The 57,180-nt window shown below is 71.4% G+C and carries 50 protein-coding genes (1 of these 50 only partly in view); 28 read left to right on the top strand and 22 right to left on the bottom strand.

The annotated features are described in order from the left end of the window. Both IZR01_RS00250 and IZR01_RS00245 read right to left on the bottom strand, forming a co-directional pair. Positions 1-920 carry the 5' end (the start) of an ABC transporter permease gene (locus IZR01_RS00250; protein WP_194922459.1) on the bottom strand. The gene continues 1,402 nt to the left of window position 1, outside the view, so only the first 920 of its 2,322 coding nucleotides appear in the window; the start codon lies at positions 918-920; its stop codon lies beyond the left edge, outside the window. Continuing rightward, positions 917-1,681: an ABC transporter ATP-binding protein gene (locus tag IZR01_RS00245; RefSeq protein ID WP_194891091.1), complete on the bottom strand. Its 765-nt coding sequence runs from the start codon at positions 1,679-1,681 to the stop codon at positions 917-919. The genes IZR01_RS00250 and IZR01_RS00245 overlap by 4 nt, the downstream gene beginning before the upstream one ends. A gap of 84 nt (positions 1,682-1,765) precedes the next feature. Here IZR01_RS00245 and IZR01_RS00240 point away from each other — a divergent pair, with 84 nt between their 5' ends. Continuing rightward, positions 1,766-2,743, top strand: a complete 978-nt coding sequence (locus IZR01_RS00240) for a sensor histidine kinase (protein WP_194922458.1) — start codon at positions 1,766-1,768, stop codon at positions 2,741-2,743. Continuing rightward, positions 2,740-3,429 carry a response regulator gene (locus IZR01_RS00235; RefSeq protein ID WP_194891093.1) on the top strand — a complete coding sequence of 230 codons (690 nt, stop codon included), beginning with the start codon at positions 2,740-2,742 and terminating at the stop codon, positions 3,427-3,429. Before IZR01_RS00240 ends, IZR01_RS00235 begins: the two co-directional genes overlap by 4 nt. Before the next feature lie 66 nt (positions 3,430-3,495). Here the strand turns inward: IZR01_RS00235 and IZR01_RS00230 are convergent, their stop codons facing one another. After that, on the bottom strand, positions 3,496-3,897 hold the full coding sequence (locus IZR01_RS00230) for an MGMT family protein (RefSeq protein ID WP_194922457.1): 402 nt from the start codon (positions 3,895-3,897) through the stop codon (positions 3,496-3,498). Positions 3,898-4,147: 250 nt separating this feature from the next. Between IZR01_RS00230 and IZR01_RS00225 the strand changes: the two genes are divergently transcribed. Continuing rightward, the gene (locus IZR01_RS00225; protein WP_194891095.1) at positions 4,148-6,610 is read left to right on the top strand and encodes a lysylphosphatidylglycerol synthase transmembrane domain-containing protein; all 2,463 of its coding nucleotides are present in this window, start codon (positions 4,148-4,150) and stop codon (positions 6,608-6,610) included. A 143-nt stretch (positions 6,611-6,753) separates the two neighbouring features. Here IZR01_RS00225 and IZR01_RS00220 read toward each other — a convergent pair whose 3' ends face one another. Both IZR01_RS00220 and moeZ read right to left on the bottom strand, forming a co-directional pair. Next, positions 6,754-7,326: a hypothetical protein gene (locus IZR01_RS00220; protein WP_194922456.1), complete on the bottom strand. Its 573-nt coding sequence runs from the start codon at positions 7,324-7,326 to the stop codon at positions 6,754-6,756. A gap of 94 nt (positions 7,327-7,420) precedes the next feature. After that, positions 7,421-8,602 (bottom strand): adenylyltransferase/sulfurtransferase MoeZ, encoded by a 1,182-nt coding sequence (gene moeZ / locus IZR01_RS00215; RefSeq protein WP_194891097.1) that lies wholly within the window; start codon positions 8,600-8,602, stop codon positions 7,421-7,423. A 227-nt stretch (positions 8,603-8,829) separates the two neighbouring features. Between moeZ and IZR01_RS00210 the strand changes: the two genes are divergently transcribed. The 3 genes from IZR01_RS00210 to IZR01_RS00200 all read left to right on the top strand — a co-directional run bounded on the left by IZR01_RS00210 (position 8,830) and on the right by IZR01_RS00200 (position 10,095). Next, entirely contained in the window at positions 8,830-9,480 is a 651-nt protein-coding gene (locus tag IZR01_RS00210) for a TetR/AcrR family transcriptional regulator (RefSeq protein WP_194891098.1), read from the top strand. Between the two features lie 86 nt (positions 9,481-9,566). Beyond that, positions 9,567-9,791 carry a DUF3107 domain-containing protein gene (locus IZR01_RS00205; protein ID WP_194891099.1) on the top strand — a complete coding sequence of 75 codons (225 nt, stop codon included), beginning with the start codon at positions 9,567-9,569 and terminating at the stop codon, positions 9,789-9,791. A gap of 37 nt (positions 9,792-9,828) precedes the next feature. Beyond that, positions 9,829-10,095 carry a hypothetical protein gene (locus tag IZR01_RS00200; protein WP_194891100.1) on the top strand — a complete coding sequence of 89 codons (267 nt, stop codon included), beginning with the start codon at positions 9,829-9,831 and terminating at the stop codon, positions 10,093-10,095. 245 nt (positions 10,096-10,340) lie between these two features. On the opposite strand, the gene IZR01_RS00195 is transcribed toward IZR01_RS00200, so the two are convergent. Beyond that, complete coding sequence (locus IZR01_RS00195) at positions 10,341-11,030, bottom strand: ferritin-like fold-containing protein (RefSeq protein ID WP_228553669.1); 690 nt, start codon at positions 11,028-11,030, stop codon at positions 10,341-10,343. 340 nt (positions 11,031-11,370) lie between these two features. On the opposite strand from IZR01_RS00195, the gene IZR01_RS52880 reads away from it, so the two are divergent. Both IZR01_RS52880 and IZR01_RS00185 read left to right on the top strand, forming a co-directional pair. Beyond that, on the top strand, positions 11,371-13,650 hold the full coding sequence (locus IZR01_RS52880) for a DEAD/DEAH box helicase (protein WP_323746863.1): 2,280 nt from the start codon (positions 11,371-11,373) through the stop codon (positions 13,648-13,650). Between the two features lie 129 nt (positions 13,651-13,779). Next, positions 13,780-14,715 (top strand): alpha/beta fold hydrolase, encoded by a 936-nt coding sequence (locus IZR01_RS00185; RefSeq protein WP_194922455.1) that lies wholly within the window; start codon positions 13,780-13,782, stop codon positions 14,713-14,715. 40 nt (positions 14,716-14,755) lie between these two features. Here the strand turns inward: IZR01_RS00185 and IZR01_RS00180 are convergent, their stop codons facing one another. Beyond that, positions 14,756-15,625, bottom strand: coding sequence for a PHP domain-containing protein (locus IZR01_RS00180; RefSeq protein ID WP_194922454.1), 870 nt, complete (start codon positions 15,623-15,625; stop codon positions 14,756-14,758). Positions 15,626-15,675: 50 nt separating this feature from the next. After that, complete coding sequence (locus IZR01_RS00175; RefSeq protein WP_194922453.1) at positions 15,676-16,440, bottom strand: SDR family oxidoreductase; 765 nt, start codon at positions 16,438-16,440, stop codon at positions 15,676-15,678. Between the two features lie 63 nt (positions 16,441-16,503). Between IZR01_RS00175 and sigJ the strand changes: the two genes are divergently transcribed. From sigJ to IZR01_RS00160, 3 genes are all read left to right on the top strand, one after another. Then, a complete protein-coding gene (sigJ, locus tag IZR01_RS00170; protein WP_194922452.1) occupies positions 16,504-17,454 on the top strand; it encodes an RNA polymerase sigma factor SigJ in 951 nt (316 codons plus the stop codon). Positions 17,455-17,574: 120 nt separating this feature from the next. Next, positions 17,575-18,501, top strand: a complete 927-nt coding sequence (locus IZR01_RS00165; protein WP_194922451.1) for an NAD-dependent epimerase/dehydratase family protein — start codon at positions 17,575-17,577, stop codon at positions 18,499-18,501. Positions 18,502-18,628: 127 nt separating this feature from the next. Further along, positions 18,629-21,007 carry an ATP-binding protein gene (locus IZR01_RS00160; RefSeq protein WP_194922450.1) on the top strand — a complete coding sequence of 793 codons (2,379 nt, stop codon included), beginning with the start codon at positions 18,629-18,631 and terminating at the stop codon, positions 21,005-21,007. A gap of 52 nt (positions 21,008-21,059) precedes the next feature. On the opposite strand, the gene IZR01_RS00155 is transcribed toward IZR01_RS00160, so the two are convergent. From IZR01_RS00155 to IZR01_RS00145, 3 genes are all read right to left on the bottom strand, one after another. Beyond that, positions 21,060-22,505 carry an aldehyde dehydrogenase family protein gene (locus IZR01_RS00155; RefSeq protein WP_194922449.1) on the bottom strand — a complete coding sequence of 482 codons (1,446 nt, stop codon included), beginning with the start codon at positions 22,503-22,505 and terminating at the stop codon, positions 21,060-21,062. A gap of 91 nt (positions 22,506-22,596) precedes the next feature. Further along, the gene (locus tag IZR01_RS00150; protein ID WP_194922448.1) at positions 22,597-23,307 is read right to left on the bottom strand and encodes a VOC family protein; all 711 of its coding nucleotides are present in this window, start codon (positions 23,305-23,307) and stop codon (positions 22,597-22,599) included. Between the two features lie 63 nt (positions 23,308-23,370). Next, on the bottom strand, positions 23,371-24,825 hold the full coding sequence (locus IZR01_RS00145) for a PucR family transcriptional regulator (RefSeq protein WP_194922447.1): 1,455 nt from the start codon (positions 24,823-24,825) through the stop codon (positions 23,371-23,373). Between the two features lie 90 nt (positions 24,826-24,915). Between IZR01_RS00145 and IZR01_RS00140 the strand changes: the two genes are divergently transcribed. Continuing rightward, positions 24,916-26,304, top strand: a complete 1,389-nt coding sequence (locus IZR01_RS00140; RefSeq protein ID WP_228553670.1) for a purine-cytosine permease family protein — start codon at positions 24,916-24,918, stop codon at positions 26,302-26,304. After that, a complete protein-coding gene (locus IZR01_RS00135; RefSeq protein WP_323746859.1) occupies positions 26,301-27,491 on the top strand; it encodes a phosphotransferase enzyme family protein in 1,191 nt (396 codons plus the stop codon). The genes IZR01_RS00140 and IZR01_RS00135 overlap by 4 nt, the downstream gene beginning before the upstream one ends. Positions 27,492-27,503: 12 nt before the next feature. On the opposite strand, the gene IZR01_RS00130 is transcribed toward IZR01_RS00135, so the two are convergent. Beyond that, on the bottom strand, positions 27,504-29,015 hold the full coding sequence (locus tag IZR01_RS00130) for a DHA2 family efflux MFS transporter permease subunit (RefSeq protein WP_194922446.1): 1,512 nt from the start codon (positions 29,013-29,015) through the stop codon (positions 27,504-27,506). Positions 29,016-29,339: 324 nt separating this feature from the next. On the opposite strand from IZR01_RS00130, the gene IZR01_RS00125 reads away from it, so the two are divergent. Further along, the gene (locus IZR01_RS00125; RefSeq protein WP_194891110.1) at positions 29,340-30,089 is read left to right on the top strand and encodes a TetR/AcrR family transcriptional regulator; all 750 of its coding nucleotides are present in this window, start codon (positions 29,340-29,342) and stop codon (positions 30,087-30,089) included. Between the two features lie 157 nt (positions 30,090-30,246). Continuing rightward, entirely contained in the window at positions 30,247-31,005 is a 759-nt protein-coding gene (locus IZR01_RS00120; RefSeq protein ID WP_194922445.1) for a G1 family glutamic endopeptidase, read from the top strand. 4 nt (positions 31,006-31,009) lie between these two features. Here the strand turns inward: IZR01_RS00120 and IZR01_RS00115 are convergent, their stop codons facing one another. After that, positions 31,010-33,019 carry a DUF2510 domain-containing protein gene (locus IZR01_RS00115; RefSeq protein ID WP_194891112.1) on the bottom strand — a complete coding sequence of 670 codons (2,010 nt, stop codon included), beginning with the start codon at positions 33,017-33,019 and terminating at the stop codon, positions 31,010-31,012. Between the two features lie 195 nt (positions 33,020-33,214). Here IZR01_RS00115 and gabT point away from each other — a divergent pair, with 195 nt between their 5' ends. The 6 genes from gabT to IZR01_RS52875 all read left to right on the top strand — a co-directional run bounded on the left by gabT (position 33,215) and on the right by IZR01_RS52875 (position 39,748). Next, on the top strand, positions 33,215-34,546 hold the full coding sequence (gene gabT, locus IZR01_RS00110; protein ID WP_194891113.1) for a 4-aminobutyrate--2-oxoglutarate transaminase: 1,332 nt from the start codon (positions 33,215-33,217) through the stop codon (positions 34,544-34,546). A 164-nt stretch (positions 34,547-34,710) separates the two neighbouring features. Continuing rightward, a complete protein-coding gene (locus IZR01_RS00105; RefSeq protein WP_194891114.1) occupies positions 34,711-35,604 on the top strand; it encodes an alpha/beta fold hydrolase in 894 nt (297 codons plus the stop codon). A gap of 25 nt (positions 35,605-35,629) precedes the next feature. Then, positions 35,630-36,199 (top strand): hypothetical protein, encoded by a 570-nt coding sequence (locus IZR01_RS52015; protein WP_194922444.1) that lies wholly within the window; start codon positions 35,630-35,632, stop codon positions 36,197-36,199. Continuing rightward, entirely contained in the window at positions 36,196-37,263 is a 1,068-nt protein-coding gene (locus tag IZR01_RS00095; protein WP_194922443.1) for a class F sortase, read from the top strand. The genes IZR01_RS52015 and IZR01_RS00095 overlap by 4 nt, the downstream gene beginning before the upstream one ends. An 84-nt stretch (positions 37,264-37,347) precedes the next feature. Further along, entirely contained in the window at positions 37,348-38,871 is a 1,524-nt protein-coding gene (locus tag IZR01_RS00090; protein WP_194891118.1) for an MFS transporter, read from the top strand. Between the two features lie 91 nt (positions 38,872-38,962). Then, complete coding sequence (locus tag IZR01_RS52875) at positions 38,963-39,748, top strand: GNAT family N-acetyltransferase (RefSeq protein ID WP_194922442.1); 786 nt, start codon at positions 38,963-38,965, stop codon at positions 39,746-39,748. 89 nt (positions 39,749-39,837) lie between these two features. On the opposite strand, the gene IZR01_RS00080 is transcribed toward IZR01_RS52875, so the two are convergent. Together IZR01_RS00080 and IZR01_RS00075 are read right to left on the bottom strand one after the other, a co-directional pair. Beyond that, on the bottom strand, positions 39,838-40,587 hold the full coding sequence (locus IZR01_RS00080) for a hypothetical protein (protein WP_194891120.1): 750 nt from the start codon (positions 40,585-40,587) through the stop codon (positions 39,838-39,840). Beyond that, positions 40,584-41,492, bottom strand: coding sequence for an ABC transporter ATP-binding protein (locus IZR01_RS00075; protein WP_194922441.1), 909 nt, complete (start codon positions 41,490-41,492; stop codon positions 40,584-40,586). The genes IZR01_RS00080 and IZR01_RS00075 overlap by 4 nt, the downstream gene beginning before the upstream one ends. A gap of 127 nt (positions 41,493-41,619) precedes the next feature. Here IZR01_RS00075 and IZR01_RS00070 point away from each other — a divergent pair, with 127 nt between their 5' ends. Next, positions 41,620-42,840, top strand: coding sequence for a sensor histidine kinase (locus IZR01_RS00070; RefSeq protein WP_194922440.1), 1,221 nt, complete (start codon positions 41,620-41,622; stop codon positions 42,838-42,840). Next, the gene (locus tag IZR01_RS00065) at positions 42,837-43,502 is read left to right on the top strand and encodes a response regulator (protein ID WP_194922439.1); all 666 of its coding nucleotides are present in this window, start codon (positions 42,837-42,839) and stop codon (positions 43,500-43,502) included. Before IZR01_RS00070 ends, IZR01_RS00065 begins: the two co-directional genes overlap by 4 nt. 37 nt (positions 43,503-43,539) lie before the next feature. Here the strand turns inward: IZR01_RS00065 and IZR01_RS00060 are convergent, their stop codons facing one another. Next, the gene (locus tag IZR01_RS00060) at positions 43,540-44,277 is read right to left on the bottom strand and encodes an SDR family oxidoreductase (RefSeq protein ID WP_194922438.1); all 738 of its coding nucleotides are present in this window, start codon (positions 44,275-44,277) and stop codon (positions 43,540-43,542) included. A 42-nt stretch (positions 44,278-44,319) separates the two neighbouring features. Here IZR01_RS00060 and IZR01_RS00055 point away from each other — a divergent pair, with 42 nt between their 5' ends. Continuing rightward, complete coding sequence (locus IZR01_RS00055; RefSeq protein WP_194922437.1) at positions 44,320-45,075, top strand: phosphatase PAP2 family protein; 756 nt, start codon at positions 44,320-44,322, stop codon at positions 45,073-45,075. A gap of 51 nt (positions 45,076-45,126) precedes the next feature. On the opposite strand, the gene IZR01_RS00050 is transcribed toward IZR01_RS00055, so the two are convergent. The 3 genes from IZR01_RS00050 to rimO are packed head-to-tail and all read right to left on the bottom strand — an operon-like array spanning position 45,127 to position 47,835. Continuing rightward, on the bottom strand, positions 45,127-45,585 hold the full coding sequence (locus IZR01_RS00050) for a CinA family protein (RefSeq protein ID WP_438939605.1): 459 nt from the start codon (positions 45,583-45,585) through the stop codon (positions 45,127-45,129). Between the two features lie 55 nt (positions 45,586-45,640). Beyond that, the gene (gene pgsA / locus IZR01_RS00045) at positions 45,641-46,249 is read right to left on the bottom strand and encodes a CDP-diacylglycerol--glycerol-3-phosphate 3-phosphatidyltransferase (RefSeq protein WP_194891127.1); all 609 of its coding nucleotides are present in this window, start codon (positions 46,247-46,249) and stop codon (positions 45,641-45,643) included. Continuing rightward, entirely contained in the window at positions 46,246-47,835 is a 1,590-nt protein-coding gene (gene rimO, locus IZR01_RS00040; protein ID WP_194922436.1) for a 30S ribosomal protein S12 methylthiotransferase RimO, read from the bottom strand. The genes pgsA and rimO overlap by 4 nt, the downstream gene beginning before the upstream one ends. A gap of 96 nt (positions 47,836-47,931) precedes the next feature. On the opposite strand from rimO, the gene IZR01_RS00035 reads away from it, so the two are divergent. Together IZR01_RS00035 and IZR01_RS00030 are read left to right on the top strand one after the other, a co-directional pair. Further along, entirely contained in the window at positions 47,932-49,389 is a 1,458-nt protein-coding gene (locus tag IZR01_RS00035) for an MFS transporter (protein WP_323746038.1), read from the top strand. Then, complete coding sequence (locus IZR01_RS00030) at positions 49,386-49,817, top strand: MarR family winged helix-turn-helix transcriptional regulator (protein WP_194891129.1); 432 nt, start codon at positions 49,386-49,388, stop codon at positions 49,815-49,817. Before IZR01_RS00035 ends, IZR01_RS00030 begins: the two co-directional genes overlap by 4 nt. A gap of 55 nt (positions 49,818-49,872) precedes the next feature. On the opposite strand, the gene IZR01_RS00025 is transcribed toward IZR01_RS00030, so the two are convergent. From IZR01_RS00025 to IZR01_RS00015, 3 genes are all read right to left on the bottom strand, one after another. After that, positions 49,873-50,646, bottom strand: coding sequence for a methyltransferase domain-containing protein (locus IZR01_RS00025; protein ID WP_194922435.1), 774 nt, complete (start codon positions 50,644-50,646; stop codon positions 49,873-49,875). 105 nt (positions 50,647-50,751) lie between these two features. After that, positions 50,752-52,224: a helix-turn-helix domain-containing protein gene (locus IZR01_RS00020; protein WP_194922434.1), complete on the bottom strand. Its 1,473-nt coding sequence runs from the start codon at positions 52,222-52,224 to the stop codon at positions 50,752-50,754. Between the two features lie 276 nt (positions 52,225-52,500). Continuing rightward, positions 52,501-55,167, bottom strand: a complete 2,667-nt coding sequence (locus IZR01_RS00015; RefSeq protein WP_194922433.1) for an FtsK/SpoIIIE family DNA translocase — start codon at positions 55,165-55,167, stop codon at positions 52,501-52,503. Between the two features lie 244 nt (positions 55,168-55,411). Between IZR01_RS00015 and IZR01_RS00010 the strand changes: the two genes are divergently transcribed. After that, positions 55,412-55,747 (top strand): hypothetical protein, encoded by a 336-nt coding sequence (locus IZR01_RS00010; protein ID WP_194899464.1) that lies wholly within the window; start codon positions 55,412-55,414, stop codon positions 55,745-55,747. Positions 55,748-55,929: 182 nt separating this feature from the next. Next, entirely contained in the window at positions 55,930-56,925 is a 996-nt protein-coding gene (locus IZR01_RS00005) for a DUF5937 family protein (RefSeq protein WP_194899463.1), read from the top strand. Positions 56,926-57,180: the final 255 nt, after the last annotated feature.

The raw sequence follows: 57,180 nt of genomic DNA, 5'->3' as shown, positions 1-57,180 counted from the left end.
ACGTAGACCCGGACCACCTGGCGCGGGGTGAAGCCGATGGTCTTGTAGACCCCGATGTCCTTGTATCCGGAGACCACGGCCCCGCTGACCACGTTCAGCACGATCAGCACCGCGACCGACACCGCGAGCACGCCGAACGCGATCAGCATCGGCAGCAGGCTCTCCAGCTTGGCCAGCATCTCGGCGCGGGTGGTGCGCCAGGACTGGAAGCCGACGAGGGTGCCGGCCGGCAGGCCCGCGGTCGCGCGGGTCAGCTCGGCCTTGACCTCGGCGTCGGTACCGGACTTCGCGAACCGGTAGAGCATCTGCACGTGGTCCGGGTGCAACGCCGCCATCTGGCTCGGCGCGACCCAGGCGTCGGCGGTGTCCGAGACCGAGAACGCGTAGCCGACGACGGTCAAGGCCGGCAGGCCCGGGCCGGAGACGGTCGCGACGGTCTGTCCCGGCGGCGCCGGCAGCGTCTGGCCGGCCGGCTGGTCCAGCACGATCTCCCCCGGCGCGCTGGGCCAGCGGCCCTGCCACAGCTGGACCCGGTCGACGTCGCCGGGCTGGGGCTGCGGACGTCCCACGACCGTCATCTGCATCGGGCCGCCTATCTCCGGACCCAGATCCAGGCTGACTTGCGCGGCCTGGAACGGACCGGTGGCGCCGGTGACCCCGGCGGCGTGCGCGGTGGCCGCGAGCTGTTGCCCGCTCGCCTTGGCGGCATCGAGGTCGGCCACGGCGTGGGCGCCGTTCTGCTGCCCGAAGGCCTGCTCGAACGGCCCGGTCGAGGCCTGCAACAGCCCCAGGCCGAGCACCGCGCTCATCGCGGACAGCGCGACCACGAGCCCGATGACGAAGGTCTGCACCTTGCGGCGCTTCACGGCGGCGCGCGAGGCCCGCCAGACCGGGCCCTTGGTGATTCGCACGGCGCTCACGCGATCCGCTCCAGCGCGCGCTCGGCCACGATCCGGCCGTCCGCGACCTCGACCAGGCGGCTGGCGCAGCGGGCGGCCAGGCGCGGGTCGTGGGTCACCATCAGCAGGGTCTGCCCGAGCTGGTTCAGGTCGATCAGCAGGTCCATCACCTGCTCGCCGGAGCGGCTGTCCAGCGCGCCGGTCGGCTCGTCGGCCAGCAGCAGGGCCGGCCGGTTCATCAGGGCCCGGGCCACCGCGACCCGCTGGCGCTCGCCGCCGGAGAGCTGCGCCGGGTAGGTGTTCTTCCGGTCGGCGATGCCCAGCTCGCCCAGCAGTTCCAGCGCGCGCCGCCGGGCCTGCCCGGCCGGGACCCCGCGGAGCTGCGCGGCCAGCGCGACGTTGTCCAGCGCCGGCAGGTCGTCGATCAGGTTGAAGAACTGGAAGATCATCCCGATCCGGCGGCGGCGGAACAGGGCCAGGCCGGTCTCGGTGAGCCGGCCCAGGTCCTCGCCGTGCACGACGACCCGCCCGGAGCTGGGCCGGTCCAGGCCGGCCACCAGGTTCAGCAGCGTGGACTTGCCGCAGCCGGAGGGGCCCATGACGGCGACCGCCTCGCCCTGGCGGATGTGCAGGGTCACGCCGTCGAGGGCGGCGGTGTCGCCGAAGTCCTTGCGGACGTCGTCGAGGCGGACGATCGGCCCGGCGGTGTCGGAGATCTCGGCGGGTCCCACGGCCCCGGCGGGCTCCGCGGGCTCGGTCGGCTCGTTGGCGGTAGCGGTCATGTGATCAACGTATGGTGGGGGCGCACCGCGGCGGATCGGTCCGTGGTGGTAATCGTCCGGGCCTGTCATCCTGGGGATGTAGTCATGCTGTGGGTGCTGATGGGGGCGCTGCTGGCGGCGTGCGCGACGGCGGCGTGGCTGGCCGTGCGACTGAGCCGGGAGCGCGCCCGGTACACCCGCGCCATCGGGGAGCGCGGCTGGCTGCTGGAGCGCGAGCGGGAGAGCGCCGCACAGCTGGCGGTGGACGCCGAGCGGGCCCGGATCGCCCGGGAGCTGCACGACATCGTCAGCCACAACGTGAGCATGATGCTGATCCAGGCCGGAGCGGCCCGGCAGGTGCTGGCGGCCGCCCCGGCACCGAACGCGGCAGCTGAGGAAGCCGGCGCATCGGACATCGCCGGGGACGCGTTGCTGGCCGTGGAGAGCGCGGGCCGCGAGACCATGACCGAGCTGCGGCATCTGCTCGGCGTCCTGGCCCCGGCCGCGGACGGCCGCGACGAGGACGGGCCCGCCCTGGCCCCGCAGCCGACCCTGGCGCGGCTCTCAGCGCTCGTCGACAAGATCGCCTTCGCCGGGCTGCCGGTGGACGTGCGGATCTCCGGCGAGCCGCGACCGCTGCCCGGCGGCATCGACTCGACCGCGTACCGGGTCGTGCAGGAGGCGCTGACCAACGCGCTCAAGCACGGCGGCTCGAACGCCGAGCTGACCGTCCGCTACGACGACCGCTATCTGCGGATCGAGGTACTGACCGCCGGCAGCGGCTCGCTGACCGGGCTCGGCGGTGCCGAGTCCGGTGCGGCAGGCACGGCAGGTACGGCTGGCACCTCCGCCGAGTCCGGCACGGTCGGCACGGCTGGCCCGGCTCGCGGCGAGAAGCTGGGCACCGGCCGCGGCCTGCTGGGACTGAAGGAGCGGGTCGCGGTCTACGGCGGCGATCTGGACGCCCGGCGGCGCCTCGGCGGCGGCTTCCGGGTCCGCGCGAAGATACCTTTGGACACGCCCACCCGTCTCCCACCGCCGCCCGTTATGGAGACGCTACGCGTCGCTAGGAACAATCAATGAGCCCCCGAGTCCTGATAGCCGACGACCAAGCCCTGGTCCGCACCGGCTTCCGCCTGATCCTGACCGCCAACGGCATCGAGGTCGCCGGCGAGGCCGCCGACGGGCTGGCGGCGGTCGAGGCGGCCGCCGCGCTGAAGCCCGACGTCGTGCTGATGGACATCCGGATGCCGAACCTGGACGGACTGGCGGCGGCCCGCCGGATCCTGGCCGCCGATCCGCGGATCCGGATCCTGATGCTGACCACCTTCGACCTCGACGAGTACGTCTACGAGGCGCTGGCCGCCGGCGCGTCCGGCTTCCTGTTGAAGGACGTCACGCCCGAACACCTGGTCGCCAGCGTGCGCCTGGTGGACACCGGGGACGCACTGCTGGCGCCGTCGATCACCCGGCGCCTGGTGGCGAAGTTCGCGACCCCGGCCGGCGGCCGGTCCGGAGCCGGGGCCGACACCCGGACCCCGGCGATCCACCGCGATCTGGCCGCGCTGACGCCGCGCGAGCGGGAGATCCTGGCGCTGCTGGGCCGCGGGCTGTCCAACACCGAGCTCGCCGCGCGGCTGGTGCTGTCCGAGGCCACGGTGAAGACGCACGTCGCACACATCTTCACCAAACTCACACTGCGGGACCGGGCGCAGGCTGTGGTGGTCGCCTACGAGACCGGGCTGGTCGCGCCGGGCGACGGGGACTGAGCGTCTCTGCTCCTCTTTCTCCTTGCCTTACTAGGCCTTACTAGAACTGCTCGCGCTACCAGCCCACTAGCCCGCGAAGTCGCTCGGCACCTCGTCCATCGCGCCACCGCCCGCGGACTCGTCCTCCCCGGGCCGCCAACGGGCCCGGTTCATATCGATCCGGCTGCTAGCAGAGTTCGCCTGCTCCCTCGCCCGCTCCGCCTTGAGCGGCGTCCCCTCCTCCCGGTAGTTGGCCAGCGCCTCGCGCTCGTGCCCGGGCAGGAAGCCGCCGTCGCTGCGCACCACCCGCCACCACGGGGACCCGCCGCCGTACTTGGCCATCGCGGTCCCGACCTGCCGCGGCCCGCCCTCGCCGAGCCATTCGGCGACGTCGCCGTAGGCCATCACCCGGCCCGGCGGGATCCGGTCCACCAGCTCGAACACCCGGTCCACGTAGGGAGGCAGTTCGGGTGGTTTGGTCACTTCCATCACTCCTGTCGAGGTAATCCGCCGCGCCGGGGGCAACCCCCTCGTGGGACGATCAACCACAGTCGCCGCACTCACGAGGCGCCAGGGACTATCGTCCTTGTGTCCGGAACGGCGCAAGACGACAACAAGAGCAGAAGACAGGTGGACAGTGGCAGGGGAGCCGGGCACCGCCTCGCCGGCCCGACCGGGTCCGGTCGAGGCCGCCACGCCTGCCGCCACGCTGCCCGCAGCCGGGTCCGGGGGGACGGGTATGTCCCGAGCGTCCGAGAACGAGGATAAGCCCGCCGACAACGACGCCCTCCCCGCGCGCCGTGCCGTGACCCTGCCCGCGCCGATCATCGACGAGCCGCCGGAGCCGCGCCGCATACGCCGCCCGGCCGACCTGCTGCGCGCGGTCGCGAGCTTCGTCTTCATGCTCCTGTTCCTCGGCATCGGGATGGTCGCCGGCGGCACCACCCGCGGCGCCGAGTCGGACATCTCCAAGCTGTCCGCCGAGCAGAAACTCCCGCTGGGCCTGATCCTCGCGGTGACCTCGGTACTGCTGGCGGTGGTGCCGATCGCGCTGGCGATCGACCGGCTCTACCAGCGCGACTCCCGGCGCGTAGTTGACTCCGTTCTGGCCGCGGCGATGGCCTACCTGTCCGCCGTCGGGCTGAACGCCACGGTCTCCTCCTCACACACGCCCAAGGCCATCCGGGACGCGCTGACGCTGCCGACCAACGCCGCGGACAACACCGCGGCGTTCCACATCTACCTGGCCACGGTCGTCGCGTATCTGACGATCATCGGGTTCTCCAACCGGCACAACTTCCAGACCGCGACCTGGATCGCGCTGATCGCCTACGGCGTGGTCACCCTGATCCAGGGCGACGCGACGATCATCAGCCTGGCCGAGACCGTGATGCTGGGCCGGCTGATCGCCTTCGGCTGGCGCTGGGCCCGGGGCGTCATCAACGACCGGCCCACCGGCGAGGCGGTGCACCAGGCGCTGTCGGACGCCGGGCTGGACCCGCTGTCGTGCCGCCGGGTGCCGGCCCACGAGGACGTGCGGCGCTATGTGGTCGCCACCGCCGGGCGCGGCGACGTGGACGCCCTGGTCCTGGACCGCGACCAGCAGGCCGCGGGCCTGGTCTACCGGCTCTACCGGCGGGCCCGGCTGCGCGGCCCGGCCCAGCGCCGCAACCTGCTCTCGCTGCGCCGGATGCTGGAGCAGGAGGCGCTGATGTCGTACGCGGTCACCGCCGCCGGCATCCGCACCCAGCAACTGCTGGCCGTCCGCGACCTCGGGCCGGACACCGGGATGCTCGCCTACCAGATGGTCCCCGGCCGCACGCTGGAGCAGCTGGCGCCCGAGGAGCTGACCGACGGACTGCTCGGCCGGCTCTGGGCCATGCTCGCCGACCTGCACGCGCACCAGCTGGCCCACCGCCGGCTGTCCGCGCACGCGTTCCTGATCGACGACGAGGGCCGGGCCTGGCTCACCGACCTGCGGCTCGGCGAGATCGCCGCCGGCACCCTGTCCCGGCGCCTGGACACCGCCGAGATGCTGACGGTGACCAGCCTGTACTTCGGCTACGAGCGCAGCGTCGCGGCGGCCGTGACCGAACTCGGCGAGGACGACGTGGCCGCGGCGCTGCCGATGCTGCAGCCGGTGATCCTGACCCGCACCACGCGCACGGCGCTGAAGAAGTCGAAGGGGCTGCTGAACAACATCCAGGAAGCGGTTCAGGCGCTGCACCCCTCGGTGGAGCCGGAGCCGGTGAAGCTGGAGAGGTTCAGCCCCCGCACGCTGTTCGCGGTCGGCGGCGCGGCGCTGGCGGCGTACCTGCTGCTGGCGTCGAACTACTCCTGGTCCAGCCTCACCGCGGTGAACTGGTGGTGGACCGGCGCCGCGGCCGTGGCCTCGGTCGCCACGTACTTCGCGGCGGCGATGGCCCTGGACGGCTTCGTCCCGGAGAAGCTGCGCTGGGGCCGCACGGTCCTGTCCCAGGTAGCGGCCTCCTTCGTGACCCTGGTGGCGCCGGCCGCGGTCGGCGGCGTCGCGGTCAACACCCGCTACCTGCAACGCACCGGCCTGCCCACCCGCGCGGCGGTCACGGCGGTCGGCGCCCAGCAGATCATGGGCCTGGTCCAGCACCTGCTCCTGATCCTGATCTTCGGCGTCATCGCCGGCAGCTCCGGCGACAACAGCGGCGGCGGCTCCCACGCCTCCAGCGCGACCCTGATCTCCATCATCTTGGCCCTGGCCCTGCTGGTCCTGCTGATCGCGACGATCCCCCAGCTCCGCCGCTTCGCCGTGAACCGACTCCGCCCCCTGGTGGCCGGCGTCCTCCCCCGGCTGATGGACGTGGCGCAGAACCCGATCAAACTGGCCACCGGCCTCGGCGGCACCGTGATCCTGTCCCTGCTCTACAGCTTCACCCTCTGGGCCTCGATCCAGGCCGCCGCCACCGACGACCGGGCAGCCAAAGTCAACTTCGCCGTCGTGGCCTTCATCTTCCTCACCGCCCAAGCCGCCGGCTCGATCGTCCCCACCCCCGGCGGCGTGGGCGGCGTCGAAGGCGCCCTGATCGGCGCCCTGACCACCTTCGGCCACCTGGACACCGGCCTGGCCACCACGGCCGTGCTGCTGTTCCGGCTGATGACGTTCTGGCTCCCGGTACTGCCCGGCTGGTTCGCGTACAACTACATGACCAGGCGCGGGGAGCTGTAGCCCTCACCCGATGGTGGGATTCGGGTTGAGGCGCGGGGACGGAAGCGGGCATACTGGCCTGGTTGAACCAGCCGCGCCCACGAAGGGCCGGAAGTGAGGCAGGGAACCCCCAGACGGAAGTCGGGAGCCCTGCCTCGCGTCGTTCACGGCTCTTCCACCTCGACGACGCGGCAGCTGTCGGCGATCGCCGACCAGCGATCACACGTACCGTTCAGCCACCACATGAACGCCCCGGCGACACAATCAGCGAGCCACAACGCGGGTTCCTCGCTCTTGCGCAAGAAGTCGACTCGAACCTGCGCCCCCTCCCTGCCATACCGGCGCCACGACCGGATCACCCGCAAGTCGTTCACATCCTGGGCCTGACGCGACTCGAACAGAACTCGGTCCACAGCCAGTCGGCGCAGTTCAGCCAGAAGTACCGACAGACAGAGCCGGCGCGCCCGTTCGGCGGAGATCTCCGGCCGATGCATGAGGACTGTGACCACCCCGTCTATCGGCAGCTCCGCGATCGCGCCGGCGATGACCGGCAAGCGCCGATCCGATTCCGCGTGCCAATGGATGATCTGCGTCTTTCCGTAACGCAGCCTTCGAAGGGCTTCACGAACGTCGTCTAACTGGTCGTCTGCCACGAGAACCGCGACCAGTGTGTAGACACAGGCAGCCTCGCCCCGACGCCTGCGCATACTCTCATCCACATAAGCGGTCAGCACCACGCCGATCAGCGTATTGACCCACAAACAATCCGACCGCCGCCCCAAGCGTGGGGCAGCGGTCGGATTCACTCAAAATAGCGACTACAAGCGACTACTAGTACGTCGGCTTCTCCGGCTCGATCTGGTTCACCCAAGCCAGCACCCCGCCGCCGACGTGCACCGCGTCCTTGTACCCGGCCGCGTGCACCACGGCCAGGGCCTCGGCCGAGCGGACGCCGCTCTTGCAGTGCAGGACGATGCGCTTGGTCGGGTCCAGCTTCTCCAGGGCGCCGCCCATCAGGAACTCGCCCTTGGGGATCAGGGTGGAGCCGGGGATGTTGACGATCTCGTACTCGTTCGGCTCGCGGACGTCGATCAGCTGGATCTTCTCGTCGGTGTCCAGCCACTCCTTGAGCTGCGTCACGGTGATCGTCGAGTCCATCGCCGCGTCGGCCGCCTCCTCGGAGATGGCGCCGCAGAAGGCCTCGTAGTCGATCAGCTCGGTGACGGTCGGGTGGTCGCCGCAGATCGCGCAGTCCGGGTCCTTGCGGACCTTGACCTGGCGGTAGGTCATCTCCAGGGCGTCGTAGATCATCAGGCGGCCGACCAGCGGTTCGCCGATGCCGGTCAGCAACTTGATGGCCTCGGTGACCTGGATCGAGCCGATCGAGGCGCACAGCACGCCCAGCACGCCGCCCTCGGCGCAGCTGGGGACCATGCCCGGCGGCGGGGGCTCGGGGTACAGGCAGCGGTAGCAGGGGCCGTACTCGGACCAGAAGACCGAGGCCTGGCCGTCGAACCGGTAGATCGAGCCCCAGACGTACGGCTTGTTCAGCAGCACGCAGGCGTCGTTGACCAGGTAGCGGGTCGCGAAGTTGTCCGTGCCGTCGACGATCAGGTCGTACTGCGCGAACAGCTCCATCACGTTCGTGGAGTCCAACCGCTCCTCGTGCAGGTTTACCTGCACCAGCGGGTTGATCTCCTTGATCGAGTCGCGGGCGGACTCGGCCTTGGAGCGGCCGATGTCGCTCTGCCCGTGGATGACCTGGCGCTGGAGGTTGGACTCGTCGACGACGTCGAACTCGACGATGCCCAGCGTGCCCACGCCGGCCGCGGCCAGGTACAGCAGCGTCGGGGAGCCCAGGCCGCCGGCGCCGACGCACAGCACCTTGGCGTTCTTCAGCCGCTTCTGGCCGTCCATGCCGACGTCGGGGATGATCAGGTGGCGCGAATAGCGGCGCACCTCTTCCACGGTCAGTTCCGCGGCCGGCTCGACCAGCGGGGGTAGGTTGCTCACAACATCTCCCAGAGAAGTCTTCGAGGCGCCTGGGGGTAATCCGCGGCATTCAACGACAACCGTCGCATGCCCGGCCCGATTCCCGGGCCCGTCGTCCACTTTCCGAGACCGCGGCCGGACCGCATCGGCCGGTACCCAGACCTGCGCCTCCCCGTCGCGCGCCCCGCGAACGCCCGATCCGCGACCGTCCGGGCTGAAACAACCTACTCGCGCGTAGACTGCTGACCATGACCACTACCGACGCCGCCTACGCGGACACCGGCCCGTCCCGGCAACGGTCCGCCAGGCTGCCTCGGAGCGCCCGCCGCAACCAACTCCTGGGCGCCGCGGAAGAGGTCTTCGTCGCGCAGGGCTACCACGCCGCCGCGATGGACGACATCGCCGAACGCGCCGGGGTCAGCAAGCCGGTGCTCTACCAGCACTTCCCGGGCAAGCTCGAGCTCTACCTGGCGCTGCTGGACAAGCACTGCGACGCGCTGGTCTCGCAGGTGCGCGGGGCCCTGGACTCCACCAGCGACAACAAACTGCGGGTGGCGGCCACCATCGGCGCCTACTTCGACTACGTCGAGCACGAGAGCGGCGCCTTCCGGCTGGTCTTCGAGTCGGACCTGAACAACGAGGCCGCGGTCCGCGAGCGCACCCACCGCGTCACCCAGGAGTGCGCCGAGGCGATCCGCGACGTCATCGCCACCGACACCGGCCTGTCGGACGAGGAATCGATGCTGCTGGCCGTCGGGCTGACCGGGATCGCGCACGTCACCGCCCGGTACTGGCTCTCCAGCGAGGGCGGCCGGATCCCCCGGGACGCCGCGGCGCGGATCGTGTCGCAGCTGGCGTGGCGCGGTATCGGGAACTTCCCGCGCAAGGATTCTGTCTAGATAGCTGGCACGCTTGGACCATCGGCGAACACTCGCCGATCCCCGGCATGGCCGCTACGAGCACTCGAGCACCTAAGGAAGCCTTCGTGGAAATCAAGATCGGCATCCAGCACACGGCCCGTGAGCTGAACCTGGAGTCCAACCTGTCCGCCGAAGAAGTGGAGGCGGCGGTGGCCGCCGCGCTCAAGGACGGCGGCGTGCTGGCCCTGACCGACGACAAGGACCGCAAGGTCCTGGTGCCGGGCGAGAAGATCGCCTATGTCGAGCTGGGCGAGCCGACCGGACGCAAGGTCGGTTTCGGGGCGATCTGACCCGATTCGGGAGTTGACAGTGGGGTAAAAGGGACGCATGTCCTTTTTCACACTGCTCTGGCTGGCGGCCCTGGGGCTGGGCATCGGCGCCCTGGGCCGCGCCGTCGTCAAGAAAGGCAGCCCGATGGCGACCTGGATGACGACGGTGGTCGGCGTGATCGGGGCCGTCGGCGGCGGATCCATCATCCACGCGATCCTCGGCAACGGGCACACCTTCGTGGCCACCCTGCTCGGCGTCGCCCTGGCCGCCCTGCTGGTCATGGCCATCACCAGTTGGCAGCGGACCAGGGGCGAGGACTCCTGAACCCGCCGATCGGACACGCCGCTCCCCCGAGCGGCGTTTTTCACGCGCCGACTCGCCGACGCGGCCGCCGGGCCGCGGCCTTCGGACCGCGCGCGCTGAACCTCAAATTCCGACCTCAAGTACTCCGGCCCCAATTACCCAGCCTCGAGAAGTGCCGGCCTCGAACGCTGACGCCGAAGCGCCAACCCTTGGGCAGCAGGGCCGCGAGTACCGAGCCTCAAGCCCTGAGTCTCAAGCCCTGAACCTCAAGCACTGAGTCCGAGCGTCGCCATCCGCGCCCCGTGCGCCTCGGTCAGCCGGGTCAGCATCTTCCCGACCTCGGCCAGGTCGACCGTGGTGTCGCAGTCCGGCGCGGCCAGCATCCCGGCCAGCAGCGCCGCGAGCGCCGCGCGCCGGGCCGCGATGTGCTGCGCCTGCGTCAGCGCCTCGCCCATGATCCGGCGGCCCCACAACGCCAGCCGCCCGGCGATCTTCGGGTCCGCGTCGATGGCCGCCCGCACGTGCTCCACGACGAACGCGCTGTGTCCCAGATCCTCCAGCACGCCCTCGACCACGGCGCGCGAGGCCGGGTCCAGGTGCCGCGCCGCCTCGCGATAGAAATCCGCGGTGAGCGTGTCGCCGATATAGGCCTTGACCAGCGACTCCAGCCACCCCGACGGCTTGGTGTGCTCATGGAAGGCGTCCACCGGCCCGGCGAACGGCACCATCGCCTCGGTCGGGTCCGCGCCGAGCTCCGCCAGCCGGTCCCGGACCCGCCGGAAGTGGTCGAACTCCGCCGCCGCCATGCCCGCGACCTGCGCTTTACCGTCGAGCGTGGGGGCCAGGGCGGAGTCGGCGGCCAGCCGCTCGAAGGCCGTGAGCTCTCCGTAGGCGACCAGCCCCAGGAAGTCGGTGAGGGCTACCTCGTAGGACATGGCTGTCGCCGGAGAAGTCATAGGGGCAGTTTATTCAGGTCTTTTCCGTCGGGTACACTGTCTGTGACTAGCAGGATGCCCGGTCGGTGGCCCGATCGGCTCCGACCCACTGCGGCAGACCGGATCCACCGCGGATCCCCACCAAGCCGCGAGGTCGCTCGCTCCTCCAGAAGTCTGATCACTGGGGTCGACGCGAGCACGTACGCAGATAGCACACATAGCACCGTGCTAGCCCCTCGCGCAGTGCCGCTCAACAGAAGAGGCATACATCATCAGCGCTGTCACGCACGACACCGAAACGCAAGACTCCGAACTGCACGACACCGAAGAGGGCCCCGGCACCGCTGCGGAGACCCCCGAGATCATCGAGAAGACCTTCCGCGACCTGGGCGTCGACGAGCGGATCGCCGAGGCCCTGGCGGCCGGCGGGATCATCACCCCGTTCCCGATCCAGTCCGCGACCATCCCGGTCGCCCTCACCGGCGCCGACGTGATCGGACAGGCGAAGACCGGCACCGGCAAGACGCTGGCGTTCGGCATCCCGGTCCTGCAGCGGATGGTGCGCGAGATCGCCGCCGCCGCTTCGGCCGCGGAGAACGCCGCCGTCGGAGCCCTGGACGAGGGCGCCGCCGCCGCGACGGACCCCGACACCGAAGCGATCGCCGCCGAAACCGCCGCCGCTGCCGCGGCGACCGCGGCTGCGACCGCAGCCCAGCGTGGCCGTCGTCCCCGCGGCCGCGGCCGCAAGCCGTCCGGCGCGCCGGCCCCCACCGGCCACCCGGGCCGGCCGCTCGGCCTGGTGGTCGTGCCGACCCGCGAGCTGGCCGTGCAGGTCACCGAGGACCTGGCGGCGGCCGGCAAGGTCATGGCCGCCCGCGTACAGTCCGTCTACGGCGGGCGCGCGTACGAGCCGCAGATCGCCGCGCTGTCGGCCGGCGTCGACGTGGTCGTCGGCACCCCGGGCCGGCTCCTGGACCTGGCCAAGCAGGGGCACCTGGACCTGTCCGGCGTCCGCATGCTGGTGCTGGACGAGGCCGACGAGATGCTGGACCTGGGCTTCCTGCCGGACGTCGAGCGGATCGTCACCCAGATCCCGAACGACCGCCAGACCCTGCTGTTCTCGGCGACGATGCCCGGCCAGGTCATCGCGCTGGCCCGGCAGTACATGAGCCGCCCGACGCACATCCGCGCGGCCGACCCGCACGACACCGGCACCACCGTCGCCAACACCACCCAGCGCATCTACCGGGCCCACGCCCTGGACAAGACCGAGATGCTGGCGCGCATGCTCCAGGCCGAGGGCCGGGGCCTGACCATGGTGTTCTGCCGCACCAAGCGCACCGCCGCCAAGGTCGCCGAGGAACTGGACTCCCGCGGCTTCGCCGCCGCGGCGGTGCACGGCGACCTCGGCCAGGGCGCTCGCGAGCAGGCCCTGCGCGCCTTCCGCAACGGCAAGGTCGACGTCCTGGTGGCCACCGACGTCGCGGCCCGGGGCATCGACGTCGAGGGCGTCACCCACGTGGTGAACTTCCAGTGCCCCGAGGACGACAAGACCTACCTGCACCGCATCGGCCGCACCGGCCGGGCCGGCGCCTCCGGCACCGCGGTCACCTTCGTGGACTGGGACGAAGTCCCGCGCTGGAACCTGATCAACAAGACCCTCGGCCTGGACTTCCACGAGCCCCGCGAGACCTACTCCACCTCGGACTGGTTCTTCGAGGAGCTCAGCATCCCGGCCGACTCCAAGGGCCGGCTGCTGAAGTCCGAGCAGACCCGCGCCGGCCTGGCCGCCGAAGAGGTCGAAGACCTCGGCGAGACCGGCCGCGGCGCCGGGGTCCGCGCCCGGGCCACCGCCACCGCCACCGCCACCACCCGCACCGAGCGGCCCGCCCGCCCGAAGCGGGAGCGCGAGCGCGTGCGCACCCGCGGCGGACGGCGCTCCGAGGAACTGGCCGGCACCGAGGACGCACTGGCGGTCTCCGACTCAGCCGAGGACGGCGAGAAGCAGAAGCGCGGCCGGACCCGGACGCGGAGCCGGAGCGGGGCGAAGGTCGAGGCCGTGCTGGCCGAGACCGGCGCGATCGCCGACGAGGCGAGCGCCGCCACGGTCGGGACCGAGACGGCGGCAGTCGACACCGCGGCCACGTCGGGCGCCGAGAAGGCACCGGCCGGCGCCGCCGTCACCGAGTCGGGCGCCGACGAGGCCGACAAGCCGAAGCGCACGCGGACTCGCAGCCGGAAGACCATCGAGCCGAGCGAGATCGCCGCCGACGCCGCCGAGGCCGGTGCCACGCCGGTCCTCGACGTCACCGAGCCGAGCTCCGACGAGGCCGACAAGCCGAAGCGGACCCGCGCCCGGAGCCGGGCCAAGGCGGAGACCACCGAGGTCAGCCCGATCGCCGCCGAAGCGGTCGAGCCGGTCGCCGAGACCAAGCCGCGCACCCGCACCCGGGCGAAGGCCGTCGCGGAGCCCGTCGCCGACGAGGCCGAGAAGCCGAAGCGCACGCGCACCCGCGCCGCCGCCGACGCCCCGGCAGCAGCGATCCCGGCCCAGTCGCCGAAGCGCTCGCGCCGCGCCCTCGCCGAGGCCGAGGGCCTGACCGCCACCGGCGTCGCGGTGACCGGCAACTACAACTCGTAGTCACCCCGGCCGACGGCCCGAGACCTCCACCGAGGCTCGGGCCGTCGGCCTTTTCCGGCGCCGGTTTTCCGGCACCGATATCAAGGGCCGTTCAGCCACGCCCGAAGACCGTCAACTACTCTCATCCCCATGAGCACGCCGCCCTTCGTCGACCTGCCGCCCCACACCCAGGCGATCCAGCTGCCGACCGCTGGCGGGCCGCTCGCCGCGCTGCGCGCCACACCGCCCGAGGGGGTGACGCGGCAAGGGATCGCGGTACTGGTCCCCGGATACACCGGGTCGAAGGAAGACTTCATCGCGGTGCTGGCACCGTTGGCGGCGGCCGGGTACCAGGCCGTCGCGATCGACCAGCGGGGGCAGAACGAGTCGGCGGGCCCTGAGGATCCCGAGGCCTACACGCTCCCGCGGCTCGCCGCAGACCTCGGCGACGTCGTCGACGAACTCAGCGACGCCGACGGCCACACCGACTCCAGCGCGGGCACCGGCACCGGCACCAACGCCAGTACGGGCGCCGACGCCGCCGCCCGCATCCACATCATGGGCCACTCCTTCGGCGGCCTCGTGGCCCGCGAATACGCCCTGGCCCACCCGACTCGCGTCCGCACCCTCGCGATCCTCGACTCCGGCCCCGCCGCGATCCCGGGCCGCTCCGCCGAGCAGGCGAAGCTCCTGGTGGCCGCCGCCAGCTTCATGACCTCGGCCGAGATCTGGGCCGAGATGCAGAAGATGGCCGCTGCCGAGGGCGCCCCTGGGCACCCGGACGAGTGCGTGCGCGACTTCCTCCAACGGCGCTTCGAGCACAACGACACCGGCATGCTGGTCGGCATGGGCACCGCCATCCTGTCGGCCACCGACCGGACCGCCGAACTCGCCGCAGCCGGGCTGCCGATCCTGGTCGCGGCCGGGGCGGGCGACGACGCGTGGCCGGTCCAGGCCCAGAAGGAGATGGCCACGCGCCTGGGCGCGGACTTCGTCCTGATCGAGGACGCCGCGCACTCCCCCGCCGCCGAGAACCCGGCGGTCACCGCGCGGGTGCTCGCCGACTTCTGGGCCCAGAACGGCTGACTCAAGGCAGCTGCCGGGCCACTAACCCGGAACCCCCGAATCAGAACGGCCGAGTCCCACTCGACCGCGCCACCAACTCCTCGTAGACCTCCGGCTCCGTGGTCTCCTCGCCGAGCCGGATCGTCGGCTTGCGCCCTCCGTGCCAGTCCGACGAGCCGGTGGTCAGCAGCCCCAGCTCCTTCGCCAGCGCGCGGACCTGGTCCCGCTCCTTCGGCCCGTGGTCGGGGTGGTTCATCTCGATGCCGGTCATCCCGGCCTCGGCGAACGCCGCGATGTCCGCCTCCGACACCACCGGGCCGCGCCGCCAGGCCAGCGGGTGCGCCATCACGGTCACCCCGCCCGCAGCCTTGACCAGCGTGATCGCCCGGATCGGGTCCATGTCCAGCTTCTCCACCCGGGCCCGGCCGCCCTCACCGAGCCAGTCCGGGGTGAACGCGGCGTCGACCGAGGGCACCACGCCGGCCTCGACGAGCGCCGACGCCACGTGCGGACGCCCCACCACGCCGTCCCCGGCGATCTCCCGCACCCGCTCCCAGGTGATCAGCGCGCCCAGCTCGCGCGCCTTCTGGACCATCGCCTCGGCCCGGTGCGTCCGCGACTCGCGGATCTCGGCCAGCGCGGCGGCCAGGTCCGGGTTCTCGGGGTCGAACATGTACCCGAGCATGTGCAGACCGATCCCGTGGATCTTGCACGAGATCTCGGCCCCGGGCACCACGGTCTGGATGTGCGACCAGACCCCGGCCTCGCGCCCGTACCGCAGCGCCCGGCGGGCCTCGGACCAGCCGGAGGTCCCGTCATGGTCGGTGATCGCCACCACGTTCAGGCCGGCCGCCTCGGCCATGCCGACCAGCTCGGCCGGCTCGAAGGTGCCGTCGGAGGCGGTGGTGTGGGCGTGCAGGTCTATGCGCATGCCCACACGCTACCCACCGCGCCGGGCTCCCGCCTCACCGCGTGATCGCCTTACCGCGTGATCGTCCCGCCGTCCACGACCATCGACTCCCCGTTGACGAACGACGCCTCGTCCGAGCACAGCCACACCGCGGCCGCCGCGATCTGCTCCGGCTGTCCCACGAATCCCCCGGTGTTCTCCCGGGCCTGCATGTTCACCGCCGGCCGCTCCTCGGCCGAGTTCCGGATCATCGGGGTGTCGACCACCCCGGGGCAGATCGCGTTGATCCGCAGCCCGGAGTTCCGGTACTCACGCGCCGCGGTCTTGGTCAGCCCGAGCACCCCGTGCTTGGACGAGCAGTACGGCGACAGGTACGGCACCGCCACCAGCCCGGCCGCCGAGGCGATGTTCACGATCGTCCCGGACTTGTTCGGCAGCATCGCCCGGATCTCATGCTTCAGGGACAGGAACACGCCGGTCAGGTTGACGCCCAGAATCCGGTTCCAGTCGGCCAGCTCGGTGTCGGCGATCTTGGCCCCGGTCCCGGCCACCCCGGCGCAGTTCACCGCCGCGTCCAGCCGGCCGAACTCGGCGAGCGCCGTGGCCAGCGCCGCCTCGATCTCGGCCTCCACCGCCACGTCGGCGCGCACGAACAACGCGGTGCCGCCGGCCTTGCGGATCAGGTCGACCGTCTCCGGTCCCGAGTTCTCCCCGGTGTCCGTCCGGTCCACGACCACGACCGCCGCCGCGCCGCGGGCCGCGAACATCTCCGCGCTCGCCCGGCCGATCCCGCTGCCGCCGCCGGTCACCATCACGACCTTGCCCTCAGCTGCCATGCGCGCACCGTAGGTCAGACCGCGCCAAGCGTCCATGCCCGCCTCGGTAATAGGCTGGCCGCCGTGGAACAGGACCTTCCCACGGGGGATGACGCCAGGGCCGCGCAGGTCTTCAACGACCACCGCAGGCTGCTGACATCGGTGGCCTACCGCGTGCTCGGCCGCTGGAGCGACGCCGAGGACGTGGTGCAGGACGCCTGGCTGCGCTGGAGCGGGTCGGACTACACCTCGGTCCAGGACCCGAAGGCGTTCCTGGTCACGGTGACCACCCGGCTGGCCATCGACCAGCTCCGCAAGGCCCAGACCCGCAAGGAGTCCTACGTCGGCCCCTGGCTCCCGGAGCCGGTGCTGACCCGGGACGGCGCCGACACCGCCCCGGACACCGCCGACCGCGTGGTCCTGGACGACACCGTCTCGCTGGCCATGCTGCTGGTGATGGAGACCCTGTCGCCGCTGGAGCGCGCGGTGTTCGTGCTGCGCGAGGCCTTCGACTACAGCTTCGCCGAGATCGCCGCGATGCTGGACCGCACCGAGGCCGCGGTGCGCCAGCTGCTGGTCCGGGCCCGCAACCACGTGCAGGACAAGCGGCCGCGCTACCCGTTGGACGACGTCAAACGGCAGAGCATCGCCGAGCGTTTCCTGTCGGCCTGCGTCGGCGGCGACATCGCGCCGCTGCTGGAGCTGCTCTCGCCGGAGATCACGGTGATCTCCGACGGCGGCGGGGTGGTCACGGCGGCGACCCGGCCGGTGGTCGGGCTGGACAACGTCTCCCGCTTCCTGCTGGGCATCACCCAGAAGTACGCGAAGTACATCGAGAAGGGCATGGACATCCGGGTCGAGATCGCGCCGGTCGGGGTCAACGGTGACCCGGCGGTCATCGCTTTCGCCGACGACAAGGTGCTCTACGTCTACACGCTGGATATGGACGAGGACGGCCGGATCCGCACTGTCTTCGCGATGGCCAACCCGGAGAAGCTGAGCGGAGTGCGCGCGCTGGAGGGCGACGCCGGCTGACACCGACCGGGCGGGAGTGAGGCGGGTCACACAGACCCGTGTCACAGATCCGGGACGGTGTCCGTCCTTGCGATCGAACACGGCGGAGAGCACCGCCGAGCCGATCCCAAGGAGCTCAAGATGCGTATCCTGCTCGCCGGCGCCAGCGGCGTCTTCGGCCGCGTCCTCACCCCGGCCCTGATCGACGCCGCCCACGAGGTGGTCGGCCTCACCCGCGCCCAGGACGGCGTCCGCGTGATCGAGGGCATGGGCGCCACCGCGGTGGTGGCCGACGTCATGGACCGCGACAAAGTACTCGCCGCGGTGAGCGGCCAGCACTTCGACGCCGTCATCAGCCAGCTGACCGCCTTGAAGAAGGCGCCGATGCGCAACAAGGACATGGACGTCACCAACGTCCTGCGCACCGTCGGCACCGAGAACCTGATGGCGGCGGCCAAGGCCACCGGCGCCACCCGCTTCCTCACCCAGTCGATGATCTTCGGCTACGGCTACGGCGACCTCGGTCCCGGCCCGATCACCGAGGACGCGTTCTTCGGGCCCTCGCCGCGCAAGACGTTCGCCCGGCACGGCCAGGCGATGCTGCGCAACGAGCAGATCGCCTTCTCCGAGCCCGGCGTCGACGGCATCTCGCTGCGCTACGGCCTGTTCTACGGCGGCCCGGCGACCACCGCCTACGTGGAGTTCCTCCAGGCCGGCAAGCTGCCGATCGTCAAGGCCGGCACCAATTCCTTCGTCCACCTGGCCGACGCGGCCGGCGCCACCGTGGCCGCGCTGGAGCGGGGCAAGGGCGGCGAGGCGTACAACGTCGTGGACGACACCCCGGCCCCGTTCGCGGACGTGGCGCTGGAGATCGCGAAGGACTTCAAGACGAAGACCCCGCGCACCGTCCCGGCCTGGTTCACCAAGCCGCTGCCCTACCTGAACTGCTTCATCACCGGCCGCTGGGTGATCAGCAACGCCAAGGCCAAGGACGAGCTGGGTTGGCAGCCGCAGTATCCGTCCTTCCGTACCGGCGTGAAGGCGGACGCCGAAGCCGCCGGAATGTGACAGTGCCCGCCAGGACACACCCCGGCCTTTCCGGCAGGAACCTCAGCGGACAAGTCGAATGAGAGCGACAACGACGGAAAAACCAATATCGTCGCGAAGGAGGAGAAGCACAGCAGGGGAGGACACGATGTCGGGCAACGCCGAAACGATGGCCGGACCCGATCCGGAACACGCCGCCGACCTGGTGGAGTTCATCGAGCTCTTGGATCAGCTGCGGATGTGGGCCGGCGCACCGTCGACCCGCGCCCTGGCCAAGCGGGTGGGCCCGGTACTGCGTCCGCCGCGGACGATCTCGCACTCCACGGTCGCGGAGGTGTTCCAGACCTCGCGGCGCCGGCTCGACCTCGACCTGGTGACGGGCATCGTCCGGGCGCTCGGCTCGGACGACGCCACGGTCGCCCGGTGGCGCACGGCGTATCTACGAGTCCTGCGTAACACCAAGACGGCCGATTTCGGCGGAGTCCTCCGGCAACTACCGGTCGACCTGCCCACGTTCATCGGACGCGAGAAGGAACTGACCGCCTTGATGGACGCGGCCACCGAAGGTTCGCACACCCTGGTGATCTCGGCGATCGAGGGAATGGCCGGCATCGGGAAGACCCAGCTAGCGCTGCACGCCGCCCATCGTCTAGTGCGGGCCGGGCGGTATGCCGACCTCCAGCTCTACGCCAACCTCCGCGGCTTCGATCCGTATCACGAACCGTCCGACCCCGCCGCCGTCCTGGACGTTTTCCTGCGCCAACTCCAGGTGCCGGCCGCCCGCGTCCCGGCCGGGCTGGACGAGCGGGCCGCGATGTTCCGCGACCGCATCCACGGACGCCAGGCGTTGCTCCTGCTCGACAACGCCGCGGACGACAGCCAGCTCAGACCCCTGCTTCCGGCGTCCTCGAGCTGCCTGGTGCTGATCACCAGCCGGCGCAGTCTGGCCAGCCTGGAGGGCGCCCGCACCGTCGCCCTCGACGTCCTGGACCCGTCGGAGTCGATCGAGATGCTCTCCCGCATCGTCGGCCCCGAGCGCGTCGCCGCCGAGCCGCGGGCCGCGGCCCGGATCGCCGAGCTGTGCGGCGGCCTGCCGCTGGCCGTCTCGCTCGCCGCGGCGCGCCTGCGGTCCCGCCCGGTCTGGACCCTGCGGTATCTGGCCGACCGGCTGGGCACCACACTGGACCAGATGACCACCGGCGGCCGGGGCCTGTCCCAGGTCTTCGACCTGTCGTATCAGGGCCTCCCGCCGGCCGCCCAGCACATCTTCCGGCTGCTCGGCATCCATCCCGCCGCGGACTTCACCGCCTCCTCGATCACCGCGCTGACCGGGATGGAGCTCGGCGAGGCCGAGCAGATCCTGGAGCTACTCCAGGACGAGAAGCTGATCCAGCAGAAAGTCCCGAACCGTTTCGAGCTCCACGACCTGCTCCGCGCCTACGCGGCCGAGCGGGCCGCGGCCGAGGTCAGCGAGCAGGAGCGGTCCGAGGCCGTCGCCGCGGTCCTGAACTGGTACGTGGCGACCGCCTCGACGGCGGTCGACGTGGCGAACCGCCAGCCACCCCTGCCCTTCCCCACCGGCAGCGTGCGGGGCGAGAGCGTGCGGTTCGTCGATGCCAAACAGGCGCTGGCCTGGTACGAGCACGAGCAGCCGAACCTGCTGCGCGCCTTCTCGGCGGCCGCGACGCTCGGTCATGACCGCACAGCGGTCAACCTGACCCTGGCGATGAAGCCGTTCGAAGACATCGCCCGCAGCTGGCGGGAGTCCGAACGGCTGCTCCGCGCGGCCCTGGCGCACGCCCGGCGGTGCGCCGCGCCCGACGTCGAGGCGAACGTCCTCCAGCAGCTGGGGTTCACCCTCTTCCAGGACAACAGGTTCGACCAGGCGCTCGATCCTCTGGAAGAGGCTCTGGCCCTGAGCCGGGAGAACGGGGACCTGCTGAACGAACACCGCGCGCTGAACGTCAAAGCCCTGGCGTACACCGGCTTGGGCGACCACCAACGCGGCTTGGAGGTCGCGCTCCAGGCCCTGGCCCTCTGGGAGCACGACGAAGTACGGCACACGCCCCGCACCACCGGCGTGTTCAACACCGTGGCCACATGCCTGCACGGGCTGGGCCGACCGGCCGAGGCCCTGACCTACATCATGACGGCCATCACCGAGGCGGAAGCTGCGGACGACTGGCTGTTCGTCGCGGTGGCCAAGCACAACCTCGGCTTCACCCAATTCGTCCTGGAACGCTTCACCGACGCGATCACCGCTTTCGAACAGTCGATGCCCATCGCGCATGAGGTGGGCTTCCTCTACCTGCACGCCGACGACCTCAACGGCATCGCCCTGGCACTGCACGCCCAAGGGCGCGTGTCAGAGGCGGAGGAGTCCCACCGGAAAGCACTGGCCGTCTTCGACGACCTCCCCGAAGCCGACATCGCCCGCTACCTGAGCCAGCTCGACGAGTCACCGCTGCGGTACCCGCCGGCTCCGGCGGACGAAGCGAGTGAACGAAACGGCCCCTTGATCCGGTGAGGGAATCGGATCAAGGGGCCGAGCAGGTACCGGTCTGCGAAACCAGGGATCGCTACAGGTCGATCCCGGTCAGCACCAGCACCCGCTCATATGTGTAGTCCTCCATGGCGTACTTGACGCCTTCGCGGCCCACGCCGGAGCCCTTGACACCACCGTACGGCATCTGGTCGGCGCGGAAACTCGGGGCGTCGCCGATGATGACGCCGCCGACCTCCAGATCGCGGTGCATGCGGAACGCGGTGTGCAGGTCGTTGGTGAAGACGCCGGCCTGGAGACCGAACTGGGAGTCGTTGACCAGGCGCACCGCCTCGTCCGTGCCGTCGAAGGCGTGCAGCACCAGCACCGGGCCGAAGACCTCCTCGACCACCACCTTGGAGTGCGCCGGGGCGCCGGCGATCACGGTCGGCTCGTAGCTGGCGCCGTCCCGGCCGCCGCCGGTGAGCAGGGTGGCGCCGGCGCCGACCGCCTCCTGGACCCAGGCCTGGACCCGCTCGGCGGCGGCGGTGCTGATCATCGGGCCGACGTCGGTGGCACCGTCCGCCGGGTCGCCGGTCTTCTGCGCCTCGACCGCCGCGACCACCTTCTCGACCAGCCGGTCGTAGACCGCGCGGTCGGCATACACCCGCTGCACCGAGATGCAGGACTGGCCGGCCTGGTAGTTGGCGAAGGTGGCGATCCGCTGCGCGGCCCAGTCCAGGTCCTTCTCCGAGGCGTAGTCGGCCGTCACCACGGCCGCGGCGTTGCCGCCGAGCTCCAGCGTGACGTGCTTGTGCGGCACCTCGGCCTCGATCATCGCGCCGACCGGGCCGGAGCCGGTGAAGCTGACCACCGGCAGCCGCGGGTCGGTGGTGAGAGCGGCCATCCGGTCGTTCGGCACCGGCAGCACCGACCAGGAGCCGGCCGGCAGGTCGGTCTCGGCCAGCAGCTCGCCGAGCAGCAGCGCGGTCAGCGGGGTGGCCGGCGCCGGCTTCAGGACGATCGGCGCGCCGACCGCGATCGCCGGGGCCACCTTGTGCGCGACCAGGTTCAGCGGGAAGTTGAACGGCGAGATGCCCAGCACCGGCCCGCGCGGGAAGCGCCGGGTGATCGCGGTGCGGCCGGCGGCGTTGGCGTCGGTGTCCAGCCGCTGCAACTCCCCGTTGAACCGGCGCGCCTCCTCGGCGGCCCAGCGGAACACCGAGATCGCCCGGCCGACCTCGGCCTTGGCCCACTTCAGCGGCTTGCCGTTCTCGGCGGTGATGAGCGCGGCGATCTCCTCGGCCCGCTCGGCGATCCGCCGCGAGACGTGGTCCAGCGCGGCCGCCCGCACGAACGCGGGCTGGTCAGCGGTCTCCTTGGCGACCGCGGCGGCCGCCGCCACCGCCTGCTCCACCTGCTCCTCGGTGGGCACCGAGACGGTCGCCACCAGGCGGCCGTCGTACGGCGAGCGCACCTCGTAGCTGTCGGTCCCCGTGACCTGCTTACCCGCGATCCAGAACGGCGTTGCCTGCTCAGTCATGGCACTCACAGTAGGCGCGCTCGGGCTCGTGCGCCGGTGTACGCGGTGGCCAGTCGATGGGGACGGCTGCGCCGTTCGGGCCAGCGGGTGGTCAGACCGGCCACAGGGTGAACTCGTTGCCGTCGGGGTCGGTCAGCTCCACCTCGCCGGATCGGCCGGGAGCGGTGTCGGTGCGAGCGGCTCCGAGCGTGACCAGCCGGTCGATCTCCTTGTCGCCCTCGCTCGTCACGAGCTGGAAGCGCAGCCGGTTCCGATCGGTCTTCCGGGTGAAGGGCGGCCCACCCCAAGTGATCTTCGGACCACCGTACGGAGAGCGGATCGCCGTCTCCTGATCCTGGTCCCACACCAGCGGCCAGCCCAACGCCCGGCTCCAGAAGTACCCGGCCTCCTGCGACCCGTCGCTCGCGAGCGCCCCGATGAATCCGCACTCTGCGAGGAAGTTGTTCCCGGCCGCGATCACGCAGAACTCGTTGCCCTCGGGGTCGGCGAGCACGACGTGCGTCGCATCGGGCCCCTGCCCGACATCGTGGTGCCGCCCGCCGAGTGCGAGCGCACGCGCCACGGTCTCCTGCTGACCTTCCGGCGACACGCTCGTCAGGTCGAAGTGCATCTGGTTCTGCCGGGTCTTCTCGGCCTCCGACGGCAGGAACCGGATCCGGAACCCGGTGTCGTCGTTGGGAATCAGCCCGACGCCGTCGCCGAGGTCATCGGTGTGCTCCCAGCCGAGGACTCCGCCCCAGAACCGGGCCAACAACACGGGGTCGTGCGCGTCGATGGACAAGACCATGAGTTTGGCGGCCATCCCCCGAGCCAACCATTCCTCCGCCCGCGCTGCGACTTCTTTTCAGCCCGCCGACCGCCCCGCCTACTGCCCCTCGCGCACCCGCAGCGCGAACCACAGCTCCATCCGCGCGTCAGCCGAATCAGCAGCCGTCAGGTCCTTCCCCAGCAGCTCCCCCGCCCGCGCGATGCGAGCCCGCACGGTATGCCGGTGCACCCCGAGCTCCGCGGCCGCCGAGTCCCACTGCCCGTTGTGCGCCAGCCACGCGCGCAGCGTCGGCATCAGCGCCGCGCGGTCCGCCTCGGTCAGCGGGGCCAGCACCGCGGCGGCGAAGTCGCGGACCGCCTGGTCCGCGAACAGCGTCGTGAGGCCCGAACCGGCCTCGGCGAAGGACACCGTGGGCCGTCCGGTCCGGCGCGCCGTCGCCAGCGCCTCGCCGGCCTGGCGGTAGCCGCGGCCGAAGTCCGCGTAGCCGATCGCGTCCGACACCCCGCCGGTGAAGCCCGGATAGTCGGCCGGGGCGACCAGCATGCGCTCGTCGCCCTCTTCGAGCACGAACATCCGCTCCGGCACGGCCTCGTCGCGCACCGAGTCCCGGGCGATCCGCACCGGCTCCGGCGGCAGCGGCACACGCAGCTCCCCGGCGGCCTCGCGCGCCGCGTCCACGTGACCGGCCAGCAGCAGCCGCACCACCGCGCGGCGCAGCGTCAGCTCGGCGACCGTCACGTCCTTGGTCGGCTGCTCGACTCCGAGGGTGAGCAGAGTGAGCGCCACGGCCAGGATCTGGCGGCCGGTGATGTCCGGCCCGCTGTCGCGGCCCAGCAGGCCGACCGCCAGGAAGCCCGAGACCCGCTTGCCGACGCCGAGCGCGTGCACCTCGACGTGCCCTGAGTCGGTCAGGATCGAGGCGCTGCTGGGCAGCATCCGGCCGCGCAGCCGGTCCAGCTCCGGTGCCAGGTCCAGACCGGCCGGCATCGGGCCCGCGCTGTGCAGCACCGAACCGTCGGCCCCGGCCAGCACCGCCCACGCGCCGGTACCGAGCCCGCTCACCAACGACCGCACCAGGGACCGCTGCGGCTCGTGGGCCAGCGCCGACTTCACCAAGTCGTGCTGCGTCCGGTATCCCTCGGTGATGGCGCGGTACTCCTCGGCCGCCAGCGCCTTCGACACCGACTTCGCGATCGCGATGAAGGGCGTGGCCTTGGGAACCTCCAGCACCGGAAGGCCGTGCGCGGCGGCCGCGGTGACGAACCGCTCCGGCACCGCCGCGTTGTTCAGCCCGACGCCGAACCCCAGACCCGCGACCCCGGCCCGGACCAGACCGGACAGGAAGGCCTCCAGGTCGAAGCCCGGGTCGGCCAGCCGCAGCCCGGTGGTCAGCAACAGCTCGCCGCCCTCCAGGAACGGCGCCGGGTCGTTCAGCTCGGTCGTGTGCACCCACCGCACCTCGCGCGAGGTGTCCCCGGCCGGTCCCTCGGAGGTGAGCAGACGCAGACCCAGAGGCCGGTCGGCGAGCAGGGAGGCGATCGTCGGCGGCACAGCCCCAGCCTACGTCGCCGCCGCCCGCCGCCGGGGCCGGCGATCGCCCTTCGAACAGCGGTGCGCGCGCCCCGTACGATGGAGCACGCCATGACGACCACCACGCCGGCCGCCGCCGCTTCCGCCGAGGCTCCGCTGCTCCTCACCACCGAGGCTCCGCGCACCCTTTCCTTCAGCGACCAGGCAGCGTTCTGGGCGAACCTCGGCGTCAGCCTGATCGGGTTCTCCTCCGCAGCGGTCGTACTACTCCCCACCGGCTACTCGCCGCTGCCGATCCCGGCCTCGCTGCTGGCGATCGCGCTGGGCACCGTGGCCGGGATGGTGATGACCGCCATCGCCGGCGTGGTCGGCACCCGCACCGGCGCGCCCGCGATGGCGGTGCTGCGCGGTCTGTTCGGCACCAAGCTGTCCTGGCTGCCGAGCCTGGCGAACATCTTCCAGATGGTCGGCTGGGGCGTTTACGAGATCACGGTGATCGTGCAAGGCGTGGACGCCATGCCCCACACCCACGGCATCCCGCGCCCGGTGATAGTGCTCGCGGCCGGGGCGCTGTGCACGGCGATGGCGATCTGGCCGCTGTCGGTGCTGCGCGCCCTGCGCAAGTACGTGACCGGCGCGGTCGCCGTGGCCATGCTCTACTTCACGGTCCAGCTGCTGCGGAACCCGATCCCGCACCAGACCGGCACCTCCTGGAGCGGCTTCTTCCCGGCCGTCGACGCCGCGCTCGCGCTGTCGGTGTCGTTCCTGCCGATGGCCGCCGACTACATGCGGCACGCCCGGAGCTCCAAGCAGGCCGGCGGCGCGGCCGTCGTCGGCTACAGCATCACGCAGTTCTGGTGCTACGCGATCGGCATCGTGGCGCTGCTCCAGGCCGGACCGAACGGCGACGTCTTCCACACCATGCTCGGCGTGACCGCCGGCTGGGTCTTCTTCCTCGTACTGGTGCTGCGCGAGTCGGACCAGTCGTTCGCGAACGTGTACTCCACCGCGATGTCGATCCAGAACCTGCTGCCCCGGGTGGACCGCCGGATCCTGGCCGGCGCGGTCGGCACGCTGGTGACGGTCATCGCGCTGTTCGTCCACGACCTCGGCGGCTTCGCGAACTTCCTCGGGCTGATCGGCTCGGTCTTCGTGCCGCTGGCCGCGGTGGTCGGCGTCGACTACTTCCTGGGCCGGGGCCGGCAGGGCCGCTGGGACCTGTCCGAGCGCTCCCCGGCGCGGCCGGCGATGCTGCTGCCCTGGGCCCTGGGCTTCGTGGTCTACCAGGTGCTGAACCCGGGCTCGGTGGACTGGTGGGCGCACGGCTGGATGCACGTCCAGGACTGGATCCACGTGCACCCGGGCTGGTGGGCCTCGGCCTCGCTGTACTCGTTCGCAGCGGCGGCGCTGGCCACCGGCGCGATCGTGGCGCTGGACCGGCGGCGCACGCCCCGGACGGAGCGGCCGCTGTCGGCGGAGCCCGCGGAGTCCTCGGCGTGACCGATGTCGGCGGCACCGGCGAGACCGGCTCGGCGAGCGAGGCTGCCGAGCTGAGCGAGACCGGCACTGTGAGCGAGACCGGCGAAGACGATCTCGTGTTCGGCATGGGATCCGAGACCGTCGTCCAGCGCGACTGGCCCAGTCTGACCTCGGTGGAAGTCCAGGCGGTACTCGGCGAGGAGATCTCCGAGATCGAATGGCGCAGCCCTCGTCCGCTGTCCACGACCGCGCGCATCCGAACCGCCGCGGGGCGACACCTGATCGTCAAGCGCCTGCCGTCGGCCCTGCGCACCCCCGAAGCCCTGGCCGAGGAACACGGCTTCATGGACCACGTCCGCGAGCGCGGCATCCCGGTCCCCGACGCATGGACCGCCGGAACCCGCGGCGACTTCGGCTACGAGGTCCAGGAACTCGGCGTCGGTGCGGACCTGTATCAAAACGTCTTCTCATGGTCGCCCTACAAACCGGGTCACCCCGGATACGCCGGCACGACGCTGGCCCGCCTGCACATCGCCGCCGAGGGCTACGCGGCCCCACCCCGGCCCTGGCGGCCGCTGAAGTCCGGCTTCTCGCTCTTCGGCGCGGCCGACCCGATCGCGGCCATCGAGCAGATCACCGCGCGCCGCCCGCGGCTCGCCGACTTCCTGGCCGCCCGCGACTGGCGCTCCGACGTCGAACGCCTCCTGCTCCCGTTCCACCGGCGGCTGAACAACGACCTCGACCCGCTGTGGACCCACAACGACTGGCACGGCACCAACCTGCTCTGGTCCGGCGACCACCACCAGCCGGCCATCACCGCGGTCCTCGACTTCGGCCTGTCCGATCGCACCACCGCCGCCTACGACCTGGCCATCGCGATCGAGCGGTTCGCCGTGGACTGGGTCGGGCTGCGCGACGGCGTCCCGGCCCCGGCGTCGAAGCGTCAGCTCCAGCAGTTTCTAGCCGCCTACACAGCGAACCGGCCGCTCAGCGCCGCCGAATCCGCCGCCCTGCCGAACCTGTTCCCGCTCTGCCACGCCGAATACGAGCTCTCAGAGATCGACTACTTCCTGTCGGTCCTGCCCGGCGGCAGCGAGAAGAACGCTGAGATCGCCTACCGCGACTGGTTCCTCGGCCACGCCGAATATGCGAAGTCCGAGGAAGGACAAGCCTTCCTCGGACTCCTCGGAGGGGACACGCCGGTCTGAAACCGGCCCCTCTCAGTGCCCCTCAGCCTCCTGGGTGTGCTTCGACATCGTGAACGCGACGGCCCAAGCGACCACCAAGATCGCGGCGCTGATCACGAAGACCAGGGTCGCGGCGGTCGGGACGCTGGTCATCATCGCCCCCGCCTTGTCGAAGAACACCGTGCCCAGCGCGGCGATCCCGAAGGCGCCGGCCAGCTGCTGCATCGCGTTCAGCAGGCCCGAAGCCGAGCCCACCTCGGCGTCGTCCAGGTCGCCCAGGACGGTGCCGAAGATCGGGCCGAAGATCAGGCCCATGCCCATCCCGGAGACCAGCAGCGGGGCGACGAGCGTCCAGCTGGTGGTGGTCGCGCCGTAGTTGTGCACCAGCAGCGCGGAGATCACGGTACCGAGCGACATGACCAACATGCCGGCCTGCAGGGTGCGGCGCGGGCCGAGCTTCGGCATCAGAGCCTGCGAGGCGCCCATCGAGACCATGGTGCCGATCGACCAGGGCAGCATCGTCAGACCGGCGTGCAGGGCGCTGAAGTGCAGACCGACCTGCATGAACAGGGTGTAGACGAAGAAGACGCCGCTCATCGCCGCCGCGAAGGCGAACAGCACGGCGATGCCGCTGACGAAGGAGCGCTTACGGAACACGGTCGGCACCACGAACGGGTCGCGGCCGGCCGCGCTGCGGTGGCGCTGGTGCAGGGCGAAGACACCGAAGGTGGGGACGGCGCCGGCCATCAGGGCGAACATCCACGCCGGCCAGCCCGCCTCGCGGCCCTGGACCAGCGGGTAGACCAGCATCATGACGCCGGCGGTGGCCAGCAGCATGCCGATCAGGTCCAGCTTGGGCTTGGTGCCGTCGGCGGCGTGCTCGTCCCGGGGCAGCACCTTGCTGCCGAAGGCCAGCGCGACGATCCCGACCGGCACGTTGACCAGGAAGATGGCCCGCCAGCTGAGCCCGAACAGGTTCGCGCCGACCAGCCAGCCGCCCAGGATCGGGCCGAGGGTCGCGGCCAGGCCCATCATCGGGCCGAAGATGCCGAAGACGGAGTTCATCTTCTCCGGCGGGACCATCGCCCGCAGCATGCCCAGGCCCTGCGGGATCATCACCGCGGCGAAGGCGCCCTGCAGGATGCGCGCGCCGATCAGCTCGCCCGAGGTCTGGGCCAGTGAGCACAGGATCGAGCCGGCCAGGAAGCCGGAGATGCCGACCTGGAACATCCGCTTGCGGCCGAAGACGTCGCCGAGCCGGCCGCCGGTGGTCAGCATGACCGCGAAGGCCAGCGTGTAGCCGGCCACGATCCACTGAAGCGCCGAGGTCGAGGCCCCGAGGTCGGTGCGCAGGACCGGGCTGGCGATGTTCATGATCGTGGTGTCCAGCAGGTCCATGATGTCGGCGCCGATGATGGCGAACAGCGCCAGGATCACGGCCCTGCCGAGCTTGGACTTGGCCGGACTCGGCGCTTCGGCGGAGTCCGGAGGCCCGCTCGCGGAGTGGTCGACGGTCTGGTTCGAGGTGTCGATGGTGCTGGTCATGGTGGTCCCCCTCCGGGACGGCTGCGGAAGAACGTCGTTCGAGCGATCGAACGCCGTTCGGTGGTGACATACTTACGATATATCTCGCGTTCTGGATGTCAAGCTATATCGCGAACCTCGGTCCCGCCGCACGGCCTGCGCGGCCTACCCGGGTCCCACGCGGGGTCTGACGACCCTCGGCGCTCGGACTCATCGGCGCGAACGCCGTTCGAGTTGCTACGAACACCGTTCTACCTCCGAACGCCGTTCGAGTCAAACGGTGTTCGCCTTTACGAACAGCGTTCGAGAGGCGTACAGTGTTCGAGAAGGAAGGAGCCAGACCCGATGGCCGAGCCAGCAGCCCCGAACCAGCCGGAGAGTGCACCCCCGGCGCCGGTCCCCCCGTGGGAGCGCACGCGCAAAGCCAAGGCGCCCGCGCGCACTCCGCTGAGCCAGGAGGCCATCGTCGAGGCCGCGCTGCGGATCCTGGAGACCGACGGCTACGACGCGCTGTCCATGCGCCGCGTCGCCGCGGACCTGGGCACGGGGGCCGCGTCCCTGTACGCGCACGTCGCGAACAAGGACGAGCTGGTGAAGCTGGCCCTGGACCGGGTGTTCGTCGACGTCAGCTTCCCCGAGCCGGACCCGGAGCGCTGGATGGAACAGGTGCGCGAGATGATGCGCGGCACCCGGAAGATCCTGCAGAGCCACCCCGGCCTGGCCCGCGCCATGCTGGGCCGGGTCCCCATGGGCCCGAACGGGATCCACATCATCGAGGGCTTCATGGGGCTGCTGCGCGCCGGCGATCTGCCGGACCGGGTGGCCGCCTGGGCCGGCGACGTGATCGCCCTCTACGTGGTGGCGAACGTCTTCGAGGAGGACATCCGCTTCTCGATCCACGGCGAGGCCTCACAAGAGGACGTCGAAGCCTGGGCCGGGGAGATGAAGGGCTATATCAAGTCCCTGCCACCGGAGCAGTTCCCGAATATGCTGGCCCTGGCAGACCCGATGTTCGAGACCGGCGGCCCCGACGGCCGCTTCGAGTTCGGCCTGGACCTGATGCTGCGCGGCCTGGCCTCCCACTCTCGGCGCTGATCGTGCACTGATCGCGCTCCCGTCCGTCACCGATCCGGCGCGGAGGCGGCGAACGGGTGCGCGGCCTGGCGAATCGGGCTTTTGCCCCTTTTAGGGCAGACATCTTCAAAAGGGTTATCTAGTCTCCATCTCAGAACACAGAGATTGGAGACGCCGGATGTCTTCTTCCCGCCGCCGCCCGGTCGCCGCCGTGGCGCTCACCGGAGCGATATCCGCGGCCCTCATCACCACCCCGGCCGCGTCCGCGGCGAACGGGGACGACCCCGCCCGGACGGTCACCCACGACCGGGTGATCGGCCCCGATCTGCGCCACAGCGCCTCGGCGAACTGGGCCGGCTACGCCGCGGCCGGCGGCGGGTACCACTCGGTCAGCGCCACCTGGACCGAGCCCGGCGTCAGCTGCCGGTCACAGAACACGTACTCCTCGTTCTGGATCGGCCTGGACGGCGACGGCAGCAGCTCGGTCGAGCAGATCGGCACCGAGGCCGACTGCGCCAAAGGCTCGGCGGCCTACTCCTCCTGGTACGAGATGTACCCCGGCGGCCCGGTCAACCTGTCCGGCGCCATCTCCCCCGGCGACGTCATCCGCGCCTCGGTCGTCTACAACGGCTCCGGCCGCTTCACCCTGAACATCGGCGACCAGACCAAGGGGTGGTCCCACTCGGTCGACGCGCACCTGGACAACCCGGCCCTGGCCTCGGCCGAGGTCATCGCCGAGGCGCCGTCGGACGCCACCGGCGTCCTGCCGCTGTCCGACTTCGGCACCGCGGCGTTCAGCGCCGCCAGCGCGAACGGCACCGGGCTTGGCTCGTTCAACCCGGAGCCGATCACGATGACCAGCGGCGGGACCACGAAGGCGGCGCCCTCGCCGATCTCGCCGTCCGGGGGCTTCACCGTGACGTGGCACTCCGGCTGAGGCGCTACCCCCGCAGGTCCACCAGCACCGGCGGCGTCCGGAACCCCTCGGCCGTGGACAGCGACACCAGCGCGTGCCCGGTCGGGATCTCGTTGATGATCTCCGACGGCGACCACACGTAGCGCTCCACCGGCCGGGTCGCCACCGAGCGCTGCTGGGTCACCGACGAGCCCCCGGTCAGCGCCAGCAGCTGGCCCGGGCGCCGGGCGGTGCGGACCCGGCCCATCGACTTCACGCTGCGCCCGCGCTCCGGCGGCCCGGTGATGGTGCCGCTGCGGGTGGTGTTCTCCTGGCCGGTGGTCACCGTGGTCTCGGCCACCCACTGCTTGCCCCAGAAATCGGCGATGTAGGCCGCGTCCTGCGGGTCGATCCCGGCGAACACCGCCTTGCAGCCGGTGTTCGCGAAGACCGTGGCCCGCAGGTCCTCGGGGAACTCGCGCATCGACTGGGCCAGCAGGATCAGGCCGGCGTTGGCCGCGCGGGCCCGTTGCAGGCCCTGGACCACGTACTCGTCGACGAAGCGGCCGGCGTCGTCGACGATCAGGCCCTTGAAGACCGAGCGGTCGACGTCCGGCGCCGACACGGTCTGCACGAACTGCGAGACCGCCAGCCGGGCCAGGATCCGCGCGGCCTGCGGATAGGCGGCCTCCGGCAGGGCGATCCGGACCCGCATCGGCCGGTCGATCTGCCGCATCGAGAACTTCTGCTCCGACCGGCCGTCGAACAGCTCGACCAGCGCCGGCCGGTCCAGCAGCCGCAGCCGCTCCACCAGCAGCCGCGGGCCGCCCTCGATCAGCTCGGCGATCAGTTCCTTGAGCGTCGGGTAGCGGCCCTCCCGCTCGCGGAACCAACTGAGCGCGGCGTCCAGCCCGTTGTGCGCGGCCGCGTCGGCCTCCGGCTCGACGCCCGGCGGCAGCAGCGCGCCGGCCAGCCGGTCGGCGGCCTCGGCCGGGTTGCGCGCGCCGCCGTAGAGGTCGAAGCCCCACTGCGAGTCCGGGTCCAGCGGGTCGATGTCTACGTCGAAGAAGCCGGGCAGGCTGTAGTCGCCGTGCGGGTCGATGACCACGACCGAGGCCATGTTGGTCAGCGTCTGCAGGCCGAGCAGCTCCACGATCGGCCGGGCGAAGCTGCGGGTCTTGCCGCTGCCGGTGGGCCCTATCACCAGCAGCGAGGTGCGCAGGACCTCGGCGTCCAGGGCGAAGGTCTGGCCGGAGTGGGTCGCCGGGTTCTTCGCGGTGTCCGAGGCGACGCCGAGCCGCACCTGGCCGGTCATCAGGTCGTGCTCGCCGAGCCGGGCCGGCAGGTCGCGCTGGCCGGAGGGGTGCAGCCAGGCGTGCGGGCCGGAGTCCTCGATCTCGGCGGCCGCCAGCGCCAGCCGGCCCTGGTCGCCGCGGGCCTGCCGGATCACCCGGACCATGCGGACGTAGTCGACGTCGGTGAGCTCGCCGTGGTCGGCGGCGACGTCCAGCCGGCTGGCGGCCGCGACGTGCCCGGCCTCGCGCAGGTCGACCCACATGTCCGGCTTCGGTGGCGGGGGGACGACGCGTTTCTTGGCCAGCCCGGCCCGCCCGGCCAGGCCGACCACCCGGTCGCCGTGCTGCGCCCACAGCACCCGGCCCACCGGCAGCCAGCCCCCGGCCCAGCCGCAGGCGCCGAGCAGCGCGATCAGGTAGACCAGCCACACCGCGGCGCCGCTCAGGCCGATCGAGGTGAGGATGATCGACGCCGGCACCGCCAGCACCACGCCGGCCAGCGGCGCGTAGAGCAGGTATCGCAGGGCTCGTTGGCGGGACTCGCGACTGACCCGCACCGCGGCCGCCGCCTCCGGGTCGCGGCCGTAGGCGAACACCCCCGGCACGTCCACCAACCGGGGCCCGTGCACCCAGGACTGCACGTCAGGCCGGGTGCGCTCGGTCCATCTGGTTCCGGTCCAGTAGCGCACCTGCGGCTCCCCGGAGGGGTCGGCGTACCAGCCGGGCGGCAGCGGGCCGGGGCCCTGGCCTTCAGTCGTCACACGTTCTGTGTATCAGAACTACGACGCGGCGAAAGGGACGTCCGTGGCGCGCACATCCGCCGCGGGCGCCCCACTCGCCAATTCGGCTCAACCCCGCCCCCGCACCCGCCACCGCGTCCTGTGCCGGGCCGTCACGGCGCGCTTAGGCTGCGAGGGAACCGCGCGACTAATCCCCCACCAGGAGGCAGAGGGCCCATGACCGAGCTCAAGCAGGAACGGCGTCTCGTCACCGAGATCCCGGGCCCCAAGTCCCGCGAACTGTTCGAGCGCCGCAACAAGGTGGTCGCGCGCGGCATCTCCACGACCCTGCCGGTGTTCATCACCGACGCCGACCGCGCGGTGCTTCAGGACGCCGACGGGAACCAGCTGCTCGACTTCGGCTCCGGCATCGCGGTGACCTCGGTCGGGCACGCCGACTCCAACGTCGTGCGCCGGGCCTCCGAGCAGCTGGCGAAGTTCACGCACACCTGCTTCATGGTCACCCCCTACGAGTCCTACGTGGCGGTCTGCGAGGCCCTGGCCGAGCTCACCCCCGGCGACTTCGAGAAGCGCTCGGCGCTGTTCAACTCCGGCGCCGAGGCCGTGGAGAACGCGGTCAAGATCGCCCGCGCGTACACCAAGCGCCAGGCGGTCGTCGTCTTCGACCACGGCTACCACGGCCGGACCAACCTCACGATGGCGCTGACCGCCAAGGTCGCCCCCTACAAGGACGGCTTCGGCCCGTTCGCCCCCGAGGTCTACCGGGTCCCGATGGCCTACCCCTTCCGCTGGCCCACCGGCCCGGACAACGCCGCGGCCGAGGCCCTGGAGCAGACCAAGATCCTGATCGAGAAGCAGGTCGGCGCGCACAACGTGGCCGCGGTGCTGATCGAGCCGATCCAGGGCGAGGGCGGCTTCATCGTCCCGCCGGAGGGCTTCCTGCCCGGCCTTTCCGCCTGGTGCCGGGAGAAGGGCATCGTCTTCATCGCCGACGAGATCCAGTCCGGCTTCTGCCGCACCGGCGACTGGTTCGCGGTCGACCACGAGGGCGTGGTCCCGGACCTGATCACCACCGCCAAGGGCATCGCCGGCGGCCTGCCGCTGGCCGCGGTCACCGGCCGCGCCGAGATCATGGACGCCGCCGGCCCCGGTGGCCTGGGCGGCACCTACGGCGGCAACCCGGTGGCCTGCGAGGGCGCGCTCGGCGCCATCCAGACGATGCGCGAGCAGGACCTGCCGGCCAAGGCCCGCAAGATCGAGACCCAGATGGTGGGCCGGCTCACCAAGCTGGCCGCCGCCGACCCCCGCATCGGCGAGGTCCGCGGCCGCGGCGCGATGATCGCGGTCGAACTGGTCCAGCCCGGCACCAAGGAGCCGGACGCCGCCCTGGCCGCCGCGGTGGCGAAGAAGTGCCACAGTGACGGCGTCGTGATCCTGACCTGCGGCACGTTCGGCAACGTGCTGCGGTTCCTGCCCTCGCTGGTGATGAGCGAGGAGCTGCTGGACGAGGGCCTGACGGTGATCGAGGGGGCTTTCGCCGCGGTCTGAGAACAACAGCTTGTCGCTTCACTACGGCCGGTACGGGATCTTCCGTACCGGCCGCTCCTGCTCTATCCGCCGACTCACTGCCCCTGGCGGACCACCCAGCGCGCGATGCCCGATTCGCGGGGTTACGGTCGCGGTGTCCCGCTGCGCGATGAGGGAGCCCTGCGATGCCCGACCCCGACCCCGGTTCCCGGTCCCGGCTCGCGCCGGTGCGGGAAGACGTGTGGCTGGCGACGACGCCGGACGGCGTGGAGCTGTTCCTGCGGGAATGGACGCCCACGGTGGAGGTCGAGCGGGGCGCGATCCTGCTGGTCCACGGCCTCGGCGAGCACAGCGGCCGCTACCGGCACCTGGCCGGGTTCCTGACCGAGGCCGGGTATCGGGTGCGGGCCTACGACCACGCGGGGTTCGGTCGCTCCGGCGGCCGGCGCGGGCACATCCGGCGTCCGCTGGCCCTGCTCGACGATCTGTCGACGGTGTTCGAGGACTTCGATGCCGCGGTACGTCTGGACGATCCCGGCGCGCCGCCGCCGCTGGTGCTGGGGCACAGCATGGGCGGCTGCGTCGTGGCGCGGGCGCTGAGCGGCGGCGTGGTGCACCCGACGGCGGCGGTACTGGCGTCACCGGCGGTCGGACAGCGTGCGGCGGGGGTGCAGAACGCGGCGCTGCGCTTGGCGGAGTTCCTGCCGCACCGCCTCACCGTCCCGAACGGCCTGCCGAAGAGCGCGCTGTCGCACGACCCGGCGACCGCGGCGGCGATGCGCGAGGACCCGTTCTGCCACGACCGCATCTCGGCGGCGCTGGCCCACTTCGTCTTCGACGAGGGCGAACGCGCGGTCGCCGACGCGGGTCGCGTCCCCTGCCCGGTACTGCTGCTGATCGCGGGCGGCGACCGGGTGATCGACCCGGCCGGCGAACGCCGCCTGGCCGCGGCGCTCCCGGCCGCGACCACCCGCGTCGAGGAGTTCCCGGGGGCGTACCACGAGCTGTTCAACGAGGCGGAGCCGACGCGGGCGTTCGCGCTGGACGCACTGCGGGGCTGGTTGGAGGGGCTGAAGTGAGTGTGAGAGAGACGGAGGCAAGCTGGTGAGGGTTCTGATGGCGACCGCGGGCGCGGTGCTGGTGGCGACGGCTATAGCGGGCGCGGGCTCCATATCCACGGCAGCGGCGACAACAGCGACAACGGCCACTCCCCTAGCGACCACGCGCACAACACCGGCCCCGACCATAGAGAAGCCGGCGAACCCCACGGTCCGACCCAACCCGGCCACCCCCGGCACCCAGGTCTGGGTCTACGACGCCAACGAATGCACCGCCCCCAACGGCACCGCGACCTCCCAAGCCCTCGCCGCCCCGATCAACCTGGCCCCCCTGTCCAACATGACCGGCGGAGGCGGCACCCTCCGCGAAGGCCTGGCAGCGGGCACCTACACGATCACCCTCCACTGCGGCAGCACCCTGACCGCCACCGTCCACGTCAGCACCGCCCGCCGCGCCACACTCACCCCCGCCGGCGCCGCGGCCACCGGCGACGGCTCCGCCGAAGACCACCTCGGCGTGGGCGACGCAGCCGTGGGCAGCGCGTTCCTCCTGGGCGGCCTTGCCTTCGGCACCGCCTCCTTCATCCGCCGCCGCCGAGCGGGCGCCCGCGGATGAACGACCCGACGGTAGTCGGCATCCCGATCGGCGGCGCGGTCGGCGGCGCGGTCGGCGGCGCGGTCGCAGAGCCCCGAAGGACGGGGCCGGAGCCAGCACCAGGGCCGGGGCCTGCTGCTTCAGCAGCGCCGGCCAGCCAGGGGTTTGACCTGCGCGATACCCAGCAGACCGGGGCAACCGAGCAACCAACCAGCGAGCCACAGGCCGCGCGCGACATCCGATCCGCAGGCACCACCAACCAGCCCGCCGGGCAGCAGAGCGCATTGCCCACCGAGAGCCAGCTCAAGGCGCCCCTCGCATCGCGCCCGATCTTCCATCCCATCGGCGAGCGTGTTCCCGAGGCCCCGGCCGGTGGTTCGCATCTTGAGGTCGGCGTGCGGGGCGGGTCGCGGGGCACACCGCCGCCGAAGGCTGAGCTCGCGGTGCCCGAGGTGCACCACCCGGGGCGGGCATTGGCATTCGCGTCGCTGGCGGCGGTCTTCGTCGGATCCGGGTTCCTCGTTCGCGCGCTGACTCTCTCCGATCCGGTGCCGCCGCCCTTGCCGCCGGCGTGGGCGAACCGTGCCGTCGGCGCTGTCGGGCACCGTGCCGCGCCCTTGGGCTACGCCCGGCCGACGCGCGTCACCGTGACTCGGGTGGGCATTCATGCCAATGTCCTCGCGCTGGGTCTGGCACAAGACGGCGAGATCGGGGTGCCGCCGGCCAAGGAGCCGCTGATGGCCGCTTGGTACGACCGGGGACCTGCGCCGGGGCAGACTGGCCCCGCTGTCATCACCGGGCACGTCGATTCGCGGTTCGCGCCGGGGAATCGGGCCGCGTTCTATGAGCTCGGGGCGGTGCGGCCCGGGGACGATGTCGATGTGGCGCGGGCGGATCAGCGGGTCGCAGAGTTTCGGGTCGACTCGGTCGCGCTGGTGCCGAAGACCGGTTTCCCGACGCGCGAGGTCTACGGCCCCACCGGCTACGCCGCCCTGCGGCTGATCACCTGCGGTGGCCGCTACGACCGCCGGACCGGTTACGCCGACAACGTCATCGTCTACGCGCACCTGGTCGGCTCGCACTGAGCGGCCCTCGGCTCCCGAAATGCGGCTCGCAGCGGCCCGGCATAGCGTCGGACCCATCGACTTGTCGCCCAGGAAGGGACCGACATGGCATCGCCGTCGGAGAGTGCGACGACCGCGTCCAACGCCGCGAAACAGGCTGCGGAGGATGACGGATACGGCCCGCGGGCGGCCCACGAGTGGATGATCCTCGGGGTGGTGAGCCTGGCGCAGCTGATGGTGGTCCTGGACGCGACCGTGGTGACCATCGCGCTCCCCTCGGCCCAACGCGACCTGGGCTTCAACAACGGCTCACGGCAGTGGATCGTCACCGCCTACGCCCTGGCCTTCGGCTCGCTCCTGTTGGTCGGCGGGCGCTTCGCCGACCTGTTCGGCCGACGCACCGCGCTGGTCGGCGGCCTGGTCGGCTTCGCGCTGGCCTCGGCGCTGGCCGGCATCGCACCGAACGTCGGGGTCCTGATCGGCGGACGCGCACTCCAGGGCCTGTTCGGCGCGCTGCTCGCGCCAGCCGCCCTGAGCGCCCTGACCACCACCTTCACCCGCCCGGCCGAGCGGAACAGGGCCTTCGCGGTCTACGGCGCGGTAGCCGGCGCCGGCGGCGCGATCGGGCTACTGCTCGGCGGCCTGCTCACGGAGTACCTGAACTGGCGCTGGACGCTGTTCATCAACCTGGTGATCGCGGCCGTGGCGCTGCTCGGCGCACTGGCCTACGTCCCGAACCACCGCCCCGAGGGCCGTCCGACACTGGACCTCCCAGGCACCGTACTAGCCTGTACAGGATTGTTCTTGCTGGTCTTCGGCGTCTCCCGGGCCGAGGAGAAGGGCTGGAGCTCGCCGCAATCCTGGCTAAGCCTGCTCCTCGGCTGCATCCTGCTCGTCACCTTCGCCTGGTGGCAGACCCGCGCCCCACACCCGCTGCTCCCACTGCGCGTCCCGGGCGAGCGCAACCGCGGCGCGTCCTATATCGGCATGTTCGTCACCGGCGCCGGCATGTTCGGCGTCTTCCTCTTCCTGACCTACTACCTCCAGGTGATCCTCGGATACTCGCCGGTCAAGACCGGCCTGGCGTTCCTCCCGATGATCGCCACACTGATGGTGGCCGCACAGATCGCGACAATCGGGCTGCTGCCAAGAATCGGTCCCCGACCAGTGGTCCCCGTCGGCATGCTCTGCGGCCTGATCGGCATGCTCTGGCTGACCCGCCTGGACCTGCACAGCTCCTACGCCCCACACGTCCTACCCCCACTCCTGGTCCTCGGCTTCGGCATGGGCCTGATCTTCGCCCCGGCAATGGCGATGGCCACCTACGGCGTACGCCCCGACGACGCCGGCGTCGCCTCCGCAATGGTCAACACCTGCCAGCAGGTCGGCGGCTCCATCGGCACCGCACTCCTGTCCACCCTGGCCGCCACAGCCGCGGCGAACTACGCCAAGGGCAAGACACCATCCGCGCTGGTGACGGCCCAAGCAAACCTGCACAGCTACGCCACCGCCTACCGCTGGTCCGCAGCGTTCTTCGCGGTCGGCATGGTCGTCTGCTTCCTGCTCTACAGATCGGGTGCGCCAAAGACAGATCCCGAAGAGCAGGGCGGCGGCGCCGTGCACATGTAGACCTCGCCCTGCTCAGCAAGGCCAGGACCGACGACGACGCCGGCGATCAATCCCCTGTGCCGCACGGCGGCGTACCAGTACTGTGCCGACAGTGACCGACGATGACGAACTCCTGCACGCCTATGACTCCGAGGTGCGAACCGCGAGCCCGAACGAGAGTCCCGGGTCCACGGTGGACCGGGACGGTCCGCTCTTCCGCCGCGCCGGCGCGGCCGGGAACGGCAATTTCGTCCTGTACCCACACCTTGGCGGCCTGCAAGGCGGCGAACTTCAGGCACTGATCGCGCGCCAGGTCGCGTTCTTCGCCGAGCGCGGCCAGGCGTTCGAGTGGAAGACGTACGGCCACGACGCCCCGCCCGAACTGCCGCACCTGCTGCTCGAGGCCGGGTTCACGGCACAGGAGCAGGAGACGGTGGTGATCGGCCGGGCCGCACCGCTGGCAGCGACACCGCGACCGCCGGACGGCGTGCGGCTGCGTGAGGTCACCGAACGGGCGGACCTGGAGAAGATCGACGAGCTGAACCTGGCGGCGTTCGGCGAGAAGTTCCCCGGCATGGTGGACTACCTGGCGAACGAGGTCGAGAAGGGGACGCTCGTCGTTCTGGCCGAGGCGGGCGACCAGGCGGTGTGTTCCGGCTGGCTGCGGTTCGGTCCCGGACGGTTCGCTTCCCTGTGGGGCGGCGGCACACGACCGGAGTGGCGCGGCAAGGGCGTCTACAAAGCCCTGGTGGCGCACCGAGCGCAGGTGGCGCTCGCCCGCGGATACGAATTCCTCCAGGTGGACTGTACGGAGGACTCCCGGCCCATTCTCGAGCGGCTCGGCATGAGTTCGGTGACGACGACCACTCCGTACATCTGGAAGCCGCCGGCGGAATAGCACATAGGCAGAGCGCGGCGGCCCGCCTATGCCAGGTCGTCACCCGGACGAACGTTGACTGATGCGGTAGTGGCTGCATATCAGGACCCTCAATTCGTGTCGCGTCGGGTGACGATCAACAGTGGCGCCGCAACGGAGATCGCCAAGTACAGCAGGCACACGCCCCACGCGGCCCCGGTACCCAGCACGTAGTCGTTCGCCAAGCGAGGCGCCGTACGTCCCGGCGTGGCCATCGCCTCCCCGACCTTGGTGAAGGTCAGGCGCACCGTGTCGGCCCGCAGCCGGTCTGGCAGCAACGCCGGGATCACACCCATCCCGACGAAGACGACGCCGACGAAGGTCGCGACGGCCGCGGTTGTCCGGCGTAACAGCACCCCGACACAGAATCCGAACATCCCGATGAAGGCCATGTAGAAGCCGCATCCGAGTACTGATACCAGCAGGTCGTGGTTCGTCAGTGAGAAATGCATGCCCCGCCGCGCCAACAAGATCTCGGCTGTGAAGAACGCCGCGAACGAGACCACCTGCCCCGCGGCCACCAGCACCGCGAACAGCAGACCGGCCTTCGCCGTGATCACTATGCGTCGGCGCGGTACCGTCGCGAACGTGGTCCGGATCAGCCCGGTGGTGAACTCCGACGAGACGGCCAGCACCCCGAGCACGCCGAACGCCAGCTGCCCGAACACCGCTCCCTGCAAGGCGTCGGTCGGCTCCAGGTCCCCGGCCTTGGCGACCAGCGCATAGGTCGCCGCGAGCCCGATCGTCCCGGCCGCGGCCACGTAGAGCGCGAACCAGGTCGAGCGCACGCTCCACAGCTTGATCCACTCCGACCTGATCATGCCGGCACCCCCCGATACTCGACCGCGGCATCGGTCAGCCGCAGATAGGCGTCCTCTAGCGAGGTCGCATGCCGCGCTACCTCCAGCACCAGCACTCCGGCCTGGTGCGCCAACCGAGCCACGGCATCCCCCGACAGGCCGTCCACCCGTATGGTGTCCACACCTTCCGGCGTCACCTGTCCCCCGGCCGCGGCCAGGACTGTGATCAGTCGACCGGGATCAGCCGTGCGCACGCTCAGGAATCCGTCGCTGTACCGCTCGATCAGCTCGCGTGCCGGGATGTCCGCGATCAACCGTCCCCGCCCGATCACCACCAGGTGGTCAGCGGTGTTCTCCATCTCGCTCATCAGGTGGCTGGAGACGAACACCGTGCGCCCCTCGGCGGCCAACCCCTTCATCAGGTCCCTGATCCACCGGACGCCCTCCGGGTCCAGCCCGTTGACCGGCTCGTCGAGCAACAGGATTCCCGGATCGCCGAGCAGCGCGGTCGCGATCCCCAGCCGCTGCCGCATGCCCAGGCTGAACTCGCCGGCCCGGCGCCCGGCCACGTCGGTCAGGCCGACCCGGGCCAGCACCTCGTCCACCCGGCGGGCCGGGAGCCTGCCGGCCGCGGCCACCGCGCGCAGGTGCTGCCGGGCACTGCGGCCGGGGTGCACTCCCCCGGCGTCGAGCAGCATGCCGACGTGGGTCAGCGGCCGTTCCAGCACGGCGTAGGGCCGGCCGTCGACCCGGATCCGGCCGGCGGTCGGCAGGTCCAGGCCGAGGACGGCGCGCATCGTGGTGGACTTCCCCGAGCCGTTCGGCCCGAGGAAGCCGGTCACCCGGCCCGGAAACACGCTGAACGTCAGGTCACGCACGGCGTATCGGTCGCCGTAGCGTTTGCTCAGGTCCTCGATTTCGATCATGTCTTTACGATCGCAAAGAGCTGGTGGGGTGCGCATCGGAGCAGGGTCCGGTCTCGTGTCTCCTACCCCGGTATGGTTTTCCCGGTTTCCGTTGATCACCGCACGTCCACGGGCTTACCGTCGGCTCATGGCCGACCTCGCGGCGCGCCCCGCGCCTCCGCCGAGCCGGACGCCCGAAGGCGCCCGGCTCCTCGCGCGGATGCGGCCGTGGCACTGGGTGGCGCTGGACACGGTGGTGGTGCTGCTGATCCTGATACCGGTCGGCCGGCCCCGCCCGGCCACATCCGGCCCGGCCCATCAGAACCCGTGGTTGTCGCTGCTGGTCCTCGGCGTCACGCTGGCATTCCTGGCCCGCCGCCGCTTCCCGCTGGCCGTCTGGCTGCTGCTCACCGCCGCGACCGTCACCCTGGCCTCCTCCGCGCCGCCCTACAACGCCTACGGGCCGTTCGCGATGATGTTCGCGCTCTACACGGTCGCGACCTCCTGCTCCGGCCGCGTCGTCACGCTGGCCTCCGCCGGGGTCCTGGCGGCGGCCCTGGCGATCCTGTCCGGCCTGCACTACCCGCCGTCGGTCACGGTGCTCAGCGCGGTCACGATCGGCGTCGGACCGGCCCTGACCGGCTACGTCGTCCGCCAGCAGCGGCAGCACCGGGAAGCGATGGCCGCCGAGCACACCGCCAAGATCGAGGCCGAAGTCACCTCCCGGATGGCCCAGGAACGACTGCGGATCGCCCGGGAACTGCACGACGTCGTCGCGCACGCGCTCAGCCTGATCACCGTGCAGGCCGGGGTCGCCGTGTTCCGCGAACACGAAGCCGATCAGATGCGCACAACGTTGACGGCGATCGAGGAGACCGGCCGGACAGCCATGATCGACATGCGGCGACTGCTCGGAGTGCTGCGCAGCAAACCGCCCGCGGCCTCGGACGCTGACGAGGCATCGTCGCCAGACCGGGCGCCGGTGCCGGATCTCGTCGACATCGGCACCCTCATCTCCCAGGCCACACAAGCCGGATTGCGGATCAGCCTCCGGGAGGAGGGCGAGCGCCGAACCATCCCCGCGGCGGTCGGCCTGGCCGTGTATCGGATCGTGCAGGAGTCCCTGACCAACATCCTGCGCCACGCGCGAACCACCTCCGGCTCGGTGCTCCTGCGCTTCGAGCCGCACGAGGTGGCGGTCACCGTCGCCAATCCCCCACCGCCGGACAGCCTGCCGCCCGCGCCCGCGGGCCCGCCCGGCCACGGCCTGCGCGGCATGGCCGAGCGCACCGAACTGTTCGGCGGCACGTTCTCGGCCGGATCCGCGGCCGACGGCGGATTCGTGGTGGCGGCGAGGTTCCCGGTATGAGCCGCATCCTGCTCGCCGACGACCAGGCCCTGCTCCGGGCATCGCTGCGGGCCCTGGTCAACGGCTACGACGGCTGCGAGGTCGTCGGCGAGGCCGCGGACGGCGCGCAGGCCGTGCGGCTGGCCGCCCGGCTGCGTCCGGACCTGGTCCTGATGGACGTCCGGATGCCAGTGCTGGACGGGATCGAGGCCACCCGCCGGATCACCGCGGCCGCCGAGGGCATCAGGGTATTGATCTTGACCACGTTCGACCTCGACGAGTACGTCTACGAGGGCCTGCTCGCCGGGGCCAGCGGCTTCCTGCTCAAGGACTCGCCGCCGGCCGACCTGATCAAGGCGATCGAGGTGATCCGCGGCGGCGAGGCGCTGCTGACCCCGGCCGCGACCCGGCGGCTGATCACGGAATTCGTCCGGGGACGCACCGCACCGAACCGCACGACGACGATGCCGGACGCCGAGCTCGACGGCCTGACTGCTCGCGAACTGGAAGTCCTGATCCTCGTCGCACAAGGGCTGTCCAACACCGAGATCTGCGCGAAACTCTTCGTCTCGATGTCCACGGTCAAGACCCACATGTCGGCGCTGCTGGCGAAGCTCGAGGCGAGGGATCGGGCCCAGCTGGTCATCCGGGCCTACGAGGGCGGCGCCGTGCGGGCCGGTTAAGAGAGCGCCCGCACCACGCCACCGCCGCCGAAACCGCCTACAACCCGCCGGCCACGCGCAGCACCGCGCCGGTGGCATAGCTGGCGTCGTCACTGAGCAGCCACGCGATCGCCGCCGCGATCTCGTCCGGCTCCCCGGCACGGCCGAGCGGGAGCAGCGCGCCGCGCCGCTCCGCGCGCTCCGCGTCGCCCATATCGGCGTGGATGCGGGTCCGGACGAGACCGGCCTGGACCGAGTTCACCCTGATGCCGTCCGGCCCGAGTTCCTTCGACAGCCCCACGGTGAACGAGTCGATGGCGGCCTTGGCCCCGGCGTAGTGCACATAGTCGTTCGGCGAACCGAGCGTCGCGGCGCCGGAGGAGACGTTGACGATCGCACCGCCGCCGCGAGCGGCCATCTCCATGGCCGCCCGCCGGCAGCACAGCAGGTAGCCGACCACGTTCACGTCGACCACCCGCCGGATGTCGGCCGGATCGGCGTCGACCAGGCGGGTCAGCGGGCCGGTCACGCCGGCGTTGTTGACCAGCCCGGTCAGCCCGCCGAGTTCGCCGATCGCGGTGTCGAAGAGCCGGTCCACGTCGGCCTCGTCGGTGGTGTCCATCTTGACCGCGACGCAGTTCCGGCCGAGCTCGCGGACCTCGTCCGCGGTCGCCTTCGCCGCGCTGTCGTCGCTGAGGTAGCTGAAGGCGATGTCGTGGCCGTCGCCGGCCAGGCGCAGCACGGTGGCGCGGCCGATGCCCCGGCCGCCGCCGGTGATGATGGTGACGCGTTCCATAGCTGGCACGGTAGCCGGTTCGGTATGCGAAAGTGGGCGGTGATGAGTGACGTGCGGATCGAGGTCGCCGACCAGGACCAGCAGGCCGGCCGCCGGTGGGAGTCGCTGCGGCGGCCGCGGGCCCGGATCCCGCTGATCCTGCTCGGCGTCTTCCTGGTGCTGTGGATCCTGGTGCTGGCCAGGCCGACCTTCCTGACCTCCTTCGATGTCTGGGCCCGCGACCACATCCAGAACGTCTCGCACGCGACGGACGGCAAGCACCGCTGGCCGGTGTTCAAGGCCATCGCCGACCTCGGCGGCGGCGTCACCGTCCCCGGCATCCCCTTCCAGATCCAGGTGCCGATGACGGGGCTGGCGGTGGTCGGCCTCGGTGCGGCGGCGGTCACGCGCAGCTGGCGACCGGTCCTCGCGATGGCGGCCGGCTACGCGGCGCTGCTGATCGTCCTGGTCCTGAAGGCGATCGGCGACCGGCCGGGCCCCAGCATGGCCGGCAACGCGCTGTCCGGCGGCCTCGGCTACTTCCCGTCCGGCCACACCGGCAACACGATGCTGGGATACGGCACCGCGGCGCTGATCCTGGCCTACGTGTTCACCGGGCACCGAGCGCGCATCGCGATCGCCACCGCGATGACCCTGTGGGCGCTGGCCGTGGGCTTCTCGCTGGTGTGGATGGACTACCACTGGGTGTCGGACGTGCTGGGGTCATACGCATTGTGCGGCGCCGCGTTGTTCGGCGTGGCTCGAGTCCTTGGGTTTCGGGCGAGCGGGCCTGAAACAAGCGCGCCCGAAGCAGGCTGAACCAAGCACACCCGAAAACGAGCGCGCCCGAAAGCGCCTACCCGAAGTCGCCTAGCTGAAGACCAGAGCGAGCGCCTGCGCCACGGTCTGCGCACGAATCGCTTCGCGGTCGCCTTCCAGCCGCAGCTCCCTGGCGATCGGACCCGCGGGACCGTCATAGCCGATGTAGACCAGCCCGACCGGTTTGCCGTCCTGTTCGGTGGGACCGGCCACACCGGTCGTGGCCAGGCCGATGGTCGCCCCGAGCAGTCGTCGGACGCCGGCGGCCATCTGCCGCGCCACCTCGGGATCCACCGCGCCGGCCCGGGCCAGCAGGTCGGCGTCCACGCCGAGCACCGAGGCCTTGATCTCAGTGGCGTACGCGGTCACCGAGCCGCGGAACACCGCCGAAGCACCCGGCACCGAGGTGATCGCGGCGGCTACCAACCCGCCGGTCAGGGATTCGGCGACCGCGACGGTGTGCCCGCGGGCCGTCCCGTCCAGGACCACCTTGCGCGCGAGTTCCGCGATCCGGCCCGCGGTATCGGTATCGGTATCGGTACCGCTGTCGGTGTCGACGCCGTCGTCAGCCATCGCGCTTCTGCCCGCTCACCCGCAGCCGCACCGCCCGGGCGACGTAGTCCGCACCGGTCGCCACGGTCAGCACCAGTGCGGCGGCCATCGTCACCACGCTGACCCAGTGCCACCAGGTAGCCGAGGTCGGGATCAGGTAGAAGAGGATCGCAAAGCCCTGTAGGAAGGTCTTCAGTTTGCCGCCCTGGCTGGCCGCGATCACGCCGTACTTCAGCACCCAGAAGCGGAGCAGCGTGATGCCCAGCTCGCGAGCCAGTATCACGGTCGTGACCCACCAGTTCAGCTCGCCGAGCGCGCTGAGGATCACCAGGGCGGTGCCCATCAGGGCCTTGTCGGCGATCGGGTCGGCGATCTTGCCGAAGTCGGTGACCAGGTTGCGGGCCCGGGCGACCTTGCCGTCCAGGGTGTCGGTGATGTTGGCGACCACGAACACCGCGCAGGCCATACCGCGCCAGGCGGCCGAGCGGCCGTGGTCGTGGGCGAGCAGGAAGCCGAAGAACGGCACCAGCAGCAGCCGGACCATTGTCAGGATGTTGGCCATATTCCACAGACCCGCCGGGGACGCCTCAAGCGTCAGCGGGTCTGGGAGGGCGGGCTTCACCCGACCAAGCTTAGGGGAGTGATCGCCACCGCGTGCAGATCCACCCCCTCACTACCCACCACCTTCGCCGGCACGATCACGCCGGGGACGAGTTCGACCGTGGGCACACCCGGCTCCAGGGCCGGCACCAGCATGACCGAGCCGTCGACCTCCGGGCCCTGGAACGCCGCGCGGCCCTCGGCCACACCGTCGTGCGCCACGGATTCCACGAGCACGTCGATGCGCTCGCCGATCCGGTCCTCGGCGCGCTGCGCGGTCAGCTCCTCGGCCACGCTGGTCAGGTGCGCGACCCGCTCGCCGATCTCGTCCTCGTCCAGCTTGTCCTCGTAGCCGGCGGCCTCGGTGCCGTCCTCGTCGGAGTACCCGAACACGCCGATCGCGTCCAGCCGGGCCTGGGCGAGGAAGGTCTCCAGCTCCTCGAAGTCCGCCGCGGTCTCGCCCGGGAAGCCGACGATGAAGTTGGAGCGGACACCGGCGTGCGGGACCCGGGTGCGGATGGTCTCCAGCAGCTCCAGGAACGACTCGGTCCCGCCGAACCGGCGCATCCGGCGCAGCAGGCCGGGGGCCGAGTGCTGGAAGGAGAGGTCGAAGTAGGGCACGACGCCCGCGGTCGAGGACATCACGTCGATCAGCGTCGGGCGCATCTCGGCCGGCTGGAGGTAGCTGACCCGGAGCCAGTCCACGCCGTCGATGCCGGCCAGCTCGGGCAGCAATGTCTCAAGGAGCTTGAGGTCGCCGAGGTCCTTGCCGTAGGAAGTGGAGTTCTCCGAGACCAGGACCAGCTCGCGCACGCCCTGCCCGGCCAGCCAGCGGGCCTCGTCGAGGATGTCGTGCGGGCGGCGGGACAGGTAGGAGCCGCGGAAGGCCGGGATCGCGCAGAACGAGCAGCGACGGTCGCAGCCGGAGGCCAGCTTGAGCGGGGCCGAGGGGCCGTTGTCGAGGCGGCGGCGCAGGACCCGGCGGGTCGGCGGGGCGACCGGGGACAGGGTCGGGTCGTCGGGGCGCTCGGCGGCGGCGGTCGCCGAACCCGCCGCGGCCTCGCCGAAACGGGCATCGGCATCGGAAGCGACGTCGAGGTCACCGTGCCCGGGCACCGCCACACCGCCCTTGGCCGCCTGCCGGTCCACCGGCGTCAGCGGCAGCAGCGTGCGGCGGTCGCGAGGGACGTGCGAGACCGGCCGCTCGCCGTGCAGGATCGAGGTCAGCCGCGAGCTGATGTCCTGGTAGTCGTCGAAGCCCAGGACCGCGTCGGCCTCCGGCAGTGCCTCGGCGAGCTGCTGGCCGTAGCGCTCGGCCAGGCAGCCGACGGCGACGACCGCCTTCGGACCGGCTCCCTCGTCCTTGGCGTCGGCGGCCGCGATCAGCGTGTCGATCGAGTCCTTCTTGGCGGCCTCGACGAACCCGCAGGTGTTGACCACCGCGATGTCCGCCCCGTTCGGGTCCTCGACCAGGTCCCAGCCGTCGGCGGCGAGCCGGCCGGCCAGTTCCTCGGAGTCCACGTCGTTACGGGCGCAGCCCAGCGTGACCAGGGCCACGGTGCGGCGCGGGGACGCTGAGGGAGTCGCTGGGGACACGGTGCCGGACATGGCCACCAGGCTACAGCGCGCGAAATAGTTGGCCAGACACAACTGTTGTGTGCTTACAATGGTTATGTAGACACAATCTTTTCTTGGGGAGGCACCGTGCCCGAGAGCGCGAACAGCCGTCGTTATCTCATCCTGGCGATCTGCTGCATGAGCTTGTTCATCGTCGGCATCGACAACACCGCTGTGAACGTGGCCCTGCCCTCGATCCAGCGAGATCTGAAGGCCCCGGTCTCCGGGCTGCAATGGACCATCGACGCGTACACGCTCACCCTGGCCTCGGGGCTGATCCTGGCCGGTTCGCTCGGCGACCGGTTCGGCCGGCGCAAGGTGTTCATGTCCGGGACCTCGCTGTTCGTCGTCGGCTCCGCGCTGTGCGCGCTGGCCCCGAACCTCGGGGCGCTGGTCGGGGCCCGGGCCCTGCAGGGCGTCGGCGGCGCGATGATGAACCCGGTCGCGATGTCGATCATCACCAACGTCTTCACCGACGCCAAGGACCGGGCCAAGGCGATAGGCCTGTGGTCGGCGGCCTTCGGGGTGAGCATGGCGCTCGGCCCGGTGGTCGGCGGCCTGCTGCTGAGCGCCTTCAGCTGGCGGTCCATCTTCTGGGTGAACGTGCCGGTCGGAGTGGCGGCCGTGGTCCTGACCCGGGCCTTCGTGCCGGAGTCCAAGGCGCCGACGGCCCGCCGTTTCGACCCGGTCGGGCAGTGGCTGGGCATCGTGTTCCTGGCCGGCATCACCTACGCGATCATCGAGGCGCCGCGCGCCGGTTGGCTCTCGGCCCAGACCGTCGTGGTGTTCCTCGTGGCGATCGCGGCCGCGGCCGGGTTCGTGGCCTACGAACTGCGCCGCGAGCAGCCGCTGATCGACCCCCGGTTCTTCGGGAGCCTGCCGTTCTCCGGCGCCACGTTGATGGCGGTCTCCGGGTTCCTGGCACTGGGCGGATTCCTGTTCATGAACACCCTGTATCTCCAGGACGCGCTCGGGTACAGCGCGCTGAAGGCCGGTCTGCTCACCCTGCCGATCGCCGTGGCCAGCATCATCGCCGGACCGCGCTCGGGCCGGTGGGTGGCCAACCACGGACCGCGGGTGCCGCTGATCGCCGCCGGCCTGCTGCTGGCTCTCAGCGCCCTGATGCTGACCGGGCTCACGGCCACCACGCCCTTGGCACTGCTGCTCGCCTCCTACGCCGTCCTGGGCCTGGGCTTCGGCGTCCTGAACCCGCCGATCACCAACACCGCGGTGTCCGGCATGCCGCGGACCCAGGCCGGGGTCGCCGCGGCGGTGGCCTCCACCAGCCGCCAGGTCGGGCAGACACTCGGCGTGGCGATCATCGGTTCCGTGGTCGTGGCCCGGGCCACCGGTCCGGCCCGCACCGGGCTGCCGGCCGCCAGCCACGCGGGCTGGTGGCTGCTGTTCGGCTGCGGCCTCACAGTGTTCGTACTAGGTATGCTCACGACCGGTAAGCGCGCGGCTGCGACGGCCGAGCGCACCGCGGCCCGGCTGACCGAGCCGGCCGAGCCGACCACCGACAACGGGATCCCCGCACTCCGATGAACGACTACCCGAGCCACGATGCGTACCGTGCGCACGCCGCGATGCAGAACCTGGTGCTCCGGCAGCGCGATCTCCGCAGTGCCGTGGAGCGGGCGACCGGCGTCAGCTTCGGCCGGTCGCGCGCGCTGCGGCGACTGGTCCACGGGCCGCTGCGGATGAGCGAACTGGCGGCCCGCCTGGGCTGGGACAAGCCCTACACCACCACCGTGGTCGACGACCTGGAGGAGCGCGGCCTGGTGACTCGCAACGTCGCCCCCGACGACCGGCGCGCGAAGATGGTCGAGCTGACGCCCGAGGGGCACGCCGTCGCGGTGGCCGCGATCAGGATCCTCGCCGAGCCGGCCCCCGGGCTCTCCCGGCTGAACGCCGAGGAGCTGGCGGTGGTCGCGGAACTGCTGGAGAAGGCTTCCGCCGAGACTGAGTGCTGAGGGACTGAGCACTGAAGGACTGAGTGCTGAAGCCGCGGTCCGCCCTCAGACCGCGTCAGGTCGCCGACTGCGCCACGACCGTGATGAAGGACGCGGTCGCGAAGAACGTGTCGGTCGTGAGGTGTTCGAGCCAGCCGTCGGCTTCCTCCAGGGTGAGGAAACCGGCGGCTGCCGCGCGTTCGGTGTTGCGGCGCAGGCCGAGGATGGTCTCGGCGGTGTCGAAGTCGGTGAGGACCACGGCCTCGTTCCGAACGGCGCGCACGGAGAATCCGGCGTGGGCGGCGAGGCGAGGGAGCTGCCGCCCGATGGCCCGAACGCGGTGGAGGCGTTCGGCGACATAGCTGGTGAAGGCGCGGCTGACAGCCAGATCGGGGTGGTCGATCGCGAGTGTGTCCCAGTCCGGCTCGGCGAGCGTGAGCAGGCTGCCGGGACGCAGCACGCGGTGGATCTCGCCCAGCACGGCCGCGGGATCGGCGACGTGCATCAGGACGCGATCGGCCCGGGCCCGGTCGATGCTGTGAGTCTGGAACGGGAGTTGGTGGGCGTCGGCATGGCGCACGTCGACGGTCGGCCGGTCGGCCATGCGTTCTTGAGCGGTCGCCACCATCTGCGGATCCTGGTCGATACCGAAGACCGCGCCGGTCGGCCCGGCCGCGTCGGCCAACGCCGCGAGGTCGGTACCGGGCCCACAGCCGACGTCCAACACCTGGTGCCCCGGCTCGACAGCGAGGGCGGTGAGCAGATAGCGCTTGTAGGAACGGGCGGCATCGGTGGCCGCGACGGCGTCGAGGTAGGACGCCGGGGCCGAGCTGGTGACGGAGTTGGTCATGGCCCCATCGAAGCAGCGGGCTGCGGGGCGCTGGTGGAGATGCGGTGGGGGTTATGTGCGGGTGCGGCGGCGACCGTCACGGCCGCCGCCACACCCGCACGAGCCTCAGCCGTTGACCGCACCCGTCGGGTTCAGCGTGAAGTGCACGACCTCGCCGGTCCCGCCGGCCGAGCCCAGGTCCTTGCCGTTCAGCGTCATGTGCACGGCCGCCGCGTTACCGAGGGTCACGCCGAGCTGCTTGGGGTCCTGGAAGTTCTGGGTGCTGCCGGCCGGCAGCAGGTTGTCGAACAGGATCCGACCGTCAGGGCCGGTCACGGCCAGCCAGCTGTCCGAGCCGACCGCGGCGATCCGGACCGCGACGCCCTTCGGCACGGGCGGCGCCACCGGGGGTGCGGGCTTGACCGCGACGGGCTTCGGGGCCGGGGCGGCGGGCGCCGCGGCCGCGGCCGGCTTCCCACTGCCGCCACCGCCGTCGATCAGCTGCACGCCCGCGAACACCACCAGGCCGAGGAGCGCCACCAGCATCGCGGCGGTCCAGTTCGCCGACTTCGGGTGCCGCTCGATCTTGCCCGGGTCGTCCTTGCGGTGCTGGTGCGGCGGACGGATCGAGCCGGAGCCCTTGCCGGCGGTGACGACACCCGCGTCCTTGCCCGCGTTACCGGCGCCGGCGCCGACACCGCCACCCTTGCCGGCCGCACCCACGCCCGCACCCGCGACGCCCAGCGCCGCGCCCTCGGCCGCCGGCCGGATCACCCGGCTGGAAGCACGCCCGGCGAACCGCGCCGCGTTGTCCCGCGCGGCGCTGGTCGGCACGGCGTTGGACGCCGGCGAGGCCGAGCGCTTGTCCGACCGCGCCCCCTTGTCGTCAGCAGAGGCGACCTGGGCACCGGACGCCTTGCCCGGCTCCGGCCGCTGCACCACCCGCGACCGGCCGCGCACCGGCAGGTCGGTCGGCACGAACGGCGGGTGCTCGGCCAGCAGCGGCTCCGGGTCGATGCCCACGACCTTCGCGATGGCCCGCACGTGGCCGCGGGCATAGACGTCGCCGCCGCAGTGCACGAACTCGCCGGACTCGATCTCCCGCAGCATGCCCGGCCGGATCCGGGTGGCCGCCACGACTTCCTCGATGGACAACCCGGCGTGCTGCCGCGCCAGCGCCAGCCGACGGCCGACGATCTGGGAGTCGGTCAGATCGGTCGGGTCGACCGCGAGCGGGTCGACGGGCTTGGCCGCCGGGGCCTTGTCGGGATCGGGGACCGACCCCGGTTCCGAGGCGGCGGCCGGTACCGAGGGCGTCACCGGGGATGCCGGCGCCGCCGAGGTCGCCGGCGGTGCCGGAACCGACGCGGCCACCGCCGCGTCCGTCCCGGGCTCGGTGGCCGTCGCCTGCTCGGCGGCGACCTCGGTGACGGTGTCGGTGTCGGTGCGCGCCGCAGTCCGCGCACCGACACCGATGCCCCCGGCTACCCCGCCGCCGGCCACCTCATCCCCGACGAAGCGTCCGCCGCGCAGCGCGTCCGCCTCGTCGAGCCCGACGCCCACGCCGTCCCGCTCGTCCTCAGCCCGCTGACCGCCCATGCGACACCGCCTCGATTCACCTGACCCGTAAGCCCGCCGGACCTCCCGCCGCGCACGCCCCCGCACAGACGGCTATGCCCCGGATAAAGCGAGTTGAGGCGAACCACGACCGGGATTCGCCCATATGTCGTATTGATAGGGCGTGCGGGTCGGTTCTGATCGACTTGTCGATAAACAATGTCAGGCAACGTCGCACAGCGTCAGCCAACGACGAAAGGCGCCGCAGCCGTCCCACATGGAACGCGCCGCGACGCCTCGCAGAAATGAACGGCCCGCCTAGTCCGCCCCGGCCTCAGCCCTTATCGAGTCCAGCACGCCTTGCAGATCGTCCGCCCGCACCAACACGTCGCGCGCCTTGGCCCCCTCCGAGGGCCCGACCACGTTCCGGGTCTCCAGCAGGTCCATCAGCCGCCCGGCCTTCGCGAAGCCGACCCGCAGCTTGCGTTGCAGCATCGACGTCGACCCGAACTGCGTGGACACCACCAGCTCCGCGGCTTGCAGCAGCAGGTCCAGGTCGTCGCCGATCTCCTCCTCGACCACCTTCTTCGACCCCGCCTGGCCGGTGACGTCCTCCCGGTACAGCGGCGTGAGCTGGTCGGTGCAGAACTTCACGACCGCCGCGATCTCGGTCTCCGACACGTACGCGCCCTGCAACCGCTGCGCCTTCGAGGCGCCCATCGGCAGGAACAGCGCGTCGCCCTGGCCGACCAGCTTCTCCGCGCCCGGCTGGTCCAAGATCACGCGGGAGTCGGCCAGCGAGGAGGTGGCGAAGGCCAGCCGGGACGGCACGTTCGCCTTGATCAGCCCGGTCACCACGTCCACCGACGGCCGCTGGGTGGCCAGCACCAGGTGGATGCCGGCGGCCCGGGCCAGCTGGGTGATGCGGACGATCGAGTCCTCGACGTCGCGCGGGGCCACCATCATCAGGTCGGCGAGCTCGTCGACGATCACCAGCAGGTAGGGGTAGGGCTGGTAGACGCGCTCGGAGCCCGGCAGCGGCTTGAGCTTGCCGGCCCGGACCGCGGCGTTGAAGTCGTCGACGTGCCGGAAGCCGGAGTCGGCCAGGTCGTCGTAGCGCAGGTCCATCTCGCGCACCACCCATTGCAGCGCCTCGGCCGCCTTCTTCGGGTTGGTGATGATCGGGGTGATCAGGTGCGGGATGCCCTCGTAGCTGGTCAGCTCGACCCGCTTGGGGTCCACCAGGATCAGCCGGACCTGGTCCGGGGTGGCGCGCAGCAGGATCGAGACGATCAGGGTGTTGATGCAGGTGGACTTGCCGGCGCCGGTCGCGCCGGCCACCAGCATGTGCGGCATCCGGGTCAGGTTGGCCACGATGTGCCGGCCCTCGACGTCCTTGCCCAGCGCCACCATCATCGGGTGGGCCTCGCCGGTGGCCTCCACCGAGCGCAGCACGTCGCCGAGCGCCACGTTCTCCCGGTCGGTGTTCGGGATCTCGATGCCGATCGCGGACTTGCCGGGGATCGGGGACAGGATCCGCACGTCCGCCGAGGCGACCGCGTAGGCGATGTTCCTGGACAGCGCGGTGATCCGCTCGACCTTCACCGCGGGGCCGAGTTCGACCTCGTAGCGGGTGACCGTCGGGCCGCGGGTGAAGCCGACCACCTTGGCGTCGACATTGAACTGCTTGAACACCTCGGCCAGCGCCGCCACCACCGCGTCGTTGGCCTTGGAGCGGGTCTTCGGCGGCGCCCCGACGCCCAGTATGTCCGGCGGCGGCAGTTTGTACTCCGCGTCCGGGTCGGCCGTGGCCGCGTAGAGCTCCATCGCGGCCTGGACCGCGTCCTTGGGCGAGCCGGACGCCGCCGAGGCCGACGCCCCCGCCTTCTTGCCGCCGGCCTTGCGGCTGCGCGGGACCGAGACCGGGATCGGCACTTTGGTGTCGTCCTCGTCGACCGGCACGAACTCCGGCGCCTCGGCGTCGGTCCCGGCGTCGGTCCCGGCGGCCTTGTCCAGCATCGGGATGAAGATCGTCGGCTCGTTCTGGATCGCCTGCTGCAACCGTTGGTTGCGCTCGGCGTTGTCGGAAGGGTCGTCCTCTTCGGGGAGTATCCCGTACGGGTCGTCCTCCTCGACGGCCGACGCGTCCGGGTCCTCGCGCTCACCGAAGATCATCCAGTGCAGGAAGCCGCCGGCGTGCCCGCGCCCGGCCCGGATCCGCTCGGGGATCCGGTAGACCGGCGTGGCGGTGATGACCAGGACACCGAACAGCAGCAGGAGGAACAGCAGCGGCACCGCGACGAACGAGGACACCGTCGAGACCAGCGGCGCCGAGATCGCGTAGCCGATCCAGCCGCCGGCGTTGCGCATCGCCGTGGCGCCGTTCGAGGGGTGCGGCAGGTGGCCGGCGATGTGGATCAGGCCGACCGCGGCGACGGTGAAGGCCCCCCAGCCGATGGACATCCGGTTGGTGTCGGCGGACTCCTCCGGCCGTCGGATCACCCGCACCGCCAAACCGAAGACCAGCAGCGGCGTGAACGCGCCGACCCGGCCGAAGCCGCCGGCCACCAGCGCGACGATGGCCTGCGGCACCGCGCCGGGGAAGCCGTGCCACAGCGCCGCGGCCATCACTATCCCGAGACCGATCAGGGCGAAACCGACGCCGTCGCGCCGGTGGTCCGGGTGCAGCGACTTGGCCCCTTGGGAGGCCCGCTGCGAGGCGCGGCCGGCGCCCCGGCGCGAGCCGGAGGCGATTTTGCCGATGCCCTTCTCCAGCGGCCCGGCGTTGCGGGCGGCGCGAGCGCGGGGGTTCTTGGGCCCGGGTGCGGCCGAAGCGGTGTCGGCGGCGGCCGCCTTGCCTCGCCCCTTCCTCGCGGTGGCGCCCTTGGCCGCCCCCGACGATCCGGCCGTGCCCTTCGAGCCGGATTTGGACGCGGATGTGGCTGCCGTTGCCTTGCTGTTCTTGGAGGGCGTACGGGTGGCCATGATGACCAGGCTACCGGTGTTGTCCCACCGGTATCGCCCGCCACACGCAAGTCGGGCCGGGGTGCGGCCCCGGACGCCGATTCCCGTCCCGGCGGCCGTTCAGGCTAAAGTAGTGCGGTCGGCCCCTTGTGGGTGGCGTTTACGCGCCCGCGTATCCGCCCCCGCCAGCGCGGGTCGATACCCCATTCATCAGCTGGTTCGTCCGCGTCTGCTCGACGCGCCGGGACTATCGAGGAGGGCCGTCGTGGCCGGTGCCAAGAAGGAAAGCAAGACAGCGCGCGCATCCGTGCGAGCCGGTGCCGGTGGTGCCGGCGGCGCGCGCGTCTTCGGTGACATGAAGCGGTTCACGCCGCTGGGCGGTGGCTTCTGCTACTTCGCCGCCAGCGACGGCAAGAACCTGCACCTGAAGGTGGACTCCGAGGAACTGCTCGGCCTGCTGTCCGCCGCCGAGGGCTCGGACCGCGCGAAGATCAACGCCGAGGTGGCCGAGCTGGCCGCCAAGTTCGGCACGAAGGTCCCGGCGTGGAAGGCCCTGTCGGAGAAGCTGACCGCCGGCGAGCTCGCCGAGGCCGCCGCCTGAACCGACTCGTAACCGGTTCCGCGTTTCGCAACGCGCTTCACGGGCCCCTGACCCCACCGGGTCGGGGGCCCGCGGCGTATCATCCGAGGCGGACAGGCGACAGACCTGTCAGGGTGCTGCCAAATCCAACACCGCACGGCCGGCGGCGGACGGCGGTCGCGGCCAGGAGGGGGTGAGGCGGCATGGTCGGCATCCCCATGACCAACGCCGACCTGGCCCGCGTCGGCTTCGAGACCTCACCGCTGGTGAACCTGGTCCGCGGTCTGGACCAGCTGGGCTCCACCCGCCCCATGAGATCGGCGCACCGGCGCTGGCTGGCCGGCGCGCTGCGCCAGATCCCCGAGCGCTGCCGGCCGCTGATGGAGCTGCTGAACGCGATCCCCAACTACGCCCCGGCCTTCCTGATACCGGACCTGCCCCCGAGCGGCCGGCTGCACCGGGGTGTGGAGGAGGAACTGGACGCCCTGCGCGCGGTCCGCGACACCGATCTGGCCCTGGACTTCACCATCTTCGACACCTGGGACCGCCGCCCCTCCCGGGCCTACGACGCCCTGCGCGACCGCGGCGAGCGCCTGATCCCGGTGCTGACCGACGCGATGCACGCGCTCTACACGGCCTGCCTGGCCGAGGACTGGCCGGACATCCGCCGCACCCTGGACGCCGACATCGGCCGCCGGGCCCGGCAGATGGCCGTCGACGGCCCCGGCGCGGTCCTGAACGACCTGCACCCCAAGCTGACCTGGGAGCCGGAGAAGCTGTCGCTGGCCGTCTCCAAGGTCCCGGACTGGCGCTACGACCTGCGCGGCGACGGGCTGACGTTCACGCCCTCGGTGTTCGGGCACTACGTCGGTTCGCTGATCGCCCCCGGACGACGCTCGATCATGGCCTATCCGGTCTCCGACCTGGACGCCGCGGCCGCCCTCAGCGGGGACGAGTCCCCGCACGACGGCCTGGCCGCGCTCATCGGCCGGGCCCGCGCCGCCGCGCTGCGCGCCATCGGCGACGTTCCGACCACCGGCGAGCTGGCCGTGCTGCTGGGGGTCAAGGCCCCCACCGCGTCGGCGCACGCCGCGGCGCTGCGCTCCGCCGGGCTGGTCGTCACCGAGCGGACCGGACGCAGTGTCCGGCACCGGCTGACCGGCCTGGGCGCGGAGCTGATCGCCGCGAACCGCCGCTAGCCCCTCCGCGCGGCCCAGTACTTCACAGAACTTCGCCCTGCCGTCGCCACCGGCGACAGCAGGCCGATCAAATGGGATGTACCAAGGGGGTACGGCGAAGGTTTCGTATGGCCGGGACCACCCCGTCCGCCGGATGCGGACCAGCAGCTCGACATCGGAGGCCAGGGCGGCGATCAGCGCCACCGGCGTCTTCACGCCGACCCGCGACCCGAACACCATCGCCCGGAGCCTGGTCCTGCTCGAGGACGGCCTCNG

This window comes from Catenulispora pinisilvae (genome assembly GCF_015356865.1).
In the GTDB taxonomy this organism is placed as follows: domain Bacteria; phylum Actinomycetota; class Actinomycetes; order Streptomycetales; family Catenulisporaceae; genus Catenulispora; species Catenulispora pinisilvae.
Note: the sequence above shows the minus strand (reverse complement) of the source record. Positions and strands in the feature narration are given on the sequence as shown.

Excerpts from the sequence above, each read along its gene's own strand:
- IZR01_RS00245 (WP_194891091.1), bottom strand. The coding sequence starts at position 1,681 with ATGACCGCTACCGCCAACGAGCCGACCGAGCCCGCGGAGCCCGCCGGG.
- IZR01_RS00240 (WP_194922458.1), top strand. The coding sequence starts at position 1,766 with ATGCTGTGGGTGCTGATGGGGGCGCTGCTGGCGGCGTGCGCGACGGCG.
- IZR01_RS00235 (WP_194891093.1), top strand. The coding sequence starts at position 2,740 with ATGAGCCCCCGAGTCCTGATAGCCGACGACCAAGCCCTGGTCCGCACC.
- IZR01_RS00230 (WP_194922457.1), bottom strand. The coding sequence starts at position 3,897 with ATGGAAGTGACCAAACCACCCGAACTGCCTCCCTACGTGGACCGGGTG.
- IZR01_RS00225 (WP_194891095.1), top strand. The coding sequence starts at position 4,148 with ATGTCCCGAGCGTCCGAGAACGAGGATAAGCCCGCCGACAACGACGCC.
- IZR01_RS00210 (WP_194891098.1), top strand. The coding sequence starts at position 8,830 with ATGACCACTACCGACGCCGCCTACGCGGACACCGGCCCGTCCCGGCAA.
- IZR01_RS00200 (WP_194891100.1), top strand. The coding sequence starts at position 9,829 with ATGTCCTTTTTCACACTGCTCTGGCTGGCGGCCCTGGGGCTGGGCATC.
- IZR01_RS00195 (WP_228553669.1), bottom strand. The coding sequence starts at position 11,030 with ATGACTTCTCCGGCGACAGCCATGTCCTACGAGGTAGCCCTCACCGAC.
- IZR01_RS00185 (WP_194922455.1), top strand. The coding sequence starts at position 13,780 with ATGAGCACGCCGCCCTTCGTCGACCTGCCGCCCCACACCCAGGCGATC.
- IZR01_RS00180 (WP_194922454.1), bottom strand. The coding sequence starts at position 15,625 with ATGCGCATAGACCTGCACGCCCACACCACCGCCTCCGACGGCACCTTC.
- IZR01_RS00175 (WP_194922453.1), bottom strand. The coding sequence starts at position 16,440 with ATGGCAGCTGAGGGCAAGGTCGTGATGGTGACCGGCGGCGGCAGCGGG.
- IZR01_RS00165 (WP_194922451.1), top strand. The coding sequence starts at position 17,575 with ATGCGTATCCTGCTCGCCGGCGCCAGCGGCGTCTTCGGCCGCGTCCTC.
- IZR01_RS00160 (WP_194922450.1), top strand. The coding sequence starts at position 18,629 with ATGTCGGGCAACGCCGAAACGATGGCCGGACCCGATCCGGAACACGCC.
- IZR01_RS00155 (WP_194922449.1), bottom strand. The coding sequence starts at position 22,505 with ATGACTGAGCAGGCAACGCCGTTCTGGATCGCGGGTAAGCAGGTCACG.
- IZR01_RS00150 (WP_194922448.1), bottom strand. The coding sequence starts at position 23,307 with ATGGCCGCCAAACTCATGGTCTTGTCCATCGACGCGCACGACCCCGTG.
- IZR01_RS00140 (WP_228553670.1), top strand. The coding sequence starts at position 24,916 with ATGACGACCACCACGCCGGCCGCCGCCGCTTCCGCCGAGGCTCCGCTG.
- IZR01_RS00130 (WP_194922446.1), bottom strand. The coding sequence starts at position 29,015 with ATGACCAGCACCATCGACACCTCGAACCAGACCGTCGACCACTCCGCG.
- IZR01_RS00125 (WP_194891110.1), top strand. The coding sequence starts at position 29,340 with ATGGCCGAGCCAGCAGCCCCGAACCAGCCGGAGAGTGCACCCCCGGCG.
- IZR01_RS00120 (WP_194922445.1), top strand. The coding sequence starts at position 30,247 with ATGTCTTCTTCCCGCCGCCGCCCGGTCGCCGCCGTGGCGCTCACCGGA.
- gabT (WP_194891113.1), top strand. The coding sequence starts at position 33,215 with ATGACCGAGCTCAAGCAGGAACGGCGTCTCGTCACCGAGATCCCGGGC.
- IZR01_RS00105 (WP_194891114.1), top strand. The coding sequence starts at position 34,711 with ATGCCCGACCCCGACCCCGGTTCCCGGTCCCGGCTCGCGCCGGTGCGG.
- IZR01_RS00095 (WP_194922443.1), top strand. The coding sequence starts at position 36,196 with ATGAACGACCCGACGGTAGTCGGCATCCCGATCGGCGGCGCGGTCGGC.
- IZR01_RS00090 (WP_194891118.1), top strand. The coding sequence starts at position 37,348 with ATGGCATCGCCGTCGGAGAGTGCGACGACCGCGTCCAACGCCGCGAAA.
- IZR01_RS00080 (WP_194891120.1), bottom strand. The coding sequence starts at position 40,587 with ATGATCAGGTCGGAGTGGATCAAGCTGTGGAGCGTGCGCTCGACCTGG.
- IZR01_RS00075 (WP_194922441.1), bottom strand. The coding sequence starts at position 41,492 with ATGATCGAAATCGAGGACCTGAGCAAACGCTACGGCGACCGATACGCC.
- IZR01_RS00070 (WP_194922440.1), top strand. The coding sequence starts at position 41,620 with ATGGCCGACCTCGCGGCGCGCCCCGCGCCTCCGCCGAGCCGGACGCCC.
- IZR01_RS00065 (WP_194922439.1), top strand. The coding sequence starts at position 42,837 with ATGAGCCGCATCCTGCTCGCCGACGACCAGGCCCTGCTCCGGGCATCG.
- IZR01_RS00060 (WP_194922438.1), bottom strand. The coding sequence starts at position 44,277 with ATGGAACGCGTCACCATCATCACCGGCGGCGGCCGGGGCATCGGCCGC.
- IZR01_RS00055 (WP_194922437.1), top strand. The coding sequence starts at position 44,320 with ATGAGTGACGTGCGGATCGAGGTCGCCGACCAGGACCAGCAGGCCGGC.
- rimO (WP_194922436.1), bottom strand. The coding sequence starts at position 47,835 with ATGTCCGGCACCGTGTCCCCAGCGACTCCCTCAGCGTCCCCGCGCCGC.
- IZR01_RS00030 (WP_194891129.1), top strand. The coding sequence starts at position 49,386 with ATGAACGACTACCCGAGCCACGATGCGTACCGTGCGCACGCCGCGATG.
- IZR01_RS00025 (WP_194922435.1), bottom strand. The coding sequence starts at position 50,646 with ATGACCAACTCCGTCACCAGCTCGGCCCCGGCGTCCTACCTCGACGCC.
- IZR01_RS00020 (WP_194922434.1), bottom strand. The coding sequence starts at position 52,224 with ATGGGCGGTCAGCGGGCTGAGGACGAGCGGGACGGCGTGGGCGTCGGG.
- IZR01_RS00015 (WP_194922433.1), bottom strand. The coding sequence starts at position 55,167 with ATGGCCACCCGTACGCCCTCCAAGAACAGCAAGGCAACGGCAGCCACA.
- IZR01_RS00005 (WP_194899463.1), top strand. The coding sequence starts at position 55,930 with ATGGTCGGCATCCCCATGACCAACGCCGACCTGGCCCGCGTCGGCTTC.